Source organism: Streptomyces sp. NPDC001902, assembly GCF_042891295.1.
Classification (GTDB): domain Bacteria; phylum Actinomycetota; class Actinomycetes; order Streptomycetales; family Streptomycetaceae; genus Actinacidiphila.
In genome coordinates this window covers 407,166-462,540 of record NZ_JBIATA010000003.1, presented here as the reverse complement: position 1 = coordinate 462,540, position 55,375 = coordinate 407,166, and the positions used below count along the sequence as shown (strand labels likewise).

At 72.6% G+C, this 55,375-nt stretch carries 54 protein-coding genes (2 of these 54 only partly in view); 22 read left to right on the top strand and 32 right to left on the bottom strand.

What is annotated here, in order from left to right; all coding sequences use genetic code 11:
* From ACFYYN_RS08365 to pssA, 5 genes are all read left to right on the top strand, one after another.
* Positions 1-1,196: the 3' portion of a protein meaA gene (locus ACFYYN_RS08365; protein WP_500545146.1), read on the top strand. 817 nt of this gene lie to the left of the window's left edge; the window shows 1,196 of its 2,013 coding nt (coding positions 818-2,013); its start codon lies off the left edge, out of view; it ends in the stop codon at positions 1,194-1,196.
* Between the two features lie 55 nt (positions 1,197-1,251).
* A complete protein-coding gene (locus tag ACFYYN_RS08360) occupies positions 1,252-1,755 on the top strand; it encodes a MaoC family dehydratase (RefSeq protein ID WP_396569326.1) in 504 nt (167 codons plus the stop codon).
* 12 nt (positions 1,756-1,767) lie between these two features.
* Positions 1,768-2,979 (top strand): acyl-CoA dehydrogenase family protein, encoded by a 1,212-nt coding sequence (locus ACFYYN_RS08355; protein ID WP_500545145.1) that lies wholly within the window; start codon positions 1,768-1,770, stop codon positions 2,977-2,979.
* A gap of 171 nt (positions 2,980-3,150) precedes the next feature.
* Positions 3,151-3,807: a phosphatidylserine decarboxylase gene (locus tag ACFYYN_RS08350; protein WP_499514813.1), complete on the top strand. Its 657-nt coding sequence runs from the start codon at positions 3,151-3,153 to the stop codon at positions 3,805-3,807.
* Positions 3,794-4,645, top strand: coding sequence for a CDP-diacylglycerol--serine O-phosphatidyltransferase (gene pssA, locus ACFYYN_RS08345; protein WP_500321579.1), 852 nt, complete (start codon positions 3,794-3,796; stop codon positions 4,643-4,645). Before ACFYYN_RS08350 ends, pssA begins: the two co-directional genes overlap by 14 nt.
* 77 nt (positions 4,646-4,722) lie before the next feature.
* Here pssA and ACFYYN_RS08340 read toward each other — a convergent pair whose 3' ends face one another.
* Positions 4,723-5,826, bottom strand: a complete 1,104-nt coding sequence (locus ACFYYN_RS08340; RefSeq protein ID WP_500545202.1) for a glycerate kinase — start codon at positions 5,824-5,826, stop codon at positions 4,723-4,725.
* Positions 5,827-5,921: 95 nt separating this feature from the next.
* Between ACFYYN_RS08340 and ACFYYN_RS08335 the strand changes: the two genes are divergently transcribed.
* Genes ACFYYN_RS08335 through ACFYYN_RS08325 form a run of 3 tightly spaced genes read left to right on the top strand, consistent with a single transcriptional unit; the run spans position 5,922 to position 8,494 of the window.
* Positions 5,922-6,977, top strand: a complete 1,056-nt coding sequence (locus ACFYYN_RS08335; protein ID WP_500321580.1) for an ADP-ribosylglycohydrolase family protein — start codon at positions 5,922-5,924, stop codon at positions 6,975-6,977.
* A 9-nt stretch (positions 6,978-6,986) separates the two neighbouring features.
* Complete coding sequence (locus ACFYYN_RS08330) at positions 6,987-7,979, top strand: ketopantoate reductase family protein (protein WP_500545144.1); 993 nt, start codon at positions 6,987-6,989, stop codon at positions 7,977-7,979.
* Complete coding sequence (locus tag ACFYYN_RS08325; RefSeq protein WP_500337237.1) at positions 7,976-8,494, top strand: NUDIX domain-containing protein; 519 nt, start codon at positions 7,976-7,978, stop codon at positions 8,492-8,494. Before ACFYYN_RS08330 ends, ACFYYN_RS08325 begins: the two co-directional genes overlap by 4 nt.
* A 182-nt stretch (positions 8,495-8,676) precedes the next feature.
* On the opposite strand, the gene ACFYYN_RS08320 is transcribed toward ACFYYN_RS08325, so the two are convergent.
* Entirely contained in the window at positions 8,677-10,476 is a 1,800-nt protein-coding gene (locus ACFYYN_RS08320) for a gamma-glutamyltransferase family protein (protein WP_500545143.1), read from the bottom strand.
* 41 nt (positions 10,477-10,517) lie between these two features.
* Here ACFYYN_RS08320 and ACFYYN_RS08315 point away from each other — a divergent pair, with 41 nt between their 5' ends.
* Entirely contained in the window at positions 10,518-11,336 is an 819-nt protein-coding gene (locus tag ACFYYN_RS08315; RefSeq protein ID WP_500545142.1) for a nucleotidyltransferase domain-containing protein, read from the top strand.
* A gap of 42 nt (positions 11,337-11,378) precedes the next feature.
* On the opposite strand, the gene ACFYYN_RS08310 is transcribed toward ACFYYN_RS08315, so the two are convergent.
* Positions 11,379-12,302: a cupin domain-containing protein gene (locus tag ACFYYN_RS08310; RefSeq protein ID WP_500545141.1), complete on the bottom strand. Its 924-nt coding sequence runs from the start codon at positions 12,300-12,302 to the stop codon at positions 11,379-11,381.
* Between the two features lie 154 nt (positions 12,303-12,456).
* Here ACFYYN_RS08310 and ACFYYN_RS08305 point away from each other — a divergent pair, with 154 nt between their 5' ends.
* Positions 12,457-13,197 (top strand): SIR2 family NAD-dependent protein deacylase, encoded by a 741-nt coding sequence (locus tag ACFYYN_RS08305; protein WP_500359635.1) that lies wholly within the window; start codon positions 12,457-12,459, stop codon positions 13,195-13,197.
* 60 nt (positions 13,198-13,257) lie between these two features.
* Here the strand turns inward: ACFYYN_RS08305 and ACFYYN_RS08300 are convergent, their stop codons facing one another.
* The 6 genes from ACFYYN_RS08300 to hydA form a co-directional block, all read right to left on the bottom strand.
* Positions 13,258-14,241 carry an aldo/keto reductase gene (locus tag ACFYYN_RS08300; RefSeq protein WP_500321588.1) on the bottom strand — a complete coding sequence of 328 codons (984 nt, stop codon included), beginning with the start codon at positions 14,239-14,241 and terminating at the stop codon, positions 13,258-13,260.
* Positions 14,242-14,307: 66 nt separating this feature from the next.
* Positions 14,308-15,738 (bottom strand): phytoene desaturase family protein, encoded by a 1,431-nt coding sequence (locus ACFYYN_RS08295; protein ID WP_500545140.1) that lies wholly within the window; start codon positions 15,736-15,738, stop codon positions 14,308-14,310.
* Entirely contained in the window at positions 15,735-16,553 is an 819-nt protein-coding gene (locus tag ACFYYN_RS08290) for an inositol monophosphatase family protein (RefSeq protein WP_500545139.1), read from the bottom strand. The genes ACFYYN_RS08295 and ACFYYN_RS08290 overlap by 4 nt, the downstream gene beginning before the upstream one ends.
* A gap of 57 nt (positions 16,554-16,610) precedes the next feature.
* The gene (locus ACFYYN_RS08285; RefSeq protein WP_500359638.1) at positions 16,611-18,149 is read right to left on the bottom strand and encodes an NCS1 family nucleobase:cation symporter-1; all 1,539 of its coding nucleotides are present in this window, start codon (positions 18,147-18,149) and stop codon (positions 16,611-16,613) included.
* Between the two features lie 17 nt (positions 18,150-18,166).
* Complete coding sequence (locus tag ACFYYN_RS08280; RefSeq protein ID WP_500545138.1) at positions 18,167-19,186, bottom strand: TIGR03842 family LLM class F420-dependent oxidoreductase; 1,020 nt, start codon at positions 19,184-19,186, stop codon at positions 18,167-18,169.
* A 17-nt stretch (positions 19,187-19,203) separates the two neighbouring features.
* Positions 19,204-20,610, bottom strand: coding sequence for a dihydropyrimidinase (gene hydA, locus ACFYYN_RS08275; RefSeq protein WP_500545137.1), 1,407 nt, complete (start codon positions 20,608-20,610; stop codon positions 19,204-19,206).
* Positions 20,611-20,904: 294 nt separating this feature from the next.
* Between hydA and ACFYYN_RS08270 the strand changes: the two genes are divergently transcribed.
* Positions 20,905-21,591, top strand: a complete 687-nt coding sequence (locus ACFYYN_RS08270) for a hypothetical protein (RefSeq protein WP_500545136.1) — start codon at positions 20,905-20,907, stop codon at positions 21,589-21,591.
* Positions 21,588-22,427 carry an endonuclease/exonuclease/phosphatase family protein gene (locus tag ACFYYN_RS08265; RefSeq protein ID WP_500545135.1) on the top strand — a complete coding sequence of 280 codons (840 nt, stop codon included), beginning with the start codon at positions 21,588-21,590 and terminating at the stop codon, positions 22,425-22,427. The genes ACFYYN_RS08270 and ACFYYN_RS08265 overlap by 4 nt, the downstream gene beginning before the upstream one ends.
* Positions 22,428-22,476: 49 nt before the next feature.
* Here ACFYYN_RS08265 and ACFYYN_RS08260 read toward each other — a convergent pair whose 3' ends face one another.
* The 4 genes from ACFYYN_RS08260 to ACFYYN_RS08245 all read right to left on the bottom strand — a co-directional run bounded on the left by ACFYYN_RS08260 (position 22,477) and on the right by ACFYYN_RS08245 (position 27,004).
* Positions 22,477-23,784, bottom strand: coding sequence for an aspartate aminotransferase family protein (locus ACFYYN_RS08260; RefSeq protein WP_500545134.1), 1,308 nt, complete (start codon positions 23,782-23,784; stop codon positions 22,477-22,479).
* An 8-nt stretch (positions 23,785-23,792) separates the two neighbouring features.
* The gene (locus ACFYYN_RS08255) at positions 23,793-24,638 is read right to left on the bottom strand and encodes a nitrilase-related carbon-nitrogen hydrolase (protein ID WP_500545133.1); all 846 of its coding nucleotides are present in this window, start codon (positions 24,636-24,638) and stop codon (positions 23,793-23,795) included.
* Between the two features lie 130 nt (positions 24,639-24,768).
* Complete coding sequence (locus ACFYYN_RS08250; RefSeq protein ID WP_500545132.1) at positions 24,769-26,217, bottom strand: hypothetical protein; 1,449 nt, start codon at positions 26,215-26,217, stop codon at positions 24,769-24,771.
* Between the two features lie 193 nt (positions 26,218-26,410).
* Positions 26,411-27,004: a CGNR zinc finger domain-containing protein gene (locus tag ACFYYN_RS08245; protein WP_500545131.1), complete on the bottom strand. Its 594-nt coding sequence runs from the start codon at positions 27,002-27,004 to the stop codon at positions 26,411-26,413.
* Between the two features lie 91 nt (positions 27,005-27,095).
* Between ACFYYN_RS08245 and ACFYYN_RS08240 the strand changes: the two genes are divergently transcribed.
* Complete coding sequence (locus ACFYYN_RS08240) at positions 27,096-27,845, top strand: metallophosphoesterase (RefSeq protein ID WP_500545130.1); 750 nt, start codon at positions 27,096-27,098, stop codon at positions 27,843-27,845.
* Here the strand turns inward: ACFYYN_RS08240 and ggt are convergent.
* Entirely contained in the window at positions 27,827-29,641 is a 1,815-nt protein-coding gene (gene ggt, locus ACFYYN_RS08235; RefSeq protein ID WP_500545129.1) for a gamma-glutamyltransferase, read from the bottom strand. The genes ACFYYN_RS08240 and ggt overlap by 19 nt on opposite strands.
* Positions 29,642-29,729: 88 nt before the next feature.
* Here ggt and ACFYYN_RS08230 point away from each other — a divergent pair, with 88 nt between their 5' ends.
* Complete coding sequence (locus ACFYYN_RS08230; protein WP_500321602.1) at positions 29,730-30,485, top strand: hypothetical protein; 756 nt, start codon at positions 29,730-29,732, stop codon at positions 30,483-30,485.
* A 51-nt stretch (positions 30,486-30,536) separates the two neighbouring features.
* On the opposite strand, the gene ACFYYN_RS08225 is transcribed toward ACFYYN_RS08230, so the two are convergent.
* Positions 30,537-31,451: an SGNH/GDSL hydrolase family protein gene (locus ACFYYN_RS08225; RefSeq protein WP_500545128.1), complete on the bottom strand. Its 915-nt coding sequence runs from the start codon at positions 31,449-31,451 to the stop codon at positions 30,537-30,539.
* Positions 31,452-31,661: 210 nt separating this feature from the next.
* Here ACFYYN_RS08225 and ACFYYN_RS08220 point away from each other — a divergent pair, with 210 nt between their 5' ends.
* Entirely contained in the window at positions 31,662-33,290 is a 1,629-nt protein-coding gene (locus tag ACFYYN_RS08220) for a CocE/NonD family hydrolase (protein WP_500545127.1), read from the top strand.
* Between the two features lie 74 nt (positions 33,291-33,364).
* Positions 33,365-34,111 (top strand): GntR family transcriptional regulator, encoded by a 747-nt coding sequence (locus ACFYYN_RS08215; RefSeq protein WP_500545126.1) that lies wholly within the window; start codon positions 33,365-33,367, stop codon positions 34,109-34,111.
* Between the two features lie 72 nt (positions 34,112-34,183).
* Here the strand turns inward: ACFYYN_RS08215 and ACFYYN_RS08210 are convergent, their stop codons facing one another.
* Together ACFYYN_RS08210 and ACFYYN_RS08205 are read right to left on the bottom strand one after the other, a co-directional pair.
* Positions 34,184-34,468 carry a TfoX/Sxy family DNA transformation protein gene (locus tag ACFYYN_RS08210; RefSeq protein ID WP_326571765.1) on the bottom strand — a complete coding sequence of 95 codons (285 nt, stop codon included), beginning with the start codon at positions 34,466-34,468 and terminating at the stop codon, positions 34,184-34,186.
* 29 nt (positions 34,469-34,497) lie between these two features.
* Positions 34,498-35,019, bottom strand: coding sequence for an ATP-binding protein (locus tag ACFYYN_RS08205; RefSeq protein WP_500357012.1), 522 nt, complete (start codon positions 35,017-35,019; stop codon positions 34,498-34,500).
* A 145-nt stretch (positions 35,020-35,164) separates the two neighbouring features.
* Here ACFYYN_RS08205 and ACFYYN_RS08200 point away from each other — a divergent pair, with 145 nt between their 5' ends.
* The gene (locus ACFYYN_RS08200) at positions 35,165-36,025 is read left to right on the top strand and encodes a helix-turn-helix domain-containing protein (RefSeq protein WP_500545125.1); all 861 of its coding nucleotides are present in this window, start codon (positions 35,165-35,167) and stop codon (positions 36,023-36,025) included.
* A gap of 16 nt (positions 36,026-36,041) precedes the next feature.
* Here the strand turns inward: ACFYYN_RS08200 and ACFYYN_RS08195 are convergent, their stop codons facing one another.
* Together ACFYYN_RS08195 and ACFYYN_RS08190 are read right to left on the bottom strand one after the other, a co-directional pair.
* Positions 36,042-36,482 (bottom strand): DUF6278 family protein, encoded by a 441-nt coding sequence (locus ACFYYN_RS08195; protein ID WP_500357013.1) that lies wholly within the window; start codon positions 36,480-36,482, stop codon positions 36,042-36,044.
* A 5-nt stretch (positions 36,483-36,487) separates the two neighbouring features.
* The gene (locus ACFYYN_RS08190) at positions 36,488-36,826 is read right to left on the bottom strand and encodes a cupin domain-containing protein (RefSeq protein WP_499514784.1); all 339 of its coding nucleotides are present in this window, start codon (positions 36,824-36,826) and stop codon (positions 36,488-36,490) included.
* 109 nt (positions 36,827-36,935) lie between these two features.
* Here ACFYYN_RS08190 and ACFYYN_RS08185 point away from each other — a divergent pair, with 109 nt between their 5' ends.
* Positions 36,936-37,793, top strand: a complete 858-nt coding sequence (locus ACFYYN_RS08185) for an SMI1/KNR4 family protein (protein WP_500545124.1) — start codon at positions 36,936-36,938, stop codon at positions 37,791-37,793.
* Here the strand turns inward: ACFYYN_RS08185 and ACFYYN_RS08180 are convergent.
* The 13 genes from ACFYYN_RS08180 to iolC form a co-directional block, all read right to left on the bottom strand.
* The gene (locus ACFYYN_RS08180) at positions 37,718-38,497 is read right to left on the bottom strand and encodes an exodeoxyribonuclease III (RefSeq protein WP_500333342.1); all 780 of its coding nucleotides are present in this window, start codon (positions 38,495-38,497) and stop codon (positions 37,718-37,720) included. The genes ACFYYN_RS08185 and ACFYYN_RS08180 overlap by 76 nt on opposite strands.
* A 72-nt stretch (positions 38,498-38,569) precedes the next feature.
* Complete coding sequence (locus ACFYYN_RS08175) at positions 38,570-39,217, bottom strand: MBL fold metallo-hydrolase (RefSeq protein WP_500321611.1); 648 nt, start codon at positions 39,215-39,217, stop codon at positions 38,570-38,572.
* Between the two features lie 130 nt (positions 39,218-39,347).
* Complete coding sequence (gene pcaDC / locus ACFYYN_RS08170; protein ID WP_500545123.1) at positions 39,348-40,631, bottom strand: bifunctional 3-oxoadipate enol-lactonase/4-carboxymuconolactone decarboxylase PcaDC; 1,284 nt, start codon at positions 40,629-40,631, stop codon at positions 39,348-39,350.
* An 84-nt stretch (positions 40,632-40,715) separates the two neighbouring features.
* Positions 40,716-41,237, bottom strand: coding sequence for a hypothetical protein (locus ACFYYN_RS08165; RefSeq protein WP_500545122.1), 522 nt, complete (start codon positions 41,235-41,237; stop codon positions 40,716-40,718).
* A gap of 5 nt (positions 41,238-41,242) precedes the next feature.
* Positions 41,243-42,361: an ROK family glucokinase gene (locus tag ACFYYN_RS08160; RefSeq protein WP_499514778.1), complete on the bottom strand. Its 1,119-nt coding sequence runs from the start codon at positions 42,359-42,361 to the stop codon at positions 41,243-41,245.
* 199 nt (positions 42,362-42,560) lie between these two features.
* Entirely contained in the window at positions 42,561-43,340 is a 780-nt protein-coding gene (locus tag ACFYYN_RS08155) for an ATP-binding cassette domain-containing protein (RefSeq protein WP_500321614.1), read from the bottom strand.
* Positions 43,337-44,359, bottom strand: a complete 1,023-nt coding sequence (locus ACFYYN_RS08150) for an ABC transporter permease (protein WP_500545121.1) — start codon at positions 44,357-44,359, stop codon at positions 43,337-43,339. The genes ACFYYN_RS08155 and ACFYYN_RS08150 overlap by 4 nt, the downstream gene beginning before the upstream one ends.
* Positions 44,356-45,318: a sugar ABC transporter substrate-binding protein gene (locus ACFYYN_RS08145; protein ID WP_500545120.1), complete on the bottom strand. Its 963-nt coding sequence runs from the start codon at positions 45,316-45,318 to the stop codon at positions 44,356-44,358. The genes ACFYYN_RS08150 and ACFYYN_RS08145 overlap by 4 nt, the downstream gene beginning before the upstream one ends.
* Positions 45,319-45,452: 134 nt before the next feature.
* Positions 45,453-46,253: a GntR family transcriptional regulator gene (locus tag ACFYYN_RS08140; protein WP_500545119.1), complete on the bottom strand. Its 801-nt coding sequence runs from the start codon at positions 46,251-46,253 to the stop codon at positions 45,453-45,455.
* A gap of 101 nt (positions 46,254-46,354) precedes the next feature.
* Positions 46,355-48,226, bottom strand: coding sequence for a 3D-(3,5/4)-trihydroxycyclohexane-1,2-dione acylhydrolase (decyclizing) (iolD, locus tag ACFYYN_RS08135; RefSeq protein ID WP_500545118.1), 1,872 nt, complete (start codon positions 48,224-48,226; stop codon positions 46,355-46,357).
* Positions 48,226-49,131 carry a 5-deoxy-glucuronate isomerase gene (iolB, locus tag ACFYYN_RS08130; protein ID WP_500545117.1) on the bottom strand — a complete coding sequence of 302 codons (906 nt, stop codon included), beginning with the start codon at positions 49,129-49,131 and terminating at the stop codon, positions 48,226-48,228. Before iolB ends, iolD begins: the two co-directional genes overlap by 1 nt.
* Positions 49,132-49,169: 38 nt before the next feature.
* The gene (locus ACFYYN_RS08125; RefSeq protein ID WP_499514772.1) at positions 49,170-50,048 is read right to left on the bottom strand and encodes a Cgl0159 family (beta/alpha)8-fold protein; all 879 of its coding nucleotides are present in this window, start codon (positions 50,046-50,048) and stop codon (positions 49,170-49,172) included.
* Positions 50,049-50,080: 32 nt separating this feature from the next.
* Complete coding sequence (gene iolC / locus ACFYYN_RS08120) at positions 50,081-51,028, bottom strand: 5-dehydro-2-deoxygluconokinase (RefSeq protein WP_500357024.1); 948 nt, start codon at positions 51,026-51,028, stop codon at positions 50,081-50,083.
* Positions 51,029-51,304: 276 nt separating this feature from the next.
* Here iolC and ACFYYN_RS08115 point away from each other — a divergent pair, with 276 nt between their 5' ends.
* The 4 genes from ACFYYN_RS08115 to ACFYYN_RS08100 form a co-directional block, all read left to right on the top strand.
* Positions 51,305-52,318 carry a sugar ABC transporter substrate-binding protein gene (locus ACFYYN_RS08115; RefSeq protein ID WP_499514770.1) on the top strand — a complete coding sequence of 338 codons (1,014 nt, stop codon included), beginning with the start codon at positions 51,305-51,307 and terminating at the stop codon, positions 52,316-52,318.
* Complete coding sequence (locus ACFYYN_RS08110; protein WP_500545116.1) at positions 52,315-53,397, top strand: ABC transporter permease; 1,083 nt, start codon at positions 52,315-52,317, stop codon at positions 53,395-53,397. The genes ACFYYN_RS08115 and ACFYYN_RS08110 overlap by 4 nt, the downstream gene beginning before the upstream one ends.
* Before the next feature lie 5 nt (positions 53,398-53,402).
* Positions 53,403-54,284, top strand: coding sequence for an ATP-binding cassette domain-containing protein (locus tag ACFYYN_RS08105; protein ID WP_500545115.1), 882 nt, complete (start codon positions 53,403-53,405; stop codon positions 54,282-54,284).
* 192 nt (positions 54,285-54,476) lie between these two features.
* On the top strand, positions 54,477-55,375 hold the 5' portion of the coding sequence (locus ACFYYN_RS08100) for a sugar phosphate isomerase/epimerase family protein (protein WP_500321624.1). 13 nt of this gene lie beyond the right edge of the window; the window shows 899 of its 912 coding nt (coding positions 1-899); the start codon lies at positions 54,477-54,479; its stop codon lies off the right edge, out of view.

The following is a 55,375-nucleotide window of genomic DNA, read 5'->3' as shown; positions in this document are numbered from 1 at the left end:
AGAACAACGTCCAGCGCATCGTGCTGGAGATGCTGGCGGTGACGCTCTCCAAGGACGCCCGGGCCCGCGCCGTGCAGCTGCCGGCCTGGAACGAGGCGCTCGGCCTGCCGCGCCCCTGGGACCAGCAGTGGTCCCTGCGCATCCAGCAGGTGCTGGCCCACGAGAGCGACCTGCTGGAGTACGGCGACATCTTCGACGGCAGCCACGTCGTCGAGGCGAAGGTCACCGAACTCGTCGACCGGTCCCTGGCCGAGATCGAGCACATCCAGGAGATGGGCGGCGCCATGGCCGCCGTGGAGTCCGGCTACCTGAAGTCGCAGCTGGTCTCCTCGCACGCCGAGCGCCGGGCGCGGATCGAGTCCGGCCAGGAGAAGATCATCGGCGTCAACTGCTACGAGGGCACCGAGCCCAGCCCCCTCACCTCCGACCTGGACGGCGCCATCATGACCGTCGACCCGGAGAACGAGGCACGGGTCGTCGCCGCCCTCCACGACTGGCGCGACAACCGGGACGAAGTACGGGCGCAGCGGTCGCTGGAGGCCCTCAAGGCCGCGGCCGCAGGGACGGGCAACCTGATGGAGGCCACCCTGGAGTGCGCCCGGGCGGGTGTCACCACCGGCGAGTGGTCCTGGGCGCTGCGCGACGTCTTCGGCGAGTTCCGCGCGCCGACGGGCGTGAGCAGCGCCCCCGTGGCGGTCACCGCCGAGCCGGGCACGCCGCTGGCCGCGGTACGCCGCAAGGTGGCACTGACCGCCGAGGAGCTGGGCACCGGCAAGCTGCGGCTGCTGGTGGGCAAGCCGGGCCTGGACGGTCACTCCAACGGCGCCGAGCAGATAGCCGTACGGGCGCGGGACGCCGGCTTCGAGGTGGTCTACCAGGGCATCCGGCTGACGCCCGAGCAGATCGTGTCGGCGGCGGTCGCCGAGGACGTCCACTGCGTGGGCCTGTCGATCCTCTCCGGCTCGCACGCCGAGCTGGTCCCGGACGTGCTGGACCGGCTCCGCAGGGCCGGGGTCGACGACGTGCCGGTCATCGCCGGCGGCATCATCCCGCCGGCGGACGCGGCCAAGCTGGTCGAGTCCGGCGTCGCGGCCGTGTTCACGCCGAAGGACTTCGGGATCACCGAGATCATCGGCAGGATCGTGGACGAGATCCGCAGGGCCAACAAGCTGGAGCCGCTGGAGGTCGCCGCGTGACCCCGGCAGCGAACACCCGTACGAACACGTTCGACACCCCGGAGGCGTAGGAGAGATGCAGTTCGGCCGTACGTATGAAGAGTTCGAGGTCGGTGCCGTCTACAAGCACTGGCCCGGGAAGACGGTCACCGAGTACGACGACCACCTCTTCTGCCTCCTGACCATGAACCACCACCCGCTCCACATGGACGCGAACTACGCCGAGAGGACCACCGACTTCGGGAAGAACGTGGTCGTGGGGAACTACGTCTACTCGCTGCTGCTCGGCATGTCGGTGCCGGACGTGTCCGGCAAGGCGATCGCCAACCTGGAGGTCGAGTCGCTCAAGCACGTGGCGCCGACCTTCCACGGCGACACCATCTACGGCGAGACGACGGTGCTGGACAAGTGGCCGTCGAAGTCGAAGGACGACCGCGGGATCGTCCACGTGGAGACCAAGGGCTACAAGCAGGACGGCACCCTGGTGTGCGTCTTCCGCCGCAAGGTGATGGTCCCCACCGCCACGTACATCAAGGAGCGCGGCGGCGAGCAGCCCGGCCGCCCCGAGCTGAACGCCTAGGAGACAGCAGACATGAGCCGCCTCGCGCAGACCGACGGGCTGACCGACGTCCAGCAGGAGATCCTCTCCACCGTCCGCAGCTTCGTCGACAAGGAGATCATCCCGGTCGCCAACGAGCTGGAGCACAAGGACGAGTACCCCACCGACATCGTTGAGGGCCTCAAGGAACTCGGCATCTTCGGCCTGATGATCCCCGAGGAGTACGGCGGCCTGGGCGAGTCCCTGCTCACCTACGCCCTGACGGTCGAGGAGATCGCCCGCGGCTGGATGAGCGTGTCGGGCATCATCAACACGCACTTCATCGTCGCCTACATGCTCAAGCAGCACGGCACCCAGGAGCAGAAGGACCACTTCCTGCCCCGCATGGCCGCCGGCGACGTGCGCGGCGCCTTCTCCATGTCCGAGCCGGGCCTCGGCTCGGACGTCTCGGCGATCCGCACCAAGGCGGTCCGGGACGGTGACGACTACGTCATCAACGGCCAGAAGATGTGGCTGACCAACGGCGGCACCTCCAACCTCGTCGCGGTGCTGTGCCGGACCGACGAGGGCCAGCCGGAGGACGCGGCCCCGCACAAGTCGATGACGACCTTCCTCATCGAGAAGGAGCCGGGCTTCGGGCCGAACCCGACGGTGAAGGGCCTCACCGTGCCCGGCAAGATCGAGAAGATGGGGTACAAGGGAGTCGACACGACCGAACTCATCCTCGAGGATGTGAAGATTCCGTCAAATCGCGTCCTGGGCGGTCAGAGCGGCCGCGGTTTTTACCAAATGATGGACGGGGTCGAGGTCGGCCGGGTCAACGTGGCCGCCCGCGGCTGCGGCGTCGCACAGCGCGCCTTCGAACTGGGGATCGCGTACGCCCAGCAGCGGCAGACCTTCGGCAAGCCGATCGCGCAGCACCAGGCGATCCAGTTCAAGCTCTCCGAGATGGCCACCAAGGTCGAGGCGGCCCACGCGCTGATGGTGACCGCGGCCCGCAAGAAGGACTCCGGCCAGCGCAACGACCTCGAGGCCGGCATGGCGAAGTACCTGGCCGCGGAGTACTGCAAGGAGGTCGTGGAGGACGCCTTCCGCATCCACGGCGGCTACGGCTTCTCCAAGGAGTACGAGATCGAGCGCCTCTACCGCGAGGCCCCGATGCTGCTCATCGGTGAGGGCACCGCCGAGATCCAGAAAATGATCATCGGGCGCCGGCTGCTCGAGGAGTACCGAATCCAGGGGTGAATGTCTGGGTTGTGACACTTTGTGCGAGCCAAAGGTCACACCCAGTCATCAAATACCGGCCACTGACTCGACTGCTGGCTTGCCCAGTTGCCGGTCACTCCCGATACCATTCACGGAAAGCCGCCGTCCCCTGCACCATCATTGCGGCACCCTCCGCTACGAAGGTCTTCCATGCCCCACAGCCATTCCTCTGCACAACGCGACAGCCGGGCCGGCGTACGCCTCGCGCGCGGAGCGTCGCCGTGGCTCCTCCCGACCGTGGCCACCGCCGCGATCAGCCTCGTCCGCGCCCGCCGCTCCGGGCGCTGGGCGGCCGTGGCCGTCCCCACCACCGCCCTCGCGGCGGGCATGCTGTGGTTCTTCCGCGACCCCGAGCGTGAGATCACCCAGGGCCGCGTCATCTCGCCGGCCGACGGTGTGGTGCAGAGCATCATGCCGTGGAAGGACGGGCGCACCCGCGTCGCGATCTTCATGAGCCCGCTGAACGTCCACGTGAACCGCGCGCCGCTCGCCGGCACCGTCACGTCCGTCGAGCACATCCCCGGCGGTTTCGTTCCGGCGTTCAACAAGGAGAGCGAGAACAACGAGCGGGTCGTCTGGCACTTCGACACCGAGCTCGGCGACATCGAGATGGTGCAGATCGCCGGAGCCGTGGCGCGCCGCATCGTCCCTTACGTGCCGCAGGGCACCAAGGTGGAGCAGGGCGAGCGCATCGGCCTGATCCGCTTCGGCTCCCGTGTGGACATCTACCTGCCGGAGGGCGTCGAGCCCGACGTCGAGGTCGGCCAGACCACCGTGGCTGGGGTGACGCGCCTTGACCGTGATTGATCCCGACACCCAGGCGCCGTGGGTCGCCGCGGTGGACGAGGACGACGACGATGACATGCCGCTGTCGACGCGGCTGTCGATAGCGGACGGCCTCACCCTCGGCAACGCGATCTGCGGATTCATGGCGGTGTACTTCACCACCACCGGGGTGCTCGTCCCGCACCTGATGGGCAACACCGACGGCGGCATGACGCGGCACAGCGCCGCCACCGCCGTGCTGCTGATGCTCATGGCCTCGGTCTTCGACCTCTTCGACGGCCTCGTGGCGCGCAAGCTCCGCAGCTCGGCGATGGGCGCGGAGCTGGACAACCTGTCCGACCTGATCAGCTTCGGCCTGGCCCCCGCCTACTTCGTGGTCGTCTGGGGCCTGATCTCGGACGACGCCTACGGCAAGCTGTCGGCGGTGGCGGCGGTCGTGGTGCTGCTCGCGGTCGTCCTGCGCCTGGCCCGGTTCTCCTGCACGACGGTGCGGGAGGGGATCTTCCAGGGCATGCCGAGCCCCTTCGGGGCGATGACGGTCATCTCCGTCGTGCTGCTGGAGCTGCCCTTCATCCCGACGGTGCTGGCCATCGTCGGTGTGGCGTGGCTGATGGTCAGCCGGGTCGAGTACCCCAAGCCCCGCGGCCGGCTCGCCACGATCACGCTGGCCTGGATCGTGCTGAGCATGGGCTGCCTGGTCTGCTGGGCGTTCGCCGTACCCGGCGGTGACGTGCTGCTGCAGACGGGCGCGGCCCTGCAGATCTGCGCGGCGGCGGTGATCCCGCTCTTCGCGACGACCCGCCGGGTCAACACGATCCGCAACAACCGCCGCGAGGCGCGTACGGCGCAGCTTCCGTAGCCGCACGACGTACGACGTACGACGTACGTGACAGGGGCCCCGAGCCGGGAAGGCTCGGGGCCCCTGGCGTTCCCGGGTCAGGCCGGCAGGTCGCGCGCGATGTCCTCGGCGAGGCGCTCCAGCAGCGGCCCGGCCTCGGCCATGCAGCGCGCCGGGTCCGGCTCGAGGTCGGTCAGGGCGTACGCCCGCCGGATGCCGGCCGCGCCCAGGGCGGCGCCGGACAGCGCGAGGCGGCCGCAGACGGCGACCACGTCCACGTCCCGGGCACGGGCGGCGGCCGCGACACCGGCCGGGGCCTTGCCGTGCAGGGTCTGTTCGTCCAGCGAGCCCTCGCCCGTGATCACCAGGTCGGCCCGCTCCAGGGCCGCCGCGAAACCGAGCATGTCCAGGAGCACCTGGACGCCGGGCCGGAAGGAGGCGCGCAGGCCCACCAGCGCCCCGAACCCGACCCCGCCGGCCGCACCCGCCCCCGGGGCCTCGGCGGCCGCACCGGCCTCCAGCACCTCCGCGTAGTGGGCGAGCGCCGCGTCCAGCGTGGCGACGTCCTCCTGCGTGGCACCCTTCTGGGGGCCGTAGACGGCGGCGGCGCCCTTCGGGCCGAGCAGCGGGTTGTCGACGTCGCTGGCGAGGACGACCTCGGTCGCAGCGAGCCGCGGGTCGAGGCCGGACAGGTCCGCCGAGGCCAGCCCGGCGAGCGCCGCGCCGCCCGGGCCCACCGGCTCGCCCCGGCCGTCCAGCAGGCGGGCGCCGAGCGCGACGAGCATGCCCGCGCCCCCGTCGTTGGTCGCGCTGCCGCCGACGCCGAGCACGACGGACCGCGCGCCCGCGTCGAGCACGGCCAGCAGCAGCTCACCGGTGCCGCGGGTGGTCGCCGTCAGCGGCGCGAAGACGCCGGGCGGCAGGTGCCGCAGCCCCGAGGCCTCGGCCATCTCCACGACGGCGGTGCCGTCGCGCAGTGCGTACGCGGCGGTGACCGGCTCCCCCAGCGGCCCGGTGACCTCCACCAGGCGCCGCTCGAATCCGGCGGCGACAGCGGCGTCCACCGTTCCGTCCCCGCCGTCGGCCACCGGCACGGACTCGACGACGAGGTCGGGGGCGGTGTTCCGCAGCCCCGCCCCGAGCCGCTCCGCCACCTCGACGGCGGTGAGCGAGCCCTTGAACTTATCCGCGGCGATGAGCACCCGCGCGGGCCGTGCGTCCGTCACATTGATCTCCCTTACGGCAGGTCGCGCCGCTTGGACCCTATCCCGGGGTGTCCGGGCGGTACACCGGAGGCATGGCCCTCTCTCTCCACGACCGCATCCTGGGCGGCTGGCTCGGCCGGATCGCCGGCAACATGCTCGGCAAGCCCGTCGAGCGCGGCGACCACTGGACCCGGGAGCGCATCGACCGCTACCTGCGCCGGGCCGGGGCGCTGCCGCTGACCGACTACATCCCGGCGCTGGACCCGCCTGCGGATCCGGCGGAGTTCGAGCTGCGCCCGGAGTGGCCGCAGTGCACCCGCGGCAACATCCACGGCAGCGCGCGGGACGACGACGTCGACTACGCGATCCTCGGGCTCGACCTGCTGGAGACGTACGGCCCGGACTTCACCACCGAGCAGGTCGGCGAGCTGTGGCTGCTGCGGCTGCCCTATCTGCAGACCTTCACCGCCGAGCGCGCGGCGTACCGCAACCTCGCGGGCGGGATGAAGCCGCCGCTGACGGCCACGGCCGACAACCCGTACCAGGAGTGGATCGGGGCGCTGATCCGCGCCGACGTCCACGGCTGGACCTCCCCCGGCGACCCCCGGCGGGCCGCGTCGCTCGCCCGCCGGGACGCGGTGCTGTCGCACACGGGGAACGGCGTGTACGGCGCGATGTGGGCCGCGGCGCTGATCGCGGCGGCGTTCACCGCGCCCGACGCCCGGGCCGCGCTGGAGTCGGCGCTGCAGCACGTCCCGCCGGGCTGCCGGCTGGCCCGCACGGTGCGCCGGACGATGGCGCTGCACGCGGCGGGGCTGGACTGGGCCGGCACGATGGCGGAGCTGGACGAGGAGACGCGCGGGCTGCACTGGATCCACGCCGTCCCCAACGCCGCGCTCGTCACCGCCGGGCTGTTGTACGGCGCGGGCGACTTCACCGCCACGATCGCGCTGACCGTGCGCGGCGGCCTGGACACCGACTCCGGCGGCGCGACCGCCGGTTCGGTGGCCGGGGTGTTCTGCGGCGCGGCAGCGATCCCGCCGCAGTGGACCGAACCGCTGGAGGACCGGGTGCGCAGCGCGGTGTTCGGCTTCGACGGCGTGGCGATCAGCGAACTCGCCCGTCGCACGGCGCTGCTCGTGCCGTAGGGTCCGCGTGTGCGATACATCGTTGTGGGAGCGGGCGCGGTCGGCGCGACGATCGGCGGCCGGCTGTACGAGAGCGGTCACGAGGTCGTCCTGGTCGCGCGGGGAGCGCACCTGGAGGCGCTGCGCGAGCGTGGGCTGACGCTGCGGACGCCGGACGGGACGCTGTCGCTGCCCGTCCCGGTGGCCGGGGGCCCGGAGGGGCTGACGCTGCGCGAGGACGACGTGCTGGTGCTGGCCGTGAAGACGCAGGACACGGAGGCCGCGCTCGCCGCCTGGGCCCCGGTCGCGGACCACCTGCCGCTGGTCTGCGCCCAGAACGGCGTCGCCAACGAACGCATGGCGCTGCGCCGCTTCCGCGACGTGTACGGCATGTGCGTGTGGCTGCCGTCGACCCACCTGGAGCCCGGCGAGGTGGTCGCCCCCTGCGGTCCGCTCACCGGCATCCTCCACCTGGGCCGCTACCCGCACGGAACGGACGGGCTCGCGCGGGCCGTCTCCGCGGACCTGGAGAAGTCCTCGTTCGCCGCCCCGGTCGTGGCCGACGTGATGCGCTGGAAGTACGCCAAGCTGCTGTCGAACCTCGGCAACGCCGTCGAGGCGCTCTGCGGCGGCTGGGACGACACGGCCGCCGGCCTCGTCAAGCGGGCGCGGGCCGAGGGCGCCCAGGTGCTCGACGCGGCCGGCATCCCGTACGCGGGCGAGGAGGAGCAGGCGGCCGTCCGCGGCGACCGGGTGAGCCTGCGACCGGTCGACGGCTTCGCCCGGGGCGGCGGCTCGTCCTGGCAGAGCCTGACCCGGGGCACCGGGAGCGTCGAGGCGGACTGGCTCAACGGCGAGATCGTGTTGCTGGGACGGCTCCACGGGATACCCGTCCCGGTCAACGAGACGCTGCGACGGCTCGCGAACCGTACGGCACGCGACCGCCGCGCCCCCGGAAGCCTGGACCCGGCGCAGGTGGCCGCCGCCGTCGAGGGTCGCGAACCCGTAGGTTGGGGCTCGTGACGACCACCGATTTCGACGCCTACATCGACAGCCTGCCGAAGATCCTCGCCGGGGCCAGCACGCTCTTCCGCGACGCCGACGGCCGGATCCTGATCGCCGAGACCACCTACCGCCAGGACGGCAAGTGGGTGCTGCCCGGCGGCACCATCGAGTCGGCCGACGGGGAGACCCCCCGCGAGGCGGCGCGCCGGGAGACCCTGGAGGAGGTCGGTCTGGACGTCGAGCCGGGCGCCCTGCTCGCCGTCGACTGGGTGCAGTGGCCGGGCCGCCCGCCGCTGACCTCCTACCTGTACGACGGCGGCGTGCTCGACGAGGCCGCGCTCGGCGCGATCGTGCTGCAGGAGGAGGAGCTGTCCGCCTGGCGGATGGCGACGCCCGAGGAGGCCGAGGAGTACCTCTCCCCCGGCCTCTACCGCCGTGTCCGCGCCGCCCTGGCCGCACAGGCGGACGGCGCCTGCCCCGTCGAACTGGTCAACGGCCGCCCCCCGGTGGTCGGTCAGCGGCCCACCGCGTAACCCTGCATGCCGCGGGGGTCGGCCGCACCGGTCTCCGGGTCGCGGGCCACGGGGCTGTTCGCCCGGCGCATGGCAACGCCCCCGGAGACCGAGGAGCAGTCCCGCCACCGGCCTCCACCACAGGTCCGCGCCGCGCCGCCCTGCCGGCCGTCCCGGCGGCCCGTGCCTGCCCGGGCGACGGGTCAGCGGCCCACCGCGTAACCCTGCATGCCGCGGGGGTTGGCCGCGGAGGACAGGACGCCGGTCTCCGGGTCGCGGGCCACCGCGCACAGGCGGCCCTCGGACCAGGGGGCGGCAACGGTGACGTCGTGGCCGCGGCTGCGGAGCCCGGCGATGACGGACTCCTCGAAGCGGCTCTCCACGGTGAGGCTGCCGGGCCGCATCTCCCGGGGGTGGAAGGAGCTCGGGAAGCTGTCGTTGTGCCAGTTGGGCGCGTCGATGGCGCCCTGGAGGTCGAGGCCGCCGCGGACGGGGGCGCGCAGGGCGACGCCCAGGAAGAAGTGCAGCGACCACTGGTCCTGCTGGTCGCCGCCGGGGGTGCCGAAGGCCATCACCGGCACGCCGTCGCGCAGCGCGAGCGACGGGGTGAGCGTGGTGCGCGGACGGCGGCCCGGGGTGAGGGAGTTCGGCAGCCCGGGCTCCAGCCAGGTCATCTGCAGGCGGGTGCCGAGCGGGAAGCCGAGCCCGGGGACCACCGGGTTGGACTGGAGCCAGCCGCCGCTGGGGGTGGCGGCGACCATGTTGCCCCAGCGGTCGACGACGTCGAGGTGGCACGTGTCGCCGCGGGTCGCGCCGTTGTGGGCGACGGTCGGCTCGCCGACGCCCATGGCGTCGAATCCCGTTGCCGCGGCGGCGTCGTGGAGCGGGAAGTGCGGCAGCCGCGGCGTACGGCCGCCCGGGCTGCCGGGGCGCAGCTCGTGGGAGGCCTTCGCCTGGTCGACCAGGGCGCGCCGTGCGTCGTTGTAGGCGGGTGACAGCAGTTCGGCGAGGGGGACGTCGTCCTGGGCGTCGCCGTACCAGGCCTCGCGGTCGGCCATCGCCAGCTTGGTGCCCTCGACCAGGGTGTGCACGTAGTCGACGGAGCCGTACTCCAGTTCCGCGGGATCCGGCGGCAGCAGGGCCAGTTGCTGCAGGAAGGCCGGGCCCTGGCTCCACGGTCCCGCCTTGCAGACCGTCCAGCCGTTCCAGTCGAAGGTCACCGGGTCCTCGTGGTGCGCCTCGTACGCGACGAGGTCGTCCCCGGTCAGGGTGGAGGCGTGGCGCTCCCCCGTGGTGTCCATCGCGGGACGGGCGGCGAAGGTGGCCAGCGCCTCGCCGATGAAGCCCTCGCGCCACACCCGCCGGGCCGCCTCGATCTGCGCCTCCCGGTCGCTGCCGGCGGCCTCCGCCTCCCGCAGCAACCGCCGCCAGGTGGCGGCGAGGTCGGGGTTGCGCAGCAGGTCTCCCGGCCCGGGCGGGCGGCCGCCGGTCAGGTACAGCTCGGCCGAGGTCGTCCACTCCGTCTCGAACAGCGCCTGGACGGAGCCGACCGTGGCGCCGACCGCCTCCACCGCGGGGTGGCCGTGCTCGGCGTAGCCGATGGCGTAGGAGAGCACGTCCGCGAGCGGCTTCGTGCCGTGGTCGCGCAGCAGCACCATCCAGGCGTCGAACGCACCGGGCACGGCGGCCGCGAGCGGACCGGTGCCGGGGACGAAGTCCAGGCCCAGCGCGCGGTAGTGGTCGACGCTCGCCCCGGCCGGGGCGGGGCCCTGGCCGCAGAGCACGCGCACCGGACCGCCGGCGGGCGCGACGATGATCGGCACCTCGCCCGCGGGCCCGTTGAGGTGCGGCTCCACCACGTGCAGGACGAACCCGGCGGCCACCGCCGCGTCATAGGCGTTGCCGCCGCTCTCCAGCACGGCCATCGCCGACTGCGAGGCGAGCCAGTGCGTGGAGGAGGCCATGCCGAAGGTGCCTTGGAGGGTGGGCCGGGTCGTGAACAATTCCGTACTCCTCGCGCCGGGGGTGCACCTACACTCGCACGATGCCCCACGAGCCCGAACACGTACCCCCAGTCTCCTCCATGGCACGGTCGCTCGCCCGGGTCCCCGGTGTGGTCGCGGTGATGCTGGGCGGCAGCCGGGCGCGCGGAACGCACCGCCCCGACTCCGACTGGGACCTCGGCGTGTACTACCGGGGCGAACCGGACCTGGCGGCGCTCGCCGCGCTCGCCGCCGAGGCGACGGGCACACCGGTGGAGATCGCCGGCCCCGGCGGCTGGGGTCCCTGGGTGAACGGCGGGGCGTGGCTGCGCGTCGACGGCGTCCAGGTCGACTGGATCCTGCGGGACCTGGACCGGGTGGGGCGGGTGTGGGACGACTGCCGCGCCGGCCGCTACGAGGTCGGTGTCCAGGCCGGCCATCCGCTGGGCTTCTGGTCCCCCGTGTACGCCGGTGAGGTCGCCCTCGGCCGCGTCCTGGCCGACCCGGCGGGTGAGCTGACCGCGCTGCGCGAGCGGACGCTGGTCTACCCGGAGCCGCTGCGCGAGGCCCTCGTCGGGGCCTCCTGGGAGGCGGACTTCCTGGTCGTGAACGCCCGCAAGTCCGCGGGTGGCGGGGACGTCCTGCACGCCGCCCTGTGCCTTTCACGGGCGGTCGGGGTGCTGACGCAGTCGCTCCACGCCCACCACCGCGCGTGGTGCCTCAACGAGAAGGGCGCCCTCGCCGCCGCGGACGCCCTCCCCGACACCCCGCCCGGCTTCCGGTCCCGCGCCGAAGCGGTGCTGTCCGGCCTCGGCGACCCGGTCACGGCGGTGGAGGACGCCGCCGCCCTCGTCGCGGACGTCCGCGCGGCGCTGGGCTGACCCCGGGCGGAAACACGCGGGTCCCGGCGCCGGACGAGCGGATCAACCGATGTTGGTGTGCTGCGCCCAGTCGTTGTGGAAGGTGAATCCGCCGCTCGCCGGCGGCATCGGCGACTGCACCTCGATCCAGCACAGCGGCTCCGTGCCGAGAGCCGCGAATCCGTGCGACGCGCCGACGGGCGCGAAGACGAGGTCGCCGACCCCGGCCAGGTCCTGCTCACCGTCACAGAAGGACCGCGTCTGTCCGGAGATCAGGTAGTAGATCTCCTCGAACGGATGGAAGTGCTCCTTCGCCGTCTTGAGCGGGGCGTTGTCCACCACGCCCGGGGTGAACTGCACGATGAACATCGCGTGGTGGCGCGCCCCGAGGAGGTCGTCCACCATCATGCGGATCTGGACGTTCTGCACGTTCGCCCCGTGGTAGCCGGGCATGGAGATCGACCCGGGCGGCGCCATGTCCGTCTGGTCGAAGTGACCGACGTACGGCTTGGCCGGGTCGAGTTCGTCGACGGCCACGCCCTGCGTCGGCACCTGGGTCTCGGGCGCTTCGAACACCCCCCACGTCCCCCTGCCGTCGATGGGGCGCGGCTGGGGAGCGTGCACACGCAACATGCGCACGCGCTGATCCGTGGGGTTGCTCCACGCGTGACCGACGGCGTAGGGCACGAGGCCGAAGTCATGGGGACGCAAGGCGTACCGGTGGTCGGCCACCGCGAGCAGCGGGTTGCCCTCCAGGACGAAGAGCGACTCCTCGAACGGGTGCCGGTGACCGATGACATGGCCACCGGGCTCGAGTTCGACGATCGCGATCGACAAGTGGCCGGCGCCGCTGTCCGGGCCGAGGAAATGCGCCACCCTGACGCCCTTGCCCGGCTCACTCGGGTGCGACTCGACGAACTCAAGGGAGTCCCCCCGGCGGATGCTCAAGGATCGGGGGGCCCGCGAGACCTCTGCTGACTGCTTCATGGTCACCTTTCCCTGCTTGGTCCAGTGGTACGAGACTGTTCACGACCGCTGTTAGTCGAGACAAAATCGCAGGTGAACGCAGGTGTGGCCGGTGGGCGAGCGGCACCCCCGATATACGTTCGCGCCGGGCCGCCAGCCGTCCTACCCTCGGCGCATGGCCAGGCCTCTCGTAGCCGTCCTCAGTGGCGCAGGTATCTCCACCGACTCCGGCATCCCGGACTACCGCGGTCCGAACGGGCTGTGGCGGCGCGATCCGGAGGCGGAGAAGCTCGTGACGTACGAGCACTACATGGCCGATCCCGATGTGCGCCGCAGGTCGTGGCGGATGCGCATGGAGAGCCCGACGCTGGAGGCGCGGCCCAACGCGGCGCATGACGCGATCGTCCGGCTGGAGCGGTCGGGCGTGGCGGTGCGCGTGATCACGCAGAACGTCGACGGGCTGCACCAGATGGCGGGGCTGCCCGAGCGCAAGGTGCTGGAGCTGCACGGCACGGCCCGCACCGTCGTGTGCACGCGGTGCCACGACCGGGCGCCGATGGACCAGGCGCTGGCGCGGGTCCGGGCGGGCGAGCCGGACCCGGCGTGCGGGAAGTGCGGCGGAATCCTGAAGTCGGCGACCGTCATGTTCGGGCAGCGGCTGGATCCGGTGGTGCTGGGCAACGCGATGGCCATCGCCAAGGGCTGCACGGTCTTCATCGCGGTCGGCACCAGCCTGCAGGTGCAGCCGGCGGCATCGCTCGCCGGGATCGCGGCGGAGCACGGGGCGCGGTTGGTGATCGTCAACGCCGAGCCGACGCCGTACGACGAGATCGCGGACGAGCTGGTGCGCGAGCCGATCGGGAGCTCGCTGCCCGCGCTCCTGGACGGGATCGCCCGCGAGGCCGCCGCGGGGTGACGCGCGTGCCCCCGGACGGATCGTCCGGGGGCACGGCTCAGGGCAGGTTCGCCGCGGCGGTCACCAGCGGTGGTGGACCTGGGCGCGGATGCGCCGGTCGTACAGGTCCCGCACGGCGTCCAGCGTGCTCTGCGGCAGCGGCGGCAGGGCCGCGGCCTCGGCGTTGGCGCGGGCCTGCTCGACGGAGCGGGCGCCGGGGATCACGGTGGTGACGCCGGGCTGCTGGATGATCCAGCGGAGCGCCGTCTGGGCCGGGGTCGCGCCCTGCGGGGAGAGGGCGGTGAACTCGGCGGCGGCCTCCAGGCCGGTCGCGTAGTCGACGCCGGAGAAGGTCTCGCCCTGGTCGAAGGACTCGCCGTGCCGGTTGTAGGTGCGGTGGTCGTCGGCCGGGAAGACCGTGTCCTTGGTGTAGCGGCCGGACAGCAGGCCGGAGGCGAGGGGCACGCGGGCGATGATGCCCACCCCGGCCTCGGCGGCGGCCGGCAGGACCTGCTCCAGCGGCTTGAGGCGGAAGGCGTTGAGGATGATCTGCACGCTCGCGACGCCCGGCCGGGCGATCGCGGTCAGCGCCTCCTCGCAGGTCTCGACGCTGACGGCGTAGGCCGCGATGCGCTCCTCCTCGACGAGGGTGTCGAGGGCGTCGAAGACCGCGTCCGAGGAGTAGACGGCGGTCGGCGGGCAGTGCAGCTGCACCAGGTCGAGGGTGTCGACGCCGAGGTTGGCCCGGGACCGGTCGTTCCAGGCGCGGAAGTTGTCCAGGACGTAGTTCTCGGGGACCTGGGCGACCCGGCGGCCCATCTTCGTGGCGACGAAGATCCCGGCGTCCGGGCGCTCCCGGAGGTAGCGCCCGATCAGCTGCTCGCTGCGTCCGTCGCCGTAGACGTCCGCCGTGTCGAAGAGGGTCACGCCCTCCGCCACGGCCGCGTCCAGGACGGCGAGTGCGTCCTCCTCGCGGACCTCGCCCCAGTCGGCGCCCAGCTGCCAGGTGCCGAGACCCACGACGGACACCTTGCGGCCCGTCCTGCCCAATACGCGCTGCTCCATGCCTTCGATGCTAGTCGCTGCCCCGCCGGCCGCGGCCGACGGGGCGGGCGCTACCGGGCTACCGGGCTACCGGCGGGCGGTCCCCTCCAGGTGGCGGCGCACGGCGCGGGCCGCGTGGTGGCCGGACATGCCGTGGACACCTGGGCCGGGCGGGCTGGCGGAGGAGCAGAGGAAGACCCCGGGGCGCGAGGTGGTGTACGGGTTCCACTGCAGCTTGGGGCGGAAGGCCGTCTGGAGGCCGGCGAAGGCCCCGCTGGCGATGTCACCGCCGACGTAGTTGGCGTTGCGGGCGGCGAGTTCGGCCGGTCCGCTGACCGCCCGGGCGAGGACGAGGTCCCGGAAGCCGGGGGCGAAGCGCTCGATCTGCCGCTCGACGGCCTCGGTGGCGTCGCCCCGAAAGCCGTTGGGCACGTGCCCGTACGCCCAGAAGACGTGCTTGCCCTCGGGCGCCCGCCCGGGGTCGACGACGGTGGGCTGGGCGGTGATGAGGAACGGGGTCTGCGGCGGGCGGCCGCGTACCACCCGGTTCAGCGCGTCGCCGATCTCGCCGAAGCTCGGCCCGATGTGCACGGTGCCGGCCCGGCGGGCCTCGGCCGCGGTCCAGGGCACGGGGCCGTCCAGGGCGTAGTCGACCTTCCAGACCGCGGGTCCGTAGCGGTAGTTCCGGTACGCGTCGCCGAGCCCGGCGATGCGCGCCAGCGCGGTCGGCGAGGTGTCGAAGACGTACGCGCGCGCCGGCGGCAGCTCGTCGAGCTTGCGGACCATGACGCCGGTGTGGACGGTGCCGCCGAGCAGCAGCAGGTAGGACGCGAGGGCGTCGGCGAGCGACTGCGAACCGCCGCGCGGGACCGGCCAGCCGACCTCGTGGCCGGAGACGGCGAACATCAGCGCCGTCGCACCGGTGAGCGGGCTGGTCAGCGGGGCGATCGCGTGGGCGGCGAGACCGGCCAGCAGCCCGCGGGCCTTCTCGTCGCGGAACAGCCGGGCGAGCACGGCCACCGGCGGCAGCCCGGTCAGCCCGAAGCTCGCGAAGCGCAGCGGGTCCCGGGGCAGTCCCCGCCACTGGGGGCGCAGGAGGTCGTGGGCGAGGGTCTTCCAGCGGCCGACGTATGGGGCCAGGAGCCTGCGGTAGGTGCCCGCGTCGCGCGGTCCGAGCGAGGCGGCGGTCGCGCCGACGGTGCGGTCCAGCACCGCCGCGGTGCCGTCGTCGAAGGGGTGCGCGAGCGGCAGCTCGGGGTGGAGCCACCGCAGGCCGTGGTCGGCGAGCGGCATCGCGTTGAACGCGGGCGAGCCGGCGCCGAGCGGGTGCACGGCCGAGCACGGGTCGTGGCGGAAGCCCGGCAGGGTCAGTTCCTCGGTGCGCGCGCCGCCGCCGACCTGGTCGCCGGCCTCGAAGAGCTCCACGGAGTGCCCGGCGCGGGCGAGTTCGACCGCGGCGGTCAGGCCGTTGGGCCCGGCTCCGACGACGATGACGTCCGTGACGTGTGCCCTGCTCATCGGTCACCTGCCATGAGGTCGACGACCCGTCGCGCGGTCGCCTCGTCGCGCGCCACGGAGAAGGGGAAGGCGTTGCCGCCGCCGATGCGGAAGGGCACGCCCTCCGCGGTGATGCTGGCGCCGCCGGCCTCGGTGACCAGCAGCAGTCCGGCCGCGTGGTCCCAGGGCGACTCCCAGGTGAACGCGACGGCGTCGATGGCGCCCCGGGCGACCTCCAGGTAGTCCAGCCCTGCGCAGGTGCACTGACGGGACTCGACGCCGTCGGTGCCGAGCCCCTCGAACCGGCGCCGCTCCTGTTCGTCGAGGAAGGCGAACTGCGAGGTGGCGACGGTGAGCGCGGACCCGCCGGAGTCGCGGGCGGTGCGGATCGGCTCGCCGTTGAGCAGGGCGCCCCCGCCGCGCCGGGCGGTGGCCATGAGGGCCAGCCTCGGCACGTACGTCCAGGAGGCGTGGACCTCGCCACCGCGGGCGAGCGCGACGAGCGTGGCGAACTCCGGCCTGCCCGCGACGAAGTTGGCGGTGCCGTCGACGGGGTCGACGATCCACACCGGGTCGTCCCCGCCGATGCGGCGCAGGACGCCCGGGTCGGCGTGCACGGCCTCCTCCCCCACCACGACCGAACCGGGCAGCAACGCCGGCAGTTCCTCGGCGAGCCGCAGCTCCGCCTCGCGGTCGGCGATGGTGACCAGGTCGCCCGGTCCGGTCTTGTGGCTGATGTCGGTTGCGCTCAGCCGGCGCCAGCGCGGCACGACCTCCGCCTCGGCGGTCGCGCGCACCGTGTCCTCGACCGCCTTGAAGAGTGCGTCATCGATCACTCCTCCATCAGACCAGATCGTCCGCGGCGCCGCGCACCCGTGGTGGCTTTGGCGGGTTCACGCCGTCCGTGCGGCGGGGCCCGCCTTCCGCATCAGGGCGCTGTACAGCACGAACGAGCTGACCAGGCCGACCGCCCAGCCGTAGTCCGCGAGCGGCTTCAGCAGCGGGATCAGGCCGTCGACGGGGAACGGGCCCTGCTTGCGGCCCTCGGCGTCGACGGTGGAGTACGAGCCGCCGACCGCCAGCAGGCCGCCCACGACGAGGGCGAGCACCGCCCGCCAGTTCCAGCCGCGGTGGTACCAGTAACGGCCGCCACCTGCCTCGTACAGCTCGGGCAGCGCCAAGTGAGTGCGCCGGACGACCCAGTAGTCGGCGATGAGGACGCCGGCCACGGTGCCGAGGACACCGCCGACCACGCCCAGCCAGGTGAAGATGTACAGCTCGGGGGTGGAGGTCAGTTTCCAGGGGAAGATCAGCACCCCGACGACGCCGGTGATCAGCGCGCCGGTGCGGAAGTCGACGTGCCGGGGCGCGAGGTTGGACAGGTCGTACGCCGGGGAGACCACGTTGGCCGCGATGTTGACGCTGATGGTGGCCACCAGCACCGTGACCAGGGCGTACAGCAGGCCGATGACGTTGTCGGTCTTGCCGGCCAGCTCGACCGGGTCCCAGATGGCCTCACCGTAGACCGCCTGGGAGCCGGAGGTGACCAGCACCGACAGGACGGCGAAGAAGGTCATCGTGGTCGGCAGCCCGAGCGACTGGCCCCAGACCTGGGCGCGCTGCCCGGCCCCGAAGCGGGTGAAGTCGGGGATGTTGAGGGAGAGGGTCGACCAGAAGCCGATCATGCCCATGAGGGCGGGGAAGAAGACCTTCCAGAAGTCCCCGCCCCAGCCGAGGGCGGAGGGCTGGTCCAGCAGGTGGCCGAGGCCGCCCGCCTTGTTGGTGATCCAGACCAGCAGGACGACGGCGCCGACGAGGACGAAGGGCGCGGCCCAGTTCTCGAAGCGGCGGAGCGTCTCCATCCCCCGGTAGATGATCGCGAGTTCCAGCGCCCAGAAGGCGAGGAAGCAGACCCACAGCGTCCACGGGTAGCCCGCCACGTGCGCGGCGCCCGCCCAGCCACCCCAGATCTTGCCGAGGAGGACGAAGATGCCCTGGCCGCCGATCCAGGTCTGGATGCCGAACCAGGCACAGGCCACGGCGGCGCGCAGCATCGCCGGGAGGTTGGCCCCGCGCACCCCGAAGGAGGAACGGGCCAGCACCGGGAAGGGGATGCCGTACTTGGGGCCCGCGTGGCCGGTGAGCAGCATCGGCGCGAGCACGATGACGTTGGCCAGGGCGATGGTGAACACCGCCTGCTTCCAGTCCATGCCGAGGGCCACCAGGCCGGAGGCGAGCGTCCACGACGGGATGTTGTGCGCCATCCCGATCCACAGCGCGGTGAAGTTGTAGGTGGTCCAGTGCCGTTTGGCGACGGGGATCGGCAGCAGGTCCTCGTTGGCGTACGGACCGTGCGGCACGGCCGCGTCGAGGCGGAGCTCGACGCGGCCGTCGGGGTGCGTGATCTGGTCGGGCGGCGTGGGGGCCGGCATGGGTGCGCTGCTCCCCCTCAGCCGCGCAGTGCGGGGATGACGGTGGAGCCGTAGACGTCGATGGTGGACTCCTTGGCGTCGTGCATGTCGTAGACCGCGAACTGGTCGACGCCGAGGGCCTTCAGGGCGCGCAGCTTCTCGATGTGCCGCTCGGCGGTGCCCAGGAGGCAGAAGCGGTCGACGATCTCGTCGGGGACGAACGTGGTGTCGGGGTTCCCCGAACGGCCGTGGTGGGAGTAGTCGTACCCCTGACGGGCCTTGATGTAGTCGGTGAGTTCGTCGGGCACGGAGGCGGAGTGCTCGCCGTACCTGGTCACCAGGTCGGCGACGTGGTTGCCGACCATGCCGCCGAACCAGCGGCACTGCTCGCGGGCGTGGGCCAGCGCCTGCGGGGAGTCGTCCTCGGTGACGTAGGCGGGGGCCGCCACGCAGACCTTGACCTGCGAGGGGTCCCGGCCGGCGGCGACCGCGGCGTCCCTGACCGACTTGACCATCCACTCGGTCAGGTAGACGTCGGCGAGCTGCAGGATGAACCCGTCCGCCTTCGCCCCGGCGATCGCCAGCGCCTTCGGCCCGTACGCCGCCATCCACACCGGCAGTTGCGCCCCCTCCTTGATCCAGGGGATGCGGATGACGGTGCCGCCGAGGTCGGCCTCGCGGCCCTCGGCGAGGTCGCGGATGACGTGCATCGCCTCCTCGATGCGGGCGAGGGTGTTGGGCTTGCGGCCCGCCACACGCATCGCCGAGTCGCCCCGGCCGATGCCGCAGATCGTCCGGTTGCCGAACATCTCGTTCAGCGTGGCGAAGGTCGACGCGGTCACCTCCCAGGTACGGGTGCCCGGATTGGTGACCATGGAGCCGACGACCATCCGCTCCGTCCGCGCGAGGATCTGGCTGTAGATGACGAACGGCTCCTGCCACAGCACCGTGGAGTCGAAGGTCCAGCCGTGGGTGAAGCCGTTGCGCTCGGCGCGCCGCATCAGCTCCACGACCTCCGAGGCGGGCGGGTCCGTCTGCAGGACGAGTCCGAAGTCCATGGGTCCACGCGCCTTTCTCAGATGAGGTACTGGCAGGTTCCGCGCGGGGTGTACTGGCCGTGGCCCGCCCGTCCGACGTACTCCCGGCCGTCGATGACGGGCTCGCCGCGGGAGAGCACGGTGTCGACCCGGCCGGTGATCCGCCGGCCCTCGTAGGCCGAGTAGTCGACGTTCATGTGGTGGGTGGAGGCGGACATCACCTGCTCCGCGTCCGGGTCGTAGATGACGATGTCGGCGTCCGCGCCCGGCGCGATGGTGCCCTTGCGCGGGTACAGCCCGAACATCCGCGCCGGGGTCGCGCAGGCGATCTCGATCCACCGGCGCCGGCTGATGTGCCCGTCCACCACCGCCTGATGGAGCAGGTCCATCCGGTTCTCCACCCCCGGCAGACCGTTGGGGATCTTCGAGAAGTCACCCCGGCCCAGCTCCTTCTGCCCCACGAAGCAGAACGGGCAGTGGTCCGTGGACACCACCTGCAGGTCGTTGGTCCGCAGGGCCCGCCAGAGCACCGCCTGGTGCTCCTTCGGGCGCAATGGCGTCGAGCAGACGTACTTGGCGCCCTCGAAGTCCGGCTCCGCCAGGTTGTCCGTGGACAGGAACAGGTACTGCGGGCACGTCTCCCCGAACACGTTCAGCCCCTCGTCCCTGGCGAGGGCGATCTGCTCGACGGCCTGCTGCGCGGAGACGTGGACGACGTAGAGCGGGGAGCCCGCGACCTGGGCCAGCCTGATCGAGCGGTGGGTCGCCTCGGCCTCGAGGAGGGCGTGGCGCACCTCGCCGTGGTAGCGGGGGTCGGTCCTGCCCGCGGCCAGCGCCTGCTCGACGAGCACGTCGATGGCGATGCCGTTCTCCGCGTGCATCATGATCAGGCCGCCGTTGTCGGCACCGCGCTGCATGGCCCGCAGGATCTTGCCGTCGTCGCTGTAGAAGACGCCGGGGTAGGCCATGAACAGCTTGAAGCTGGTGACGCCCTCCTCGACGAGGATGTCCATCTCCTTGAGGGTGTCCTCGTTCACGTCGGAGAGGATCATGTGGAAGCCGTAGTCGACGGCGCACTGGGCGTCGGCCTTGGCGTGCCAGGTGTCGAGTCCGGCACGCAGCGACTCGCCCACCGACTGGACGGCGAAGTCCACGATCGTCGTCGTACCGCCCCAGGCGGCGGCCCGGGTGCCGGTCTCGAAGGTGTCCGAGGCGTGGGTACCGCCGAAGGGCAGCTCCATGTGGGTGTGGGCGTCGACACCGCCCGGGATGACGTACTTCCCGGTCGCGTCGATGACGCGGTCGGCGGACGCGGTCCAGCCCTGCGCCGCGTCGGAGTCGTGCGACGCGAGGGCGGCGACCCTGCCCCCCTCGACGAGGACGTCGGCGTGGACCTCCTCCGCGGCCGTGACGACCAGTCCGCCCCGGATGACGATGCGGCTCATGCTCCCACTCCTTCCACTGGCTGAGGGCGGGGTCCCCGGAAACCTCGATGCCATGTCGGAAAGGCTCTACGCACGTAGACCCCGCCATGGTGGAAAACGTATGACCGGTCACCCACGGTGGCAATACCGCTGCTCCCCATCGGCGGGGGCGCTCGCTCCTCCTCCGCACCCCCGTACGGCGAACGCTCACAATATGCCATGAACCGGGCGTGCGGGTCTGTAGGCGACGAGGTGCGAAATCGCGTTGCCCCGGCCGCGGCGGCACGGCGACCATGGGCGGATGGAGGATCCCGCATGCGGCTGAGGCTGCGTCACTTCCGCCCGCGTACCGGCCCGGTGGAGCCCCGCGTCGTGCAGCCCTGGCATCCCCCGCGTCACACGGCGCTCACCGACCCCGCCGCGCACGGCTTCCCGGTCGGCGACCACGCGGGGCTCTCGACGCCGGCCGGACTGTTCTCCCTCGCGGTCCATGTCCCGCAGCGCGGCGGCCGCGGCGACCTCGTCCTGGTCCACCACTCGCCGGGCCTGCGGGTGAGCCGGTGGCCCCGGCTGCGCCACCGGCTGACGGGCGGGGTGCCGCTGACGGTCCGCACGGACGAGGCGCGCACGGCGCGCGATGCCGACGCATGGTGGCGGCCGTTTCGTCACGCGGACTCCCGCGACCGGCTGCGGCCGGTCGGCCACGCGCGGACGCTGTTCCTCGTCGGCGGCCGCGGCACGTTCTCCTGCGCCGCCACGCAGTTGGCGTGGGCGGCCGGTCAAGGGCCACGTCAGAAGGGCGTGGTGAAGGGGCACATGGCCCTGGTCGAGCAGTTCACCCCGCCGCTGGAGCCCGGAGGCCGGCGACGCGGGCCCGAACTCGACGTCGCCTTCACGGCGTATCCGCGGTACGCCCGCTTCCGCGGACCGGGCCGTCCGCGACGCCGGGCCGACGCCCCGTCACCCTCGCCCGCCGTCGCACCGCGGGTGGGGCGCCCATGAGGCTCGCGACGTTCAACGTGCTGCACGGCCTGCCGATCAGGGACGGCGGACCGGCCCCCTTCCCCGGCGGTGCTGCCGCCGGGGAGCCGCTCGCCCGCGCCGTCGCGTCCCTGGACGCCGACGTCCTCGCGCTGCAGGAGCTCGACCGCTTCCAGGAGCGGTCCGGCCGGGTCGACCAGGCCGCGGCCGCCGCCGCGGCGTCGGGCGCCCGGGACTGGCGCTACGCGTCGGCGGTCCACGGCCGCTCGGTGCCCGGCACCGGGTGGGTGCCCGATCCGGCCGTGCCCGGGATGCGGGTGTCCGGGCCCGAGGACGCGGCCCGGGGCGAGGGCCCGCCGTCGCACGGGATCGCCCTGGCCACCCGGCTCCCCGTACGGGAATGGCGGGCCCGGCGGCTGACCCCCTCGCCCGTGGGCATGCCCCTGCGGGTGCCCGGGCTCGCCGGGCTCCGGATGATGGCCGACCAGCCGCGCTGCGCGCTGGCCGCCGTCCTGGAGGGCGCGCGCGGCCCGTTCACGGTGGTCGCCGTGCACCTGTCGTTCGTCCCCGGCTGGAACGTGGGCCAGTTGACCGCGGTCCGCCGCTGGATCGCCGGTCTGCCCCGGCCCCATCTGCTGCTGGGCGACCTCAACCTGGTGGGCCCGGTGCCGTCCCTGACGCTGGGCGGGGCCTGGCGGGCGCTGGCCCGTACGCGCACCTACCCCTCGCACCGTCCCGTGGTGCAGTTCGACCACGTGCTGGCGGCGGGGGTCGGGCGGGCCGCCGTGCGCTCCGCGTGGGCGCCGGCCGTGCCGGTCTCCGACCACCGGCCGCTCGTCGTCGACCTGGAGCTCTGACCGCGGCGGCGCGGGCCGGGGCCCGTGGCCCCGGCCCTGTGGCGTACCGTCAGGCCGGGCCGTCGCCCAGCTCGCTCTGCGCCTGCTTGAGCGCGGACTCCAGGATCGAGGCGCCTTCCTCCGCTTCGGCGACGGTCAGCGAGAGCGGCGGCGCGATGCGCAGCGCGTCGCCGGCCCGCCCGCCCTTGCCGATCAGCAGGCCCCCCTCGCGGGCAGCTTCGAGGACCACGCCCGCCGCGGCCGGCGAGGCCAGCTCGACGCCGAGCATCAGCCCGCGGCCGCGCACCTCCCGGACCACCGGGAGTCCGGCGGAGATGGCCTCGAGCCGCGACTTGAGCAGGCCGCCCACGCGCCGTGCGTTGCCCTGCAGGTCGTGGTCGAGGAGGTACTGGAGGTTGGCCAGCGCGCCGGCCGTGGTGATGGGGCTGCCGCCGAACGTGGAGATGGAGTTGGCGGTGAGGCAGTTCATCACCTCGGCGCGGGCGACGACTCCTCCCATCGACAGGCCGTTGCCGACGCCCTTGGCGAAGGTCAGGACGTCCGGCGGGCCGGAGCCCTCGTGCGCCTGCCAGCCCCAGAAGTGCTCACCGGTGCGGCCCCAGCCGGTCTGCACCTCGTCGGTGATCCACAGGATGCCGTGCCGGTCGAGGACCTCCTTGAAGGCCGCCAGCAGCCCGTCCGGGCCCGAGGTGAAGCCCCCGACGCCCTGGATCGGCTCGGCGATCAGGGCGGCGACCTGGCCGTTGGCCTGGCCGAGCATGTCCTCCAGGTCCGCCACGCACGCGGCCGTGAACTCGGCGTCGGACAGGTGCGCGTACGGACCGCGGTGCCGGACGCCGCCGTGCACGTACAGCGTCTGCAGCGGCGACAGGCTCGTCGGCGACCAGGAGGTGTTGCCGGTGATGCCGATCGCCGAGAAGGAGCGGCCGTGGTAGCTGTTGCGCAGCGCCAGGATCTGGTTGGACCTGCGGTACGTGGTGGCGAGCAGCAGCGCGGTGTCGTTCGCCTCCGTGCCGGAGGTGGTGAAGAAGACCCGGGCGTCCGGGATGCCCGACAGACGGGCGATGCGCTCGGCGAGGTCGACCGCCTGGGAGCTCAGGTAGAGCGTGGAGGAGTGCAGGATCCTCCCGGCCTGCTCGCGGACCGCGGCGGTGACCTCGGGCAGGGCGTGCGCGGTCATGGTGGTGAGGATGCCGCCGAAGAAGTCCAGGTACTGCCGGCCCTCGGCGTCCCAGACGTGGCGGCCCTCGCCGTGGGTGATCTCGATCGGCTCCCGGTAGTACGTCGCCAGCCACTGCGGCATCACGGCCTGGTGGCGGGAGTGGAGCGCGGCGTGCGGGTTCTCGGTGATGGTCATGGACGTGTTCACGCCTCCGTCAGGGTGCCGTAGGCGTCAGGGCGGCGGTCCCGGTAGAAGGCCCACTGCTGGCGCACCGCGGGGATCAGGTCGAGGTCCAGGTCGCGCACGATCAGTTGCTCCTCCTTGTCGGAGGCGACGTCGCCCACGAACTGGCCGCGCGGGTCGACGAAGTAGGACGTGCCGTAGAAGTCGTTGTCGCCGTAGTCCGGTTCCTGGCCGACCCGGTTGATGGCGGCGACGAAGTACTCGTTGGCGACGGCCGCGGCCGGCTGCTCCAGCTGCCACAGGTACGAGGAGAGCCCGCGGTGCGTCGCCGAGGGGTTGTAGACCAGTTGCGCGCCGGCGAGGCCGAGTGCCCGCCAGCCCTCGGGGAAGTGGCGGTCGTAGCAGATGTAGACGCCGACCTTGCCGACGGCCGTGTCGAAGACCGGCCAGCCCAGGTTGCCGGGCTTGAAGTAGTACTTCTCCCAGAAGCCCTTGACCTGCGGGATGTGGTGCTTGCGGTACTTGCCGAGGTAGCTGCCGTCGGCGTCGATGACGGCGGCGGTGTTGTAGTAGAAGCCGTCCTGCTCGATCTCGTAGACCGGCACCACCATCACCATGCCCGTCTCCCGGGCGAGGGTCTGCATGCGCTGCACGGTCGGGCCGTCCGGCACCCGCTCGGCCCACCGGTAGTTCTCGGCCTCCTGCACCTGGCAGAAGTACGGGGAGTTGAACACCTCCTGGAAGCCGATCACCTGGGCGCCCCGCGCGGCCGCCTCGCGGGCGTGCTCCTCGTGCTTCGCGATCATCGACTCGGTGTCACCGGTCCACGTCGCCTGGACGAGCGCGGCGCGTACGACATTGGGCATGACAGCTCCTTTGACGCGAGGTCACGCCGGAACGGCGGGCAGGTCTACGCACGTAGATCCGGCGCTGGGACGAACGTAAGAGCCCACAGCCCACTGTGGCAATACCGGCGCCGTTACTCAACGAAGCCGATCAGATTTCGCGGCCGGGCAGACCCGCTCGGCGCAGTGCGGCGGCCACGTCGCGGCGCTTGGACACCGACACCAGACCCGCCGCGTCCAGGAGCGGGCCGACGAGCCCGGCGCCCTCGTGGGCGATGCCGGCCGCCGTCTCCGGGCTGCGGGCGCGCACGAGGGCGACCAGCAGGCTCAGCGCCGCGTCCCGGTGGCCGGCGTCGAGGAGGGCCCCGGCGGTCGCGGCGATCTCGGCGGCGGGCCGGGCGGCCGCCTGGTGCAGCAGGGTCCTGCAGTCGTCACCGCGGCCGGCCGAGTCCAGGGCGCTCGCGGCGGCCGCGAGACGGTGCGGGGGCTGCGCGGCCAGCTCCCACAGCAGGGTGGCCACGTCGGCGGCCAGTCCCGAGCGCTCCAGCGCGGCCGCGAGCTCGGGGGCGTCCTCGGGCGGGCCTGCGACGGCCTCGCTCATCAGCACGTACGCCTCGCCGGTGCGGCCGGTGCGGCGCAGCTCCGCCATACGCGCCGCGGTCGCCCGCGCGGCCTCCCTGCGGACGTGCGCCTCCCGGACGTCGGTGTGCCCCTGCGCGGCCTCGCGGGCGTGGGGGGTGTCCTGGCCCGCCGCGCCGGCGAAGCGCGCACCGCGGGGGCCGGGGGCGGCGCCGTCCTCCGGTGCCGCCACGGGCGGCACGACGGGCGGCACGACCACCTCGGCCTCGGGCGCCCCGGCGAAGCGGGCCCCGCCGTACCGTGCTCCGCCGCGCGGGCGTTCCTTGCGCCCACGCCCGGAGGGCCGGTGGTCCGTCCGGGCCTGCGCGGGGGCGCCGTCACCGGGTGCGGGTGCGGCGGCCTGGCCGGCGTCGGGCGGGTACGGGGGCGCGGCCGGGGCGCGGGGCGTCGGCACCCGGGGCGTCCGGTCCGCCTCCGGGCGGAACCACCCCTCGGGCACGGCGGGGCGCGAGCGGACCGCGTCGAGGCGTGCCTGCACCTCCGCGCAGCGCGCGGCGGCCCGTTCCCGGTCGTCGCGGGCCCAGGCAAGCTCGTTGCCCAGACGCTCCGCCTCCGCGGGGGTGGGGGCGCCGCGCAGCGCGGCGGCGACGTCCCGCTCGTGCAGCACCGCGTACTGGCGTTCCCGGAGTAAGACGTCCAGCCGTGAACTCAGCGCCGCCTCCCCGCCCGGTACGGCGTCGTGGGCGGCGACGGCGGCAGCATGCAGCCTGCGGGCGCGCTGTGCCGCCTCCTGCGCCGGGTGGGTGCCACGGGCGGTGGCGACGTCCTGGAGGAGGGCGAGGACGACGTCCCACGGCGGGACGTCGGTGCCGTCGAGCCAGGCCCGTACGCCGTCGGGATCACGTTCGGCGAAGACCGCGTACCAGCCGGGCGTGTCGCCCGCCGCGCCGACGAGCCCCCGGAGGTACCCGGCGAACTCGCCGACCTGCTCGATGACCTGGCTGTGCGCCCCGCGCTCCACTGTCGCTCCTCCCTGTCCGCCGCCTGGCGGCGGAAGCGTGTGGTCCGCACGGCATTCGACACCCGCTGTGTTACGGCGGTGCTACGGAGAGTTTTCACGGAAGGGGCAGAGGCTGCACGGGCGCCCGGGCCCCGCGCGGAGGCACGGCGGCGCGCCCCCGGCCGGGGCCGCCGCCGGAGGCGTCCCCCGGCCCTCAGGACCCGGCCGCCTCCGGGTGGTGACGACGGTAATGCCGGGCGACACGGGCCCGGTTGCCGCAGGACGGCTTGCACCACTCCTGACGGCCGTGGGACTTGACGAAGTACCGGACGCACCGGGGCGCGGTGCAGGCACGCAGCCGTTCCCGCTCGGCTCCGGCCAGGAAGTCGACGGCCGCGCGGGCCAGTTCGGCGACGATCCGGGCGGCGGGGTCGTCGCGCTCCGCCCCGGGCACGAGACGGGCCACGGGAGCCCGCTCCGCCTCCCACACGAGCCGGGGGACGACGGGGACCCGCGCCGCGGCGGCGTTGAGGTGCGCGAGGGCCTCCTCCGCGGGCATCAGACGCCGGGCGTCGGCGGAGCTGGACGGCCCGGGCGCCACGGCGCGGGCGAACAGGGCCCGGACGGCACGGCGGAGTGCGAGGACGTCGGCGAGGGCGGCGTCGTCGGCGGTGAAGCCGCCGGGCCCGGGAAGGTGTTCGCGGACCCACGCCGTCAGCGCGGAGGGGTCGCCGAGGTCGTCGGCGACCCCTCCGTCGCCGTCGTGCCGGATGGTGCTCACCAGTTCCAGGGCCAGGTAGCGCTCCACGGCGCCCCTCCTCTTGATCGTCCGCCCGCCGCACCCTACCGTTCTAATGTTAGAACTCGAATTAAGCATTAAGCCTGGAGGGGAGCGGCCCATGCTGCTGCTGGCTCACATCAGCGACCTGCATCTCGACGGCACCGAACGCTCGACGGAACGCGCCACCCGCGTCATGGCGTACCTGCGCGGGCTTCCCCGGCCGCCGGACGCGCTGCTGGTCACCGGGGACATCGCCGACCACGGCGCCCCCGGCGAGTACGAGGAGGCGGCCCGGATCCTGGAAGCGCCCTTCCCGGTGCTCCCCTGCCCGGGCAATCACGACCGGCGGGCCGCCTACCGCAAGGCGCTGCTGGGCGAGGCCGAGGCGGCGGGACCGGTGAACCGCGCGCACCTCGTCGCCGGGACCGCGGTGCTGATGTGCGACTCGACGATCCCGGAGGAGGACGACGGCCTCCTGAACGAGGAGACCCTGCGGTGGGTGTCCTCGACGCTGGACGGGCTGGCCCCCGGCACGCCCGCGCTGGTGGCCTTCCACCACCCGCCCGTCGCGCTCCACCATCCGCTGCCCGACGGCTACCGGCTGGGCGGGCCCGGGCCCCTGGAGGAACTGCTGGCCGCACACCCCGAGGTGATCGCCGTCCTGACCGGGCACGCGCACACGCCCGCCGCCACCACCTTCGCCGGGCGGCCGCTGATCGCCGCGCCCGGGGTGACGTGGACGCTGCGCATGCCGTGGGAGGGCGCACAGGACGGCTCGGTCGCCGACCGTTCGGCGCCGCCTGGCGTCGCCTTCCACGTGCTGGACGACGAGCGGCGCCTGACGACCCACTACCGCGTGGTGCTCTGAACCACCATCGCCGAGCCGCCGCCGCGGCGCACCGTCTCGGCGGCGGCGAGCCAGCGGCCGTCCGGCAGTCGCTGGACGCCCGTCGTCGCACCGATCTCACCCGCGTCGGCGAAGCTGTGCCCTATGTCCTTCAGCTCCGCCGCCACGTCGCTCGCGAGGAAGGCCGGCTCGACCTGCGTGGTCGCGGCGTTGCGCTGGCTGGCGCGCGGCGCGGCGATCGCGTCCACCAGCGGCAGCCCGCGGTCGACGTGCTCGGTCAGCACCTGCAGCACGGTGGTGATGATCGTGGCGCCGCCGGGCGAGCCGAGCGCGAAGTCGACGCGGCCGTCCTTCAGCACGATCGTCGGCGACATCGAGGAGCGCGGCCGCTTCCCGGGGCCCGGCAGGTTGGGGTCGTGCACGGAGGCGCTCGCAGGGACGAACGAGAAGTCGGTCAGCTCGTTGTTGAGCAGGAAACCGCGCCCGGGGACGGTGATGGCGCTGCCACCGGTCTGCTCGATGGTCAGCGTGTACGCGACGACGTTGCCCCACTTGTCGGCGACCGTGAGGTGCGTGGTGTTCTCGCCCTCGTACGTCGTCGGGGCGGCCTTGCCGCCACTGCCGCAGCGCGCCGGGTGGTACGGGTCGCCCGGGGCGACCGGGCTGGTCAGCACCGCGTCGTCCTTGATCAGGCAGGCCCGGGAGTCCGCGAACGACTGCGACAGCAGCCCCGCGGTCGGGACCTTCTCGAAGGCCGGGTCGCCGACCCAGCGTCCGCGGTCGGCGAAGGAGATCCTGCTCGCCTCGAGGAAGCGGTGCAGGTACTGGGCGTCGGAGAGCCGGGAGAGCCTGCCGGTCCGCTCCAGGATGTTCAGCGCCTCACCGACGGTGGTGCCGCCGGAGGAGGAGGGCGCCATGCCGTAGACGTCCAGGCCGCGGTAGGAGACCCGGGTCGGGTCCTGCGGCTTGGCCTTGTAGGCCTTCAGGTCCGCCGTCGTGAGGTCGCCGGGGCGGACGACCCGCGTCGCGGCCGGGTCCACCGGCGGCTTGCGCACGGTGTTCACGATGTCGGCGCCTATGCCGCCGCTGTAGACGGCGGAGACGCCTTTGCGGCCCAGCTCGTCGTAGGTGCGGGCGAGGTCGGGGTTCTTGAGCGTGGAACCCACCGCGGGCGGCTGCCCGCCGGGCAGGAAGAGCGCGGCGGTGGCCGGGAAGTCCTTGAAGCGCGCCTGGTTGGCTTCCGTCTGGCTGCGGAAGGTGGCGTCCACCGTGAACCCGTCGTGCGCGAGGCGCTCGGCGGGTCGCAGCACGTCACCCAGGCTGCGGCTGCCCCAGGATCTCAGGGCGGTGTCCCAGGTCGCGGGGGTCCCGGGGACGCCGACGCTCAGACCGCTGGTGACGGCGTCGTTGAAGGGCAGCGGCTGGCCGTTCTCGACGAAGAGCTTGTCGGTGGCGCTCTTGGGGGCCGTCTCGCGGCCGTCGATGGTGTGGACCTTGCGCTGCTTCGCGTCGTAGTACACGAAGTAACCGCCGCCGCCGATGCCCGAGGAGTACGGCTCGGTGACGCCCAGGGCGGCCGCGGTGGCGACCGCGGCGTCCACGGCGTTCCCTCCGCGCCGCAGCACCTCGATGCCGGCGGCGGAGGCGTCGGCGTCGACGCTGGAGACCGCGCCCCCGTAGCCGACGGCGAGCGGGACCTTGATGGGTGTGGCGTCCCGGGCCCGGGCGTCCGCCCCCGGCGGGGCCGCGGCCACCGACAGCGCGGCGGTGGCGGTTACGGCGAGCAGCGACAGACTCCGTACAGCGTGACGACGCATACGTGGACCTCCACTGGGGCGACCGTCCGGGCAGCCTAACCCCACCCTGCCTTCCTCGTCAGGAACGCCTCAACTACGATCCCGGCCCATGAGCGACGACGTGCGCAACTTCGTCCTGGGACTCGCCGCGAGCGGTATCAGCGCCGCGCTGGGCTGGTTCGTCCGCACGTACCTGTGGCGGCGCAAGCTGCGGCGCAAACAGCGCTTCTTCGGGCTGCCCACCGGCTCGGAGTGCCTGCTGGTGATCAACCGCGATCCGGGCTCGACACGGGGATGGAGCGTGGCGCGCCATGACGTCTTCGCGCTGATCGAACTGTCCGCGCTGATCAAGGAGTGCGGGGCGCACGCCGAGATCCTGCCCCACGACACCGCCTGGCAGGGCTTCGGCGCGCGCACCGAGTTCTGCGTCGGTGGTCCGATATCCAACCACCGCATGGCGGCGCACCTGCGCTCCATGCTGCCCGGTTTCCAGGTCAACGACTTCACCGGGCCCGTCGAGGACCAGGGCGCGCTGACCGTGGGCGGCGAGACCTACCGTATGGAGAAGGGCAAGGTGGAGTACGTCTTCCTGGCCCGGCTGGCTGCCAACGAGAACACCGGGAACAACCGCCCGGTCTTCCTCGCCTCCGGCCAGCGCGGGGTGACCAACCAGGCCGCCGTGCGCTACCTCGCCCGCCACTACCAGCGACTGTCCCGCAAGTACGGGGTGGACGGCACCTTCTGCCTGCTGCTGAAGGTCGTCAACTCCGACGCCTACGGACCCGACGTGGTGGAGGTCGTTGCCGACGTCACCCGCGAGGCCAAGACCCCCGCCAGCCCGCCGGTGGCCGTCGCCGCGGAGTGACGGCCCGGGACCGGGCGGACGGCCGCGGGGGCACGGGCCCCCGCGGCCCCGTCATATGTGGCCGCGCACGCACATCCGGTCCAGGACGGCAGCGGCCATGGCCTTCTCGCCCAGCGCGTTGGGATGGGCGGGCGCGGCCGGAGCGGCGGGCGTGAGCGGCTCGATCCAGCGGACGCCGGGGGCCGTGCACATGTCGTGGCCGACGGTCGGGGTGTAGGTGTCGACGTAGGTCGCGTGGGCGGCCTTGGCACGACGGGCCAGCATGGCGTTGAGCCGCTTCTCGGTGTCCCGGAGGTAGGCGAAGTCCTTGTCGGCGAAGGGCACGGCCGGGCGGCAGCCGACCCCGCTGTCGGGGAGCAGCGCCGGGTAGCCGACGACCACGACGCGGGCCCGCGGCGCGCGGTGGTGGATGGCGTCCAGCACGGCGTCGATCTTCGGTGCCGTCTGCTCCACGGCGGCCCGCAACTGGTCGGTTCCACCCGCCGTGTAGTACTTCTCGCAGGGATTGCCGGTCGGGTCGGAGACCGCGGCGCCGGCGCAGGTGCGGATGATGCTCCCGAAGCCGACGTCGTTGCCGCCGATCTGCAGGGTGACCAGGGAGGTCCGCCGGCTCAGGGCGTCCAGCTGCGGCGGGTTGCTGCCCTGCGCCTTCCACATCTCGGCGGTGGTGGCCCCGCCGCAGCTCACGTCGGTCAGGGTGGTGCCTCTCAGCTGCCCCGCCACCAACGAGGGGTAGTTCCGGTTCGACCGGGCGCAATTGGCGTCCACCTGGTCGGGGATGAGCGGTCCCGACGTGTACGAGTCCCCGAGCGCGACGTACGCGTCCCGGTGGCCATTGCCGTGACCGCTGCCTTGATGGTGGCCGTCGCGCGAGTGCGCGGTGGCCGGAACCGTGCTCACCGCGGTGAGCACGAGCGCGGCCGCCGCCGCGGCCGCTCCCAGGATCGATGCACGTCCGACACCCATCGGGCCCTCCCCCTGTCGACGCTGACGGGTTCAGATTCGGCGTCCCGCGTGGCCGAAGTCAATGGATGCGTCGCAAGTTCGCTCGATGGACTGACGTTCCCTCAGCTCAGGGCAATCGTTACTGGCGCGTAACATGCAGACGTATTACCAACGGTAAGCGGCTCTGGTTACTCTCCAGTCACTTTGTCACGGGGACATTCTGGAGCCGCCATGAGAGCGCCTCGTACCACCGCGGGAACGTTTTCCGCCGTCCTGCTCGCCACCGCGGCACTGGGCATCGCGGCCCCCGCCGTACACGCGACCCCGGTCGCAGGCCCGGGCACCGCGGCCGGCACGGCCCGCGCGGCGGGCACCGCCGCCCCTTCCGTCCGCTTCGTCGACATCCCGGGAGCCGGCGGGATCACCCTCAAGGGGAACGTCTTCACCCCTTCGGGTAACGGCGGTCGCGACGCAAGTGCGCGCTATCCCGCCGTCGTCCTCCCCAGCAGCTGGGGCCTGAACGACCTGCAGTACCTGGCCCAGGCGCAGAAGCTCGCCGACTCCGGCTACGTCGTGGTGAGTTACACCGCGCGCGGCTTCTACCTCTCCGGCGGGACGATCGACGTCGCCGGGCCGCTCGACGTCGCGGACATCTCGAGGGTCATCGACTGGACGCTCGCCAACACCCCCGCGGACCCCGGCCGGATCGGCATGGCCGGCGTCTCCTACGGTGCCGGACTGACCCTCATGGGCGCCGCGCACGACCCCCGCGTCAAGGCGGTGGCGGCGCTCAGCGGCTGGGCGGACCTGACCGAGTCCATCTACGGCGGCCGCACCCAGCACCTGCAGTCCTCCCTGCTGCTCGGCGCCGCCGGACACCTCACGGGCCGGCCCAGCGCCGAGTTCCAGCGGGTGCTCACCGACTTCCTGGCCTCCGACTACGACCAGGAGGACGAGCTGATCGCCTGGAGCCGGCTGCGCTCCCCCGGCACCTACCTCGACCGGATCAACGCCAACGGCACCGCCGTGATGCTCGCCAACGCCTGGGGCGACACGATCTTCTCGCCCAACCAGCTCGCCTCGTTCTACGACCGGCTGACCGTCCCCAAGCGCCTGGAGTTCCGCCCGGGCGACCACGCGACACCGGAGATCACGGGGCTGTTCGGGCTGCCCAACGACGTCTGGTCCGACACGCGGCGCTGGCTGGACCACCACCTCAAGGGCGTGGACAACGGCATCGACAAGGAGCAGCCGGTCCGCCTGGCCTCCCGCAGCGGTGGCGGCTACGAGGGGTACGGCAGCTGGTCGGCCGTACCCTCGGCCGCCCGCGAGCTGCCGCTGGACGGCACCCGCCGCATCGCCGCGAACGTCGACTCGGGCGCGGACGGCGGCATCATCTTCCTCTCCTCGCTCGCCGACCAGCTCGCGCAGGCGCCGCCCGTCGTCTCCGTACCGCTGTTGCCGCGCGCCTTCGCCGCGGTCTGGCAGAGTCCCCGCGACGAGACCGTGCAGCAGGTCCGCGGCACCCCCGTGCTGCACACCACGGTGACGCCCTCGGCCTCCCGGGGCACCTTCGTGGCCTACCTGTACGACGTGAACTCCTTCGGCATCGGCAAGCTGATCACGCACGCCCCCTGCACCTTCACCGACCGCACCCCGGGAAGCCCCTTCACGGTGGACCTGGAGCTGTACTCCACCGCCTACGACGTCCCGGCCGGCCACCGCCTGTCCGTGGTCGTGGACACCGTCGACCCCCTCTACATCGAGCACAACCCGGCCTTCTCCGGGCTGGCCTTCTCCTCCCCGGCGGCGGACCCGTCCCGGCTCACCCTGCCGCTTCGCCGACCGTCACTCCCGTAGCGTGCGTACCTCGGTACGCAGCTGTGGCCTGCGTACCTAACGTCGTGCCAGGAGCGGGAGAGAGGACAGCGGGGATGGCCGAGCCGGCGCCGGTGTACCAGTGGATCGCCGACGACCTCATGCGGCGGATCGACGAGGGACTCCTCAAGCCCGAGTCCCGCATCCCCTCCCGTTCCCGGCTCAAGGAGGCCTACCGGGCGAGCGACCAGACCGTCGACCGGGCGGTGCGCGTGCTGAAGGCGGCGGGCTACGTCGAAGGGCAGTTCGGCCGCGGGGTGTTCGTGATCGACCGTTCGGCCCGGGGGACGCTCGACCGCGGCACCGGCGCCGTCGACTCACCCTTCGCCACACGGGTCGCCGGTGACGCCGCAGCGGTGGACTGGGAGTCCTCGACGGTCACCACGACCGCCCCGCCGGCCATCGCCGAGCGGCTCTGCATCGCCACCGGCGACCCGGTGGTGATGACCCGTTACGAGTACCTGGCGAACCGCCGGCCCGTGCAGCTCGCGACCAGTTGGGAACCGCTGGCCATCACCGACGGCACGGACGTCGCGCACCCCGAACGCGGCCCCTACGCCCGCCGTGGTGTGCGGGGACGGCTGGCCGCGATCGGGGTCCGCGTGGTGCGGGCCCGCGAGGTCCTGGAGTCGCGGCCCGCCACCGGCTGGGAGGCGCAGACCCTCGGCTGTGCGCACGGCCAGTGCGTGACGGCGGTCCAGCGGACGTACTTCGACGCCGACGACCGCGCCGTGGAGACCTCGGACACGGTGATCCGCGCCGACCGCTGGCGTGTGGCGTACAGCATCGACTTCTCGTCCTGACCGGCTGCCGGGCGGGCGCGTGGCCGGACCCGGCGAGGCCGCGCCCCTCGGCCCGGTGGTGGCGTGCGATCGCTAACGGCCTCCGGCTGCGGCGCCCGCGTGGCCCTCGCCGAGCACCCGGCCGACCAGCGCGTCGCGGTCGGCCTTGGGGATGGCGGTCCAGCGGGTACCGCGGATCGCGCCCTCGAGGGCGAGCAGGGTGTGGGTGCAGGCGTCCTCGGGAAGCCCTTCGCGGATCATCGCGAAGGCCCCTCCGGATCCGAGGCGGCGCAGCTCGTCGGCGTCCGGCACACCGGCGCTGCGAAGGCGCTCGGCCAGGACCGCGCCGATGTTGGGCATCTGCTGCAGGGAGTCCATGACCCCATCATGCACCTCCCGACGCCCCGTCAGACGGCGATCTCGGCCCAGACACGCTTGCCGCCCGGCAGGAGGTCTGTCCCCCAGCGGTAGGTGAGGGCGGAAACCACCTGAAGACCGCGGGCGCTCCCCGTCGTGTCGGGGACCCGCCCGGTCAGCACCAGGCAGGGCGGAGTGCGGGAGCCGTCGCGGACCGACATGTGCACCAGCGTCAGCCGCCGCGACAGCGTGACGCCCACGCGCCGGCCCCCGGCGTGCCGCACGGCGTTGGAGACGAGCTCGGCGAGGACGATGCTCGCGGGGTCCATCAGGTACCCGAGGTCCCACGCGTCCAGGGTCGCCGCCAGGATGCGGCGCGCCTGGGCGGGCGCCAGGTCGTCGGCGGGCAGGAAGACCTCACCCAGCAGGACGGTGGCGGGTGGGGCCGGGACGGGTTCGGCCGCCGGACCGTGGGTATGGAGGGTATCCGGAGGGGACTCGTCTCCGGCACCGCGGTCGGCGCCGGGGGCGACGCGCCGGAACGGGGGCTGTGCGGCCAGGTTGTCCCCCATGTGACCACCTCACAGGTGTCGTAGGTGGCGCCGAGCATTCCGTGAAGCACACGTGCACGCGATACCCCCGCGCTATTCTCACCACGACATACCCGCTGGTAACGCCGGTGGAAGGAATCGGCGCCGGTACGGACGGGAGTCGTGGATGTCGGGACCGGTTGCCGGCGATGCCGTCGAGATCCCCGCGTGGGCCTGGGAACGCAAGGAGATACGGGAGGCCCTGCGGGCCCGCGACGCCGGGGCGATCCTGCGGTTCGCACAGCAGTACGGCGGCGCGAGCCAGTCGCGCATCGCCGCCGCGACGGGGCTGCTGCAGGGCCGGGTCAACGAGATCGTGCGGGGGCGCCGCTCGGTGGTGCGGTTCGACGTGTTCGAGCGGATCGCGCAGGGCCTGCGCATGCCGGACCACGCACGGATGCTCATGGGGCTCGCGCCGCGCCGCCTGCGCTCGTACGGCGTCCGCGACCTGATGGACCATCCGCAGGTCGCGGCGGTGGCGCTGACCAAGCCCGAGGCGGCCGCGGAGATCCGCGAGGTGGCCGCGAGCGCCGACGCGGTGGACGTGGTGGGCGTGCGCGCCCTGGGCCTGGTGGCGCTCGGCGACTCGCTGCTGCGGGGACCCCTGACCCGCGACGGCCGGACCGGGTCTCCTCCCCGCATGCGGCTGCTGTTGCTGCACCCGGAGAGCCCCGCGGTCGCCCGGATCGCGGAGGAGGTCGGCGAGACACCGCGCTTCTTCGCGTCGAGCCTGCGCTTCGCGGAGGACATGCTCGCCGCCCTCGCCGATGAAGGAACGATTCAGCTGGAGGTCTACCGCTACCGCACCGCGCCGGTGTGGCGGTTGGTGCGCCTCGACGGTGCCGCCTTCGTCTCCGTCATCGGACCGCCGGCGGACCCGCGGGGCTCGCTGGTCTACCGGCTCTCCGCCACGCCGCCCGGCTCGGTGCTCTACGGCTTCGACCGCTGGTTCGAGGCCATGCTCGGCGAGGCCGAGCGCGTCATCTAGGAGCGCCGGGCGGCGCTCAGGCCTCGGACGCCTCGGCGTGGACCTGGGACAGCTCCGGGGTGCCGCTCTCCGCCCACTCGTGGCCGGCCTCGACGACGTCGAGTTCACGGCCGGAGGCCAGCAGGATGACGGGCCGGCCGTTGGGCCAGATCTGCCAGCTCGCGCCCGGTACGGTGCGCACGACGACCGTGCCGAGGTAGAGCCCGGCGTCGTTGCCGAGCCAGGACAGCTCGTCCGGATCGTCGCGCCAGCGCGGCACCAGTTGGTCCAGGCGCTCCAAAGAGGCTGCCGTGTCGTCCAGTTCCACGCCCTCGGCCTCGGCCCTGGCGCGCAGCAGTTCGCACTCGGAGAGCAGTTCCGCGACTCCTTCCGGGTCCTCGGCGAGGGACTCCGGTACGGCCGCGCCGCGGACCTCGCCGTACCGTTTGCGCCATCTGTCCAGGAAGGAGATGTCCATGGGCATCAGCCTATGGCGTAGGCCTTGCGGAGTGTCTCGTGGACGGTCCATGTCGTGCGGTCTCCTTCGCGGAGGACGCAGACGTCGCCCGGGCCGAGCTCCAGGGTCGGCCCGCCCTCCACCTCGACGGTGGCCCGCCCGCTGACGACCACGAACATCTCGTCCGCCTCGGTATCGGTCACCACGCCCGGGGTGATCTGCCAGATCCCCCTCGAACGGGTGCCGTCGGGCGACTGCCACAGCACCGTTCCGGTGACCTCCGGGGAGCCGGAGACGATCTGCTCCGGGTCCAGGGGGTCGGGTTCGAGCACGGCGGCGGCGATGTCGACGGAGAAGCTCTTCATGGCCGGGAGCGTACGCGCGGGCGTATGCCAACGGTAACGACACGTTGTATACGTTCCGTTGCCGCACAATACGTAACGTAAGGCTGCCCCGCGCGAGAAGGGCCATGCAATGCGGGATGAACGGGAAGCCGCGGCACGGGCGGCGGACCGCGCCTGGCGGCTGCTGGAGGAACTGGCGGCGCGGGCACCGGGGACGGTGCGGCTGGCACCCGGCGCGGACGACGCCGAGATCGCGGCGTGGGGCGTGCCGCTGCCCGACGAGGTGCGGCACCTGGTCGGCAGGGTGCGGTCGATCCGCATCGGGGGGCTGGAGGAGTACCGGCTGGCCCCGGAGCGCGGGCTGCACCCCGGTGGCTGGGCGGTGGGGCCGCCCGGCTCCGCGCACCTGCTGCACGAGTCGGGCGGCGACACGCTCTTCGTCGACGTGGACGAGGGCACCGGCGCCTGGGGCCGGGTGTTCGCCGCGACCGGCGTCTTCCTCGACACCTGGGCGTACGTCGCGCCGTCACTGGTCGACTGGGTCACCCTGCTGGCCCGGGCCGGGCTCACGGCCCTGGAGCGCACGGTGCCCGAGCCGGATCCGGATCCCGAACGGGCGGACGGCACGGCTCCGGACCACACCGCCGTGCTGGAGCGGCTCGCCGAGACCTCGCACGTCTTCTCCTACCGGCCCGACCTGCGGGGCACGCCCGTGGGGCAGGCCCGGCCCGACGCCGACCCGGAGCTGGCCGGCGCGCTGACCGGGCTGCCGGACGACGCCCTGGTGGTGGACCTGCGCGACGTGGCGCATCCGGTCACCTTGCACCTGCCCTGCCCGCCCGGCCTGCGCGGCTACGTCGAGTTCCAGCGCAGGGCCGGCGGGCGCTTCGCGGTGGGCCTGCCCCGGAGCGGTCAGACGTCGAGGTCGACCACGACGGGGGCGTGGTCGGAGGCGCCCTTGCCCTTGCGCTCCTCACGGTCGACGTAGGCGTCGGAGACCGCCTTGCCGAAGGCCTGGTTCGCGTAGACCAGGTCGATCCGCATGCCGCGGTTCTTGGGGAAGGCCAGCTGGCGGTAGTCCCAGTAGGTGTAGGGACGGTCGTACTTCAGCGGGCGGGGCACCACGTCGCTGAGCCCGGCCTCGCGCAGGTGCGCCAGCGCCTCCCGCTCCGCGGGGGTGACGTGGGTCAGCCCCTCGAAGACCGAGGGGTCCCACACGTCCTCGTCGGTGGGCGCCACGTTGTAGTCGCCGAGGACGGCGAAGGGGCGCCCGCCCGCAGCGTCCTGCGCGACCGCCGCGCGCAGCGCCTCGAACCAGCGCAGCTTGTAGGCGTAGTGCTCGTGGCCGACCTCACGGCCGTTGGGCACGTACACCGACCAGACCCGGACCGGGCCGCAGGTCGCCGAGACCGCGCGGGGCTCGTCGACCTCTTCGTACAGCGGGCCGCCGGGCAGGCCGACGACGACGTCCTCGAGACCCACCTTGGACAGCAGGGCGACGCCGTTCCACCGGCCGGTGGCGTTGACGGCGGTCTCGTAGCCGAGGGCGCGCAGCTCGTCGAACGGGAACTGCGCCTCGGCGCACTTGGTCTCCTGGATGCACAGCACGTCGGGGCTGTTCTTCTCCAGCCAGGGCAGCAGCCGCGGCAGGCGGGCGGTGATCGAGTTGACGTTCCAGGTGGCGATGCGCATGGACCCGAATGTACCGCCCGCCTCCGACAACCGGCCCCGCGGCGTTCCCCGGGGGCCGTCCGCAGCGGGTCGTCAGCCCAGGTCGGCGCTGTCGCCGGGGGCCAGCCTGCCGTGCTCCGCGCCGCCGACACCGGGCCCGTCGGGGCCGAGCAGCCGGTCGTAGACGGTACGCGCGATGTCGCTGAGCAGCCCGTCGTGCACGTCGATGGCACGGGCCGGCTTGACCTCGCGGAGGTAGTCGATGACCTCGGAGACCTTGCTCCAGGGGGCGTGCACCGGCAGCAGCAGCGTCTCGACGGACCGGCCGGGCACGGTGAGCGCGTCGCCGGGGTGGAAGACGGAGCCGTCGACGAGGAAGCCCACATTGGTGATGCGCGGGATGTCGGGGTGGATCACGGCGTGCATCTGGCCGTGCACCTCGATGTCGAAGCCGGCCGCGCTGAAGGTGTCGCCCTCGCCGACGGTGTGGACCCGGCCCGGGAAGGCGGCCGACACCTGGTCGGCGACGCTCTTCAACGTCCAGATCTCGGCGGCGGGGTCGGCCTCCAGGGCGGCGCGCAACTGCTGTTCGCTGAAGTGGTCCGCGTGCTCGTGCGTGATGAGCACCGCCTCCGCCCCCGTCGCGGCCTCCGGTTCGGTGAAGGCTCCGGGGTCGATGACGAGCGTGCGCCCGTCCTTCTCCAGGCGGACGCAGGCATGGCCCCTCTTCGTCAGCTTCATGGCTCTCCTCCGGAGCGGTGATCCTTTGCATGGCCATCATGGCCGGGCCCGTGCGCACCGCACACGCCGCATCCAGGTGGGGATGGCAATGGGCTGACGGGGCGACCGGGCTGCCGCCGTGCGCGCGGGCTCACTCCCGGGGCCGAGTCTCCTCCCGGATGACACGCCGCGCCACCGCGAAGGCGGAGGTGGCGGCGGGCACCCCACAGTAGACGGCGGTGTGCAGCAGCACCTCCTCGATCTCGGCCGGGGTGAGGCCGCCGCGCAGCGCGGCCCGGGTGTGCGCGGCCAGTTCCGTGTGGTGGCCGCCGGCGACGAGCGCGGTCAGGGTGACGACGCTGCGGGTGCGCCGGTCGAGCCCGGGCCGGTTCCAGACCTCGCCCCAGGCGTAGCGGGTGACGAACTCCTCGAAGTCCCCGGCGGACTCCTCGGCCTCCTCCGCCGCCCGGTCGACGTGGGCGTCGCCCAGGAGCTCGCGCCGGGTGCGGTCGCCCTGCGCGTACGCGTCCGGGCGTTCGCCCGCGGTGCCGCCCCCGTGCTGCGGCGCGGGCCGTACGGGGGCCGCCGCCACAGCGGGCTCGGGGGCCGCGGGTGCGGGCTGCGCGGGGAGGGCCACGGCGACGGGCTGCTCGGTCCAGGTGGCCTCGAAGTGGCGCACGAGGAGTTCGCCCACGGCGGCGGGCTGCTCGACCGGCACCAGGTGCGAGGCCCCGGGGACGACCGCGAGCCGCGCGTCCGGTATCCCGGCGACCAGGGCCCGGGCGTCGGCGGGCGGCGTCACCTGGTCCTCGGCGCCGCCCAGGACCAGCGTCGGCACGGTGATCAGGCCCAGCTCGGCGCGCACGTCATGGGCGGCCAGCGCCTCGCAGGCGGCGATGTAGCACTCGGGGTCGACGGCGCGGGCCATCTGCACGGACCAGTCCACGATGGCGGCCTGGGCGGCACGGAAGGCGGGGGCGAACCAGCGCTCGGGGGTGCTCAGGGCGATCTGCTCCAGGCCGTTCGCACGGACGACGACGCCGAGCTGCCGCCATGCGTCAGGGGTCCCGAAGCGGGCGGCCGAGGAGACCAGCGCGAGCGAGGCCACGCGCTGCGGGGCGCGCAGTGCGAGCTGGGTGCCGATGGCGCCGCCGAAAGCGCAGCCCGCGTAGCCGAAGCGCTCGACGCCGGTCTCGTCCAGGGTGCGCAGCAGGCGGTCGGCGAGGTCGGCGGTGGAGGCCGAGGGGTCGGCGGGGGCACCGCCGTGCCCCGGGAGGTCGTACCTCAGCACCCTCCACTGCCGGGTCAGCTCGGGTATCTGCCGGTCCCACATGTGCCACGTCGTGCCCAGTGAGGGGCCGAGGACCAGGACCGGGGCGTCCTGCGGGCCGTCGATGCGGTGCTGGAGGGTCTTGGGGGTCTGCTCGTCGGTCACTCGCTCCACGCTATCGAGGCGTTCGCGGGCACGGACGTCCGGGACCCGTGACGGCGCGGGACCCTTGCGGCGCCTGGGCGCCGGTCAGCGGAAGTTTATCGTGGACACGACATAGACCACGGGGTGGTCCGTGTTGGAGAGGTCGACCGTGATGTTGTGGTCCGGCTTGTCGCCGTGCTGCTTGAGCTTGAGACCGGCCCACCGGCGGTCCGTGCCGAAGGTCCAGCGCACCGTGCGGGCCTGCTTCGGGCTCACGGTCACGTCGCCGTCCCTCAGGGCGGAGCGGCTCGTGCCGACCTGGGCGAGGAAGGTGTCCAGGCCGCCCTGGTTGGTGCGGAACTGCACGTAGAAGGAACTGGAGGCCCAGTTGTTGGTCTCCAGGTACGCCACCGGCGTCGACCCGGACGGGATCGGCACCTCGTAGATGCGCCGCTGCACCTTGGTGGGCCACAGGTAGGTGAGCGTGGTGGCGGCGGCCTGCTGCTGCTTCTCCTCGCCGCTGTCCCGGCTCTGCTCGGCGGAGATGATCACGTAGCCGATCGGCACCAGGATCAGCAGCGGGACGACCGTCCACTGCACCCAGCGCGGCGGCTTCCTCGGGGGCATGGCACTCACTTGCCGACGACCTTCGCGTAGCGCTCGTACCGCTCGACCCGCCGCCGGTTGGCCCGCCGGAAGCGGCGCGCGACCAGCCGCGCCAGGTCCGCGGCGCCGACCATCCCGGCCTCTGGGCCGAGCTGCGCCTTGACGATACGCGCCTCCGGCCGGTAGCCGCGGCCGGTCAGATGGCGCCGGAAGGCGTCGCGGGCCGGGGCGATCAGCAGGTCGTCGGCCGCGCTGACGCCGCCGCCGATGACGAAGCAGGAAGGATCCAGGGCGGCGGCGAGGTTGGCGATGCCGACGCCCAGCCACTGGCCGATGTCCTGGAAGAGCTCGACGCACATCGGATCACCCTCACGGGCGAGCTCCGTGATGAGCGGTCCGGTGATCTCCCGGACCTGGCCGTCGACCCGGTCGATGATCCCGTACGCGACAGGGGACTCCGCCGCCGCGAGTTCGCGGGCCTCGCGCACCAGGGCGTTGCCCGAGCTGTACTGCTCCCAGCAGCCGCGGTTGCCGCAGGCGCAGCGGTGGCCGCCGGGCACGACCTGCATGTGGCCGAACTCGCCCGCGACGCCGTAGCGGCCCCGCTTGACCTGGCCGTCCTCCAGGATGGCGCCGCCGATCCCGGTGCCCAGCGTGATCATGACGAGGTCGTTCTCACCGCGGCCGGCGCCGAAGCGCCACTCCGCCCACGCGGCGGTGTTCGCGTCGTTGTCCACCATGACGGGGACCCGCAGGCGCTCGGTGAGGCGGGCCTTCAGCGGCTCGTCGCGCCAGGACAGGTGGGGGGCGAAGAGCACCCGGGAGCGGTCCGCGTCGACCCACCCGGCCGCGCCGATGCCCACGGCGTGCACGTCGTGCCGCTCGGACAGGTCGAGGACGAGCTCGGTGATGGTGTCCTCGACCACCTTCGGGCTCTTGCTCTTGTCCGGGGTCTCGGTGCGCAGCTTCTCCAGGATGGTGCCGTCCGCGTCGACGACGCCGGCCATCACCTTGGTGCCGCCGATGTCGATGCCGACGGTGGGGACCCGGGGCGCGGTGAGGTGCGAGCGGCGCTCGCGGCGGCCCACCGTGCTCAGGAGTGTGGAACTGCTGGAGGAGCGGGCGGCACCTCGGTACATGCTCATCGGTTCACCCCCGTGGATCCGATCCCGGACTCGGTCCCGAACTGCTGCTCGGTCGTCGCTCGCAAGGTTCGTCTCTCCGGGGTCGGGGGCGTTTCTCCGAGTGATTCTAGGTGCCGGGGCCGGCGGGGGCGTGGCCCGCTGCCCCGGGCGCCGACGGAGCGGGTGCGCGGGTGGACGGCCGGGGGCCGCCCACCCGCCCTCACGGCGCCGGGCGGCGCAGCTCGTGCGCGAGGGCCTCGAGGTCCGAGCCGCCGGCCATCTCCCGCGTGAGCTCGTCCACCGTGATCCCGTCCCTGGTGTAGGAGCCGGTCATCGTGCCGCGGCGCAGCAGGACGAAGCGGTCGCCGACGAGGTGGGCGTGATGGGGGTTGTGCGTGATGAGGACCACACCCAGCCCGGCGTCCCGGGCCGCGGCGACGTACTTCAGGACGACGCCGGACTGCCGGACGCCGAGTGCCGCCGTGGGCTCGTCGAGGATGAGCACCTTGGCCCCGAAGTGCACGGCCCGGGCGATGGCGACGCTCTGCCGCTGCCCGCCCGACAGGGTGCCGATGGGCTGGTCCACGTCGCGCAGGTCGATCCCCATGTCGCGCAGTGCCGTGCGCGTGGTCTCCCGCATCATGGCGACGTCCAGGCGCTTGAAGGGGCCGCGGCCCTTCCTCGGCTCGGAACCGAGGAAGAAGTTCCGCCACACGGGCATCAGCGGGACGACGGCCAGGTCCTGGTAGACCGTGGCGATGCCGCGGTCGAGGGCCTCGCGGGGGGAGGCGTGGCGTACGGGCACGCCCTCGACCTCGTAAGTGCCCCCGTCGTGCTGGTGCAGCCCGGCGATGATCTTGATCAGGGTGGACTTGCCCGCACCGTTGTCACCGAGGACGCAGGTGATCTCCCCCGCGTGCACCTCCAGGGAGACGCCCTCCAGGGCGCGCACGTGCCCGTACGCCTTGCTGACGTCGGTCAGCTTCACCAGGACCGTCACTTCGCCGCCTCCGCCCGCTTGCGCACCCAGGCGTTGAGCAGCGTCGCCAGCAGCAGCATGGCGCCCAGGAAGAACTTGAACCAGTCCGGGTTCCACTCCGCGTAGACGATGCCCTTGCTGGTCATGCCGAAGATGAACGCGCCGACCGCCGAGCCGATGGCGGAGCCGTAGCCGCCGGTCATCAGACAGCCGCCGATCACGGCGGCGATGATGTACAGGAACTCGTTGCCGATGCCCTCCCCCGACTGCACGACGTCGAAGGAGAACAGCAGGTGCTGCCCGGAGATCCACGCGCAGAAGGCGACGGCCATGTACAGGCCCGTCTTCGTACGGGTGACGGGGACGCCGACCGCGCGGGCCGCGTCGGGGCCGCCGCCGGAGGCGAAGATCCAGTTGCCGGCGCGGGTGCGCAGCAGGACCCACGTGGCCACGGCGACCAGGGCGATCCACCACAGGATGGTCACCTGGAGGTCGACGTCGCCGATCGTCAGGTGCGAGGCGAACAACGCCCGCGCCGACGCGAAGCCCTCCATGTCGGAGATGGACTTGGTGCTGACCGTGCTGTCGATGAGCTTGGTGAAGCCCAGGTTGAGGCCGGTGAGCATCAGGAAGGTGCCCAGCGTGATGATGAAGCTGGGCAGCTTCGTGCGGGCCAGCATGATGCCGTTGAAGAAGCCGATGGCGAGGGTGACGAGCAGCGAGACGCCCACGCCCACCCAGACGTTCGCCGTCATCTGGTAGCTGAACATCGATGACACCAGGGCGGAGGACGTGACCAGCACGCCCGCCGACAGGTCGAACTCGCCGCCGATCATCAGCAGCGCCACCGGCACCGCCATGATCCCGATGGTGGACGCCGCGTAGAGGACGGTCCCCAGGCTCGCCGGCCGCAGGAAGGAGTCGGCCGCCACCGAGAAGAAGACGAAGACGGCCACGGCGCCGACGACGGCCCCGAGCTCGGGGCGGCTGAGCAGGCGGTGCCCGAGCCGTCTCGGGGGCGCGAGGCTGTCCGCGGTCATCGGGTGCCCCGCTTCGCGTAGTCCTTCAGCGCGGCCGCGTCGTCCTTGGTGACGATCTGCGGGCCGGTGAGCACGGGCCTGCCACCGCCGAGCACGTCGGCGTTGTACCGGTAGAGCCACAGCAGGTCGACGGCCTCGTAGCCCTGCAGGTACGGCTGCTGGTCGACGGCGAAGCCGATGGTGCCGTCCTCCAGCGCGCCCGCGACCTGGCCGTTGAGGTCGAAGGTGTCGACCTCGGCCCGGCTGCCCGCCTGGTCCTTCGCCTTGGCGGCGGTGGCGGCGTAGGGCGCGCCCAGGGTCACGACGGCGTCGATGGAACGGTCGGCCGCCAGCTTGGCCTGGAGGGCGGACTGGACGTCCGGCATGTTGGTGCCGTTGACGTAGAGGTTCTCCGTCGTGCCCGCGAAGGTGTTCTTCACGCCCGCGCAGCGCTGCTCGTGGCCCACGTTGCCCTGCTCGTGGAGCACGCACAGGACGTGCTTCCTGCCGCGCGCCGTGAGCTCGTCGCCGACGGCCTCGCCGGCGACGGTCTCGTCCTGGCCGATGTGCGCCAGGGCGCCGTACTCCTTGGATTGGGCGGACCCGGAGTTGATGGTGACGACCGGGATGCCGGCCTTCTCCGCCTTCAGGACGACGTCCTTCATGGCCTCGGGCTTGGCGAGCGTGACGACCAGGCCGTCGACCTTCTGGTCGATGGCGGTCTGCACCAGCTGCGCCTGGTCCTTGCCCTGGTCGCTGTTGGAGTACAGGAATTTGATGTTGTCCTTGGCCGCGGCCTGCCGGGCACCCTTCTGGACGATGTCCCAGAAGCTGTCCCCGGCACCGGCGTGGGTGACCATGGCGACCGTCCACTTCGGTGTGTCGACGGCCGATCCGTTGGCCTGGGCCTCCTTGGCCCGCTGCTCCGCGCGCAGGCCCCCGGTGCTGCTGCAACCCGCCAGCGTCACACCGATGACCACTGTCAGTAGCGCACCGAGCGCACGCTTTCCCCTGTTCGCGCTCTCCACGTCGTGCCTTTCCCTGCAGGTCTTGGAACCGACCAAGTATCCGTCACAGGGTGCGATGCTTGCGGAAGGGGGGGTTCCGCGGTCGTTCAGGCCCGTACGAGGAGCTGGAACTCGAAGGCGTAGCGGGAGGCGCGGTAGATGTGCGTGCCGTATTCGACGGCCCGTCCCGTGTCGTCGTACGTCGTCCGGTTCATGGTGAGCAGCGCGGCCCCGGGGTCCTCGGCGAGCAGCTCGCCCTCCGCCTCGGTGGCGCACCGGGCGCCGACCGACTGACGGGCGCTGTGCAGGGTGATCCCGGCGGCGCGCATCATGCGGTACAGGCCGGTGGACTCCAGCCTGGCGTTGTCCAGGGACAGGAGTCCGGGCGGCAGGTAGTTGCACATGTGGGCCATCGGCTCACCGTGGGTGAAGCGCAGCCGTTGCAGGACGACGACGTCGCTGCCCTCGGCGAGGCCGAGGGCGGCGGCGACCTGGGCGGAGGCCGGCTCGGTCTCGTTGCGCAGCACCTGGGTCGCGGGGCTCTGCCCGGCCGCCTGGAGGTCGTCGAAGAGGCTGCTCAGCTCCAGGGGCCGCTTGACCTGGCTGTGCACGACCTGGGTGCCCACGCCGCGACGGCGCACCAGCAGTCCCTTGTCCACGAGCGACTGGATGGCCTGCCGGACGGTCGGCCGGGAGAGGCCGAGCCGTCCGGCGAGTTCGATCTCGTTGCCCAGGAGGCTGCCCGGGGCGAGCCTGCCGTGCTCGATGGCGCCCTCCAGCTGCTGGGCGAGCTGGTAGTACAGCGGCACCGGGCTGGAGCGGTCCACCTCGAACTCGAGCGGCGCGGACTCTGCTTTGGACACAGGGGGAGCGTATCCGCCGGTCTCGATCTCAGGAAACTCTGACATCACATTGTCCGAACATTTGGGTCCACCCCTTCTCGAAGGGCCCGCGGGCGGGCCGGTGCGGTCGGTGGCGCGGTCGGTGGTAGCGGGTTCCTGGAGCCGCCTCACAGGTGGCGGCGGCGGTCGCCCAGGTGCCGTTCGTAGGACTTGCGGGCCTCGACGGCCGCCTCCCGCGAGGCGGTCTCGGCGACCGGCACGTCCCACCAGGCCTGGGCGGCGGGGGCCGTCGGCGTGGGGTCGGTCTCGACGTACACGCAGGTCGGGCGGTCGGAGGCACGGGCGGCGGCCAGCGCCTCGCGCAGCTCGCGCACCGTCCGGGCGCGCAGCACGTCCATCCCGAGGCTGGCGGCGTTGGCGGCGAGGTCCACCGGGAGCGGGTCGCCGGTAAAGGAGCCGTCGGCGGCCCGGTAGCGGTAGGCGGTGCCGAAGCGCTCGCCGCCGACCTCGGAGGACAGTCCGCCGATGGAGGCGTAGCCGTGGTTCTGGATGAGGAGGAGGTTGACGTTCACACCCTCCTGGACGGCGGTCACGATCTCCGTCGGCATCATCAGGTAGGTGCCGTCCCCGACGAGCGCCCACACCGGCCGGTCGGGCGCGGCCATCCGCACGCCGATGGAGGCGGGGATCTCGTAGCCCATGCAGGAGTAGCCGTACTCCAGGTGGTACTGCCGCGGTGAGCGGGCGCGCCACAGCTTGTGCAGGTCACCGGGGAGGGAGCCGGCGGCGTTGATGACCACGTCGTCGTCGCCGACCACCGAGTCGAGCGCGCCGAGCACCTGGGTCTGGGTGGGGCGGTCCGTGTCCTCCGCGGCGTACGCGGCGTCGACCACGCGCTCCCAGCTCTCCTTGCCCGCGCGGTACTCGGCCTCGTACGCCGGGTCGACGCGGTGTCCCGCCACGGCCCCGGCGAGGGCTTCGAGGCTCGCGCGGGCGTCGCCGACCAGGGTGCGGGCACCGAGCTTGTGGGCGTCGAAGCCGGTGACGTTGAGGTTGAGGAAGCGCACCCCGGGGGCGGCGAAGAGGGTGGAGGAGGCGGTGGTGAAGTCGGTGTAGCGGGTGCCCACGCCGATGACCAGGTCGGCGGTGCGCGCGATGTCGTCGGCCACGGCCGTGCCGGTGTGCCCGACGCCGCCGAGGTCGGCCGGGTGGTCGTGGCGCAGCGAGCCCTTGCCGGCCTGGGTGGACGCCACCGGGATGCCGGTGGCCTCGGCCAGCGCCTGCAGGGCGGGCTCGGCCTCGCTGTGGTGGACACCGCCGCCCGCGATGATCAGCGGGCGCCGCGCGGCGCGCACCGCCTCGGCGGCCGCGGCGAGTTCGGCGGCCTCGGGGACGGGACGCCGTACGTGCCAGACGCGCTCGGCGAAGAACTCCTCCGGCCAGTCGTACGCCTCGGCCTGGACGTCCTGCGGGAGTGCGAGCGTGACGGCGCCGGTCTCGGCGGGGTCGGCGAGCACCCGCATCGCCTGGAGCGCGGACGGGATCAGGGCCTCGGGCCGGGTGACCCGGTCGAACCAGCGGGAGACCGGGCGCAGCGCGTCGTTGACGGAGACGTCGCCGTACTGGGTGTGCTCCAGCTGCTGCAGCACCGGGTCGGGGAGGCGGTTGGCGAAGGAGTCGCCGGGGAGCAGGAGCACCGGCAGCCGGTTGACGGTGGCGAGCGCGGCGCCGGTGACGAGGTTGGTGGCCCCGGGGCCGATGGAGGTGGTGACGGCCTGTGCGGACAGCCGGTTGAGCTGACGGGCGTAGCCGACGGCGGCGTGCACCATGGCCTGCTCGTTGCGGCCCTGGTGGTAGGGCATCTCCTGCCGGTACTCCACCAGGGCCTGGCCGATGCCGGCGACGTTGCCGTGGCCGAAGATGCCCCACGTGCCGGCGACGAGCCGGCGACGGACCCCGTCGCGCTCGGTGTACTGCGCGGACAGGAACCGCACCAGCGCCTGGGCGACCGTGAGGCGTCGTACGGACTGGCTGCTCATCAGGACCTCTCGGGGGCTTCGTCGGTGACGGCGGGGGCGGTGTACAGGGGAAGGCGCGGGTCGACGGGCTGGTCCGGCCAGGTGGCCCTGACCCAGGCGTGGTCGGGGTGGTCGCAGATCAGCCAGGCGCGCTCCTCCCCCGGGCCCGCCATGACGTTGAGGTAGTACATGTCGTGGCCAGGGACGGCCATCGAGGGGCCGTGCCAGCCGTCGGGGATGAGGACGACGTCGCCGTGCCGGACCTCGGCGAGGACGTCGGTGTTGCGGCCGTTGCCGGACGGTGAGACCCGTTGGTAGCCGATGCCCTCCTTCCCGTGCGCCGGGGCGATCTCGAAGTAGTAGATCTCCTCCAGGCGCGATTCGCCCTCGCGGTCCTCGTCGTGCTTGTGCGGCGGGAAGGACGACCAGTTGCCCGCCGGGGTGAGCACCTCGACCGCGATCAGCCGGTCGCACTCGAAGACCCCGGCGGCGCCGAAGTTGTTGACCTGGCGGCTGCAGCTGCCGCTGCCCCGCAGCTCGACGGGGACGGCGGAGGCCGGTCCGTAGCGGGCGGGCAGCCGGCGGTCGCAGCGGGCACCGGTCAGGGCGAAGCGGCCGCCGGAGGCGGTGGTGACGGTGACCGTCTCGTCGCGCGGCACGTACGCGAAGTCGCTGACGCCGGCGAAGACGCTCTCGCGCCCGGTGAGCCGGAACGTCCCTTCTCCGGTGGAGACCTCGCAGCCTCCGGAGAGCGGCAGCACGATCCACTCGCTGTCACCCGTGGCGAACTCGTGCCGCCCGCCGGGCGCGAGTTCCAGGATCCGCAGCGAGGAGTGGTCCCAGCCGGCCCGTCGGGGGTCGACGTCGACGGCGTACGGGCCGGCGGCGGCCTTCCCTGCGGCCAGGTGGTTCTCGGTGCTGGTCATGGCGTGAGCCTCGCACTTCTCGCGGTTCGACCGGGACGTCACAGCAGGCCGACGGCGGTGTCGACGGCGGTCTCCACACCGCCCTCCGCCGGGTACAGCAGCGTGCGGCCGACGACCAGGCCCTGGACGGTGGGCAGGCGCAGCGCCTTGCGCCACTTCTCGTAGACCGCGTCCTGTTCCCTGCCCACCTCTCCCCCGAGCAGGACGGCGGGGAGGGTGGAGGTCTCCATGACGGTGGCCATGTCGTCGACGTCATCGGTGACGGGCACCTTGAGCCAGGTGTAGGCGGAGGTCCCGGCGAGCCCGGAGGCGATGGCGATGGACTTGGTGACGGCCTCCGCGCTCAGGTCGTTGCGCACCCTGCCGTCGACGCGGCGGGATATGAAGGGCTCGACGAAGACCGGGAGCCGGTGCTCGGCCATGTCGTCGATGGCGCGGGCGGTGGCGACCATGGTGCTCAGCGAGCCGCTGTCCTCGTAGCTGATGCGCAGGAGCAGCTTGCCCGCGTCGAAGCCGAGCCGGGCTATGTCCTGGGCGCGGTGGCCGGTGAAGCGGTCGTCGAGCTCGAAGGAGGCACCGGCGAGGCCCCCGCGGTTCATCGACCCCATGACGACCTTGCCCTCGAGCGCGCCGAGCAGCAGCAGGTCCTCCAGGATGTCCGCGGTGCCGAGGACCCCGTCCACGCCGGGGCGGGAGAGCGCGGTGCACAGCCGCTCCAGCAGGTCGACGCGGTTGGCCATGGCGAACTCCCGGTCGCCCACGGCGAACGCGCCCCGCGCGGGGTGGTCCGCGGCCACGATCATCAGCCGGCCGCTGTCGCCGACGAGCGGGCGGCGGACGCGGCGGGCGGCGGCTTCGGCGATCGCCTCGGGATGGTGGGTCCGCACCTTCACCAGGTCGGAGATGCTGATGCTCAAGAGGAGCTCACTTTCGGGCAGAGGACGGACCGTCAGCCGCGGTCGAGGAGGTCCTGGACCTCCGACGCGGTGGGCATCGCGGAGGAGCAGGCCAGGCGCGACGCCACGATCGCGCCGGCGGCGTTGGCGTGGCGCATGATCCGCTCCAGGTCCCAGCCGGCGAGCAGCCCGTGGCAGAGGGAGCCGCCGAAGGCGTCGCCCGCGCCGAGCCCGTTGACCACTTCGACGGGCACCGGCGGGACCTCTGCGGTGCTGCCGTCGCGGTGGACGGCCAGGACGCCCTTGGGGCCCTGCTTGACGACGGCCAGTTCGACACCGGCGGCGAGCAGCGCCTCGGCCGCGGCACGTGGTTCGCGCACCCCCGTGGCGACCTCGCACTCGTCGAGGTTGCCGACGGCGACGGTGGCCGAGGCCAGCGCCCGTGCGTAGTAGGGACGGGCCTCGTCCGGGTCCTTCCAGAACATGGGGCGCCAGTCGAGGTCGAAGACGGTGGTGCCGCGCCGCGCCCTGGCCTCGAGGGCGGCGAGGGTGGCGGTGCGGCTGGGCTCCGCGCACAGGCCGGTCCCGGTCATCCAGAAGATGCGGGCGGTCCGGACGGCGTCGAGGTCCAGTTCGGCGGCGTGGATCTCGAGGTCGGGGGCCTTGGGGAGCCGGTAGAAGTAGAGCGGGAAGTCGTCCGGCGGGAAGATCTCGCAGAAGGTGACCGGCGTCGGGTACGCGGCGACGGGGGTGACGTAGCGGTCGTCGACCCCGAACTCCTTGAGGGCCTGGTGGCAGTAGGCGCCGAAGGGGTCGTCGCCGGTGCGGGTGATGACCGCGGTGCTGCGGCCGAGGCGGGCCGCGGCGACCGCAACATTGGTGGCGGAGCCCCCGAGGAACTTGCCGAACGTCTCGACCTGGGGCAGCGGCACACCGGTCTGCAGGGGGTAGAGGTCCACCCCGATCCGGCCCATCGTGATCAGGTCGTACGGCTCGGTCATGGGCGTGACTCCTCGTCGTGCGTCACCGGGGGGTCGCTCTGCGGCCCTGTCAGGTCTAGCCCGCCCGGTCGCGCGATGTCAACACTATGTCCTTACATACGAACGTACCGCCCCGCCGGAAGTCCGGGTCGTTACCTTGTCGTTACGTCGAGATGAATTGATGTCTTGACAAAGTCTTGACAGGCGCCCCGGGGAGGGGTTTGCTCCCGTGCAGCACCCGGCCATGTGAAACACGTCCGTCCCCTTCTCCCTCCCACCGCAGTGAGGTGCAGGAACATGGAACGCTCTCGCAGAAACCGTCGGATCTCCGCCGTCGCGGCCCTCTCCGCCGCGGCGGTCCTCCTCGCAGCGGGCTGTTCCAGCAGCTCAGGCGGGAAGAAGGCCGAGGAGTCGGCGGACGCCCCCGCCGCGGGCAAGGCCGGCACCCCGCGGATGAAGATCGCGATGGTCACCCACGCCGCCCCCGGTGACACCTTCTGGGACCTGATCCGCAAGGGCGCCCAGGCCGCCGCCGCCAAGGACAACGTGGAGCTCATCTACTCCAACGACCCCAACGCGGCGACCCAGGCCAACCTGATCCAGAACGCGATCGACCAGAAGGTCGACGGAATAGCCGTCACCCTGGCCAAGCCCGACGCCATGAAGGACGTAGTCGCCAAGGCCGAGGCCGCGGGCATCCCGGTGGTCGGCTTCAACGCGGGTCTGGACGACTGGAAGGACCAGGGACTGCTGGAGTACTTCGGGCAGGACGAGAGCGTCGCCGGCGAGGCGCTGGGCAACAAGCTCAACGACCTCGGAGCGCAGCACAACATCTGCGTGATCCACGAACAGGGCCACGTCGCCCTGGAGGCCCGCTGCGCCGGCGTGAAGAAGACCTTCAAGGGGAAGACCGAGAACCTCTACGTCAACGGCACGGACATGCCGTCGGTGAAGTCCACGATCACGGCGAAGCTCAAGCAGGACTCCGGCATCGACTACGTCGTCACCCTGGGCGCGCCCTTCGCCCTCACGGCCGTCCAGTCGGTCGCGGACGCCGGGAGCAAGGCCAAGGTCGGCACGTTCGACCTCAACAAGGACCTGGTCAAGGCCGTCCAGGACGGTGGCGTGCAGTTCGCCGTCGACCAGCAGCCGTACCTGCAGGGCTACCTCTCCGTCGACTCCCTGTGGCTGTACAAGACCAACGGCAACGTCAGCGGTGGAGGCGTCGCCCCGGTGCTGACCGGCCCGGCCTTCGTCGACAAGGACAACGTCGAGTCCGTGGCCTCGTTCGCCGCGAAGGGCACCCGGTGATCCCTGTGTCCCAGGCAGCCGCCCCAGCGGCGTCCCCCTCACCACCCGCGGCACCCGCCTCCAAGACGGACGGCCGCACCGCCGAACGCTCGCTGCTGCGCAGGACGCTGGCCCGCCCGGAGATCGGCGCGCTGATCGCCGCCGTCGCGGTCTACCTCTTCTTCTTCGCGGTGGCGCCGTCCTTCCGCGAGGCGGGCTCGCTGGCCACCGTGCTCTACCAGGCGTCGGTCATGGGCATCATGGCGCTGCCCGTGGCCCTGCTGATGATCGGCGGCGAGTTCGACCTCTCGGCCGGCGTCGCGGTCACCGCGTCCGCGCTGACCGCGAGCATGTTCAGCTTCCAGCTGAGCATGAACGTCTGGACCGGGGTGGCCGTCGCCCTGGTGGTGTCCCTGGGCATCGGGGCGCTCAACGGCTACATGCTGGTGAAGACCGGGCTGCCCAGCTTCCTCATCACCCTGGCCGCCTTCCTGATGCTGCAGGGCCTCAACCTGGCGGTCACCAAGATCTTCACCGGCAACGTCGCCACCGACTCCATCAGCGACATGGACGGCTTCGGCCAGGCGCGCGCGCTGTTCGCCTCGGAGATCGGCATCGGCGGGGTCCAGCTCAAGGTGACGGTTCTATGGTGGCTCGGCTTCGCGGCGCTGGCCACCTGGGTGCTGCTGCGCACCAGGTTCGGCAACTGGACCTTCGCGGTCGGCGGCAACAAGGACAGCGCGCGGGCGGTCGGCGTACCGGTGGCCTTCACCAAGATCGCGCTGTTCATGGCCGTGGGCTTCGGGGCCTGGTTCACCGGCATGCACCTGCTGTTCTCGTTCAACGCGGTGCAGTCGGGCGAAGGCGTCGGCAACGAGTTCCTGTACATCATCGCGGCGGTCATCGGCGGCTGCCTGCTCACCGGCGGCTACGGTTCGGCGATCGGCTCGGTGATCGGCGCCTTCATCTTCGGGATGGTCTCCCAGGGCATCGTGTACGCCAACTGGAACCCCGACTGGTTCAAGTTCTTCCTCGGCGTGATGCTCCTGATCGCGACCCTCGTCAATCTGTGGGTCCGCCGCACGGCGACCCGGAGGTGAGCCCGATGACCACCGCCACCACCACCGACCCCGACGGCACCGCCGCCGTCCCCGGGCCCGTCGTCGAACTGGACCGGGTGGGCAAGACCTACGGCAACGTCCGTGCCCTGCACGGGGTCGACCTGGCCGTCCGGCCGGGGCAGGTCACCTGCGTCCTCGGCGACAACGGCGCGGGCAAGTCCACCCTGATCAAGATCGTCTCCGGGCTGCACCAGCACACCGAGGGCGAGTTCCGCATCGACGGCGCACCCGTACGGCTGAACACCCCGCGCGAGGCCCTGGACCGCGGCATCGCCGCCGTCTACCAGGACCTGGCGACCGTCCCGCTGATGCCGGTCTGGCGGAACTTCTTCCTCGGCTCCGAACTGACCCGCGGCCCCCGGCCCGTACGGCGCCTGGACATCGCCCGGATGAAACGGACCGCGGACGAGGAACTGCGGGCGATGGGCATCGTCCTGGACGACCTGGAACAGCCCATCGGCACCCTCTCCGGCGGCCAGCGGCAGTCCGTGGCCATCGCCCGCGCGGTCCACTTCGGCGCACGGGTGCTGATCCTGGACGAGCCGACCGCGGCACTGGGCGTCAAGCAGTCGGGTGTCGTCCTGAAGTACATCGCGGCCGCACGCGACCGGGGTCTGGGCGTCATCTTCATCACCCACAATCCGCACCACGCCTTCATGGTGGGCGACCACTTCTCGGTGCTGCGGCTGGGCACCCTGGAGCTGAGCGCGGGCCGCGACGAGGTCTCCCTGGAGCAGCTGACCCACCACATGGCCGGCGGCGCCGAGCTGGCCGCGCTCAAGCACGAACTCGCCCAGGTCCGCGGTGTCGACGTGGAGGAACTGCCCGGACCGGAGGACCTGGGCGAGGGCCGTCCCTCCCCGTGAGGGGCCGCCCGGCCCCGGTTCCACTCTGACATGACGTCCGTATGTCAGGACTAACTCTTGACGGCTGCCCGGCCGGACGGCGAAGCTTCCAGCGGGACCACGGAGCTTCGCGGGCATCCGTACCACCGCCCTGACGGGCCGCCCTACCGAACCACGACCGGTCCGCGGCGACCGGTGAGAGGAGCCCTCCTCATGACTGCCCCCTCCCCCGTTCTGGACCGGATCCGGATCGGCTCCGCGCCCGACTCGTGGGGCGTCTGGTTCCCCGACGACCCGCAGCAGGTGCCCTGGCAGCGCTTCCTGGACGAGGTCTCCGAGTCGGGCTACGAGTGGATCGAGCTCGGCCCGTACGGCTACCTGCCGACCGACCCCGCCCGGCTCACCGAGGAGACCGCGCGCCGGGGCCTGAAGGTCTCCGCGGGCACCGTCTTCACCTCCCTGCACCGCGGGCCCTCGGTGTGGGACGCCACGTGGGAGCACGTCGGCCAGGTCGCCGCCCTCGCCCAGGCCATGGACGCCGGTCACCTGGTGGTCATCCCGTCCTTCTGGCGCGACGACAAGACCGCCGAGGTCATCGAGCCGCGCGAGCTCACCGCCGAGCAGTGGGGACACCTCGCGACCGGCATGGAGCGCCTGGGCCGCCAGGTCCGCGACACGTACGGCCTGGACATCGTGGTCCACCCGCACGCCGACACGCACATCGACACCGAGGAGCACGTCGAGCGCTTCCTCGACGCCACCGACCCCGGTCTGGTCAGCCTCTGCCTGGACACCGGCCACTACGCCTACTGCGGCGGCGACAGCGTCAAGCTCATCGAGACCTACGGCGAGCGGATCGGCTACCTGCACCTGAAGCAGGTCGACCCGGAGATCCTCGCCGACGTCGTCAAGAACGGGATCCCCTTCGGCCCGGCCGTGCAGCGCGGGGTCATGTGCGAGCCACCGGCCGGGGTGCCCGCCCTGGAGCCCGTGCTGGCCGCCGCGCAGGGCCTGGGCGTGGACCTCTTCGCCATCGTCGAGCAGGACATGTACCCCTGCGAGCCGGAGCGGCCGCTGCCCATCGCGCAGCGCACCCGGAAGTTCCTGCGCTC

Bases quoted from the DNA above. Each gene is read 5' to 3' on its own strand.
- ACFYYN_RS08360 (WP_396569326.1), top strand. From the start codon at position 1,252: ATGCAGTTCGGCCGTACGTATGAAGAGTTCGAGGTCGGTGCCGTCTAC.
- ACFYYN_RS08355 (WP_500545145.1), top strand. From the start codon at position 1,768: ATGAGCCGCCTCGCGCAGACCGACGGGCTGACCGACGTCCAGCAGGAG.
- ACFYYN_RS08350 (WP_499514813.1), top strand. From the start codon at position 3,151: ATGCCCCACAGCCATTCCTCTGCACAACGCGACAGCCGGGCCGGCGTA.
- ACFYYN_RS08335 (WP_500321580.1), top strand. From the start codon at position 5,922: ATGGCCCTCTCTCTCCACGACCGCATCCTGGGCGGCTGGCTCGGCCGG.
- ACFYYN_RS08315 (WP_500545142.1), top strand. From the start codon at position 10,518: ATGCCCCACGAGCCCGAACACGTACCCCCAGTCTCCTCCATGGCACGG.
- ACFYYN_RS08310 (WP_500545141.1), bottom strand. From the start codon at position 12,302: ATGAAGCAGTCAGCAGAGGTCTCGCGGGCCCCCCGATCCTTGAGCATC.
- ACFYYN_RS08305 (WP_500359635.1), top strand. From the start codon at position 12,457: ATGGCCAGGCCTCTCGTAGCCGTCCTCAGTGGCGCAGGTATCTCCACC.
- ACFYYN_RS08300 (WP_500321588.1), bottom strand. From the start codon at position 14,241: ATGGAGCAGCGCGTATTGGGCAGGACGGGCCGCAAGGTGTCCGTCGTG.
- ACFYYN_RS08295 (WP_500545140.1), bottom strand. From the start codon at position 15,738: ATGAGCAGGGCACACGTCACGGACGTCATCGTCGTCGGAGCCGGGCCC.
- ACFYYN_RS08285 (WP_500359638.1), bottom strand. From the start codon at position 18,149: ATGCCGGCCCCCACGCCGCCCGACCAGATCACGCACCCCGACGGCCGC.
- ACFYYN_RS08280 (WP_500545138.1), bottom strand. From the start codon at position 19,186: ATGGACTTCGGACTCGTCCTGCAGACGGACCCGCCCGCCTCGGAGGTC.
- hydA (WP_500545137.1), bottom strand. From the start codon at position 20,610: ATGAGCCGCATCGTCATCCGGGGCGGACTGGTCGTCACGGCCGCGGAG.
- ACFYYN_RS08270 (WP_500545136.1), top strand. From the start codon at position 20,905: ATGCGGCTGAGGCTGCGTCACTTCCGCCCGCGTACCGGCCCGGTGGAG.
- ACFYYN_RS08265 (WP_500545135.1), top strand. From the start codon at position 21,588: ATGAGGCTCGCGACGTTCAACGTGCTGCACGGCCTGCCGATCAGGGAC.
- ACFYYN_RS08260 (WP_500545134.1), bottom strand. From the start codon at position 23,784: ATGACCATCACCGAGAACCCGCACGCCGCGCTCCACTCCCGCCACCAG.
- ACFYYN_RS08255 (WP_500545133.1), bottom strand. From the start codon at position 24,638: ATGCCCAATGTCGTACGCGCCGCGCTCGTCCAGGCGACGTGGACCGGT.
- ACFYYN_RS08240 (WP_500545130.1), top strand. From the start codon at position 27,096: ATGCTGCTGCTGGCTCACATCAGCGACCTGCATCTCGACGGCACCGAA.
- ggt (WP_500545129.1), bottom strand. From the start codon at position 29,641: ATGCGTCGTCACGCTGTACGGAGTCTGTCGCTGCTCGCCGTAACCGCC.
- ACFYYN_RS08230 (WP_500321602.1), top strand. From the start codon at position 29,730: ATGAGCGACGACGTGCGCAACTTCGTCCTGGGACTCGCCGCGAGCGGT.
- ACFYYN_RS08225 (WP_500545128.1), bottom strand. From the start codon at position 31,451: ATGGGTGTCGGACGTGCATCGATCCTGGGAGCGGCCGCGGCGGCGGCC.
- ACFYYN_RS08220 (WP_500545127.1), top strand. From the start codon at position 31,662: ATGAGAGCGCCTCGTACCACCGCGGGAACGTTTTCCGCCGTCCTGCTC.
- ACFYYN_RS08215 (WP_500545126.1), top strand. From the start codon at position 33,365: ATGGCCGAGCCGGCGCCGGTGTACCAGTGGATCGCCGACGACCTCATG.
- ACFYYN_RS08210 (WP_326571765.1), bottom strand. From the start codon at position 34,468: ATGGACTCCCTGCAGCAGATGCCCAACATCGGCGCGGTCCTGGCCGAG.
- ACFYYN_RS08205 (WP_500357012.1), bottom strand. From the start codon at position 35,019: ATGGGGGACAACCTGGCCGCACAGCCCCCGTTCCGGCGCGTCGCCCCC.
- ACFYYN_RS08200 (WP_500545125.1), top strand. From the start codon at position 35,165: ATGTCGGGACCGGTTGCCGGCGATGCCGTCGAGATCCCCGCGTGGGCC.
- ACFYYN_RS08195 (WP_500357013.1), bottom strand. From the start codon at position 36,482: ATGGACATCTCCTTCCTGGACAGATGGCGCAAACGGTACGGCGAGGTC.
- ACFYYN_RS08190 (WP_499514784.1), bottom strand. From the start codon at position 36,826: ATGAAGAGCTTCTCCGTCGACATCGCCGCCGCCGTGCTCGAACCCGAC.
- ACFYYN_RS08185 (WP_500545124.1), top strand. From the start codon at position 36,936: ATGCGGGATGAACGGGAAGCCGCGGCACGGGCGGCGGACCGCGCCTGG.
- ACFYYN_RS08180 (WP_500333342.1), bottom strand. From the start codon at position 38,497: ATGCGCATCGCCACCTGGAACGTCAACTCGATCACCGCCCGCCTGCCG.
- ACFYYN_RS08175 (WP_500321611.1), bottom strand. From the start codon at position 39,217: ATGAAGCTGACGAAGAGGGGCCATGCCTGCGTCCGCCTGGAGAAGGAC.
- ACFYYN_RS08165 (WP_500545122.1), bottom strand. From the start codon at position 41,237: ATGCCCCCGAGGAAGCCGCCGCGCTGGGTGCAGTGGACGGTCGTCCCG.
- ACFYYN_RS08160 (WP_499514778.1), bottom strand. From the start codon at position 42,361: ATGAGCATGTACCGAGGTGCCGCCCGCTCCTCCAGCAGTTCCACACTC.
- ACFYYN_RS08150 (WP_500545121.1), bottom strand. From the start codon at position 44,359: ATGACCGCGGACAGCCTCGCGCCCCCGAGACGGCTCGGGCACCGCCTG.
- ACFYYN_RS08140 (WP_500545119.1), bottom strand. From the start codon at position 46,253: ATGTCAGAGTTTCCTGAGATCGAGACCGGCGGATACGCTCCCCCTGTG.
- iolD (WP_500545118.1), bottom strand. From the start codon at position 48,226: ATGAGCAGCCAGTCCGTACGACGCCTCACGGTCGCCCAGGCGCTGGTG.
- iolB (WP_500545117.1), bottom strand. From the start codon at position 49,131: ATGACCAGCACCGAGAACCACCTGGCCGCAGGGAAGGCCGCCGCCGGC.
- iolC (WP_500357024.1), bottom strand. From the start codon at position 51,028: ATGACCGAGCCGTACGACCTGATCACGATGGGCCGGATCGGGGTGGAC.
- ACFYYN_RS08115 (WP_499514770.1), top strand. From the start codon at position 51,305: ATGGAACGCTCTCGCAGAAACCGTCGGATCTCCGCCGTCGCGGCCCTC.
- ACFYYN_RS08105 (WP_500545115.1), top strand. From the start codon at position 53,403: ATGACCACCGCCACCACCACCGACCCCGACGGCACCGCCGCCGTCCCC.